Genomic DNA, 56,577 nt, shown 5'->3' with positions numbered 1-56,577 from the left:
ACGCCGAACTGCAAGCTGGGCACGCTCGCCCAGGTGCTCGGCGCCCGGACCACGCCGGTGCACCGGGCGCTGGACGACGCCCGCGCCACCGTCGACGTGCTGCACGCGCTGCTGGAGCGGGTCGGACCGCTGGGCGTGCGGACCCTGGAGGACCTGCTCGCGCACCTGCCCGACGTCTCCCCGCAGCAGCGGCGCAAGCGCGGCCTGGCCGACGCGCTGCCGAACTCCCCCGGCGTGTACCTGTTCCGGGGTCCGCGCGACGAGGTGCTCTACGTGGGCACCGCCACCGACCTGCGCCGCCGGGTCCGCACCTACTTCACCGCGAGCGAGCGGCGCAGCCGGATCAAGGAGATGGTCGGGCTCGCCGAGCGGGTCGACCACGTCGAATGCGCGCACCCGCTGGAGGCGCAGGTCCGGGAGCTCCGGCTGCTCGCCGCGCACCAGCCCCGCTACAACCGCCGCTCGAAGACCCCGCACCGGGCCTGGTGGGTGGTGCTGACCGACGAACCGTTCCCCCGGCTGTCGGTGGTGCGCACGCCGCGGGACGACGCCCTGGGACCGTTCCGCTCGCACCGGGCCGCCACCGAGGCCGTCGAGGCGCTCCAGGACGCCACCTCGGTGCGCCGCTGCACCGAACGCATCCCCGCCCGCGCCCCGTCCGGCCGACCGTGCGCGCTGCACGAGCTGGGCCGCTGCGGCGCGCCGTGCGCGGGACTGGTCGGCGCCGCCGAGTACGAACCGGAGGTGATCGCCGTCCGGGACGTGGTGCGCGGCCGGGACGACGGCCCGCTGGAGAAGCTGCGGTCCGAACTGGACCGGCTGTCGGACGCGCACCGGTTCGAGGACGCCGCCGCGCGGCGCGACCAGCTCGCGGCGCTGGTGCGCGCGCTGGACCGCGGGCACCGGCTCAGCTCCCTGACCCGCATCCCGGAACTGGTCGCCGCGCGACCCGACGGGGCGCGCGGCTGGCACCTGGCGGTGATCCGGCACGGTCGGCTGGCCGCCGCGGGCACCGCGCGGCGCGGGGTGCCGCCGATGCCGGTGGTCGACCTGCTGACCGCCTCGGCCGAGACCGTGCTGCCCGGCGCGGGACCGCTGCACGGGGCCTCCGCCGATGAAGCGGCCGTGCTGCACCGCTGGCTCACCACCGGCGGCACCCGCCTGGTCCGCTGCCGGGAGCCGTGGACCGAACCGGCCGGCGCGGCGGGCTCCTGGCGGGAGTGGCTGGACAAGGCGGTCGCCGGTCGCGATCCCTACCCGGCGGCGGACTGAGCGGGCGGCGCCACCCGCAGCGGCCGGGAGCGCTCAGGCCGTCATGTCCAGGGCGGCCAGCACCTTCTCCGGGCGCAGCCGCACCACCAGCTCCCCCGGCACGCCGTTGCGGCGGCCGAACTCCTCGGCGCGCTCCGGGCCCATGTAGCGGGCGGCGATGGTGGTCGCGGTGCGCGCCAGCTCGCCGACGTCCTCCGAGGTCCGCGCGGTCCCCTGCACCTGGACGAAGCCGTAGGGCGGCGCGGGCAGGTCCACGCACAGCACCAGCCGGGGATCGCGGGCGATGGCGCGGCCCTTGGCGGTGTCCTTGCCGGTGTTGAACACCAGCTCGTCGCCTTCGAGGACGAACCACACCGGCGCCACCAGCGGGCGGCCGTCGGAGGCGGTGAACCCGAGCATCCCGGTGCGGGTGCCGTGCGACAGGAACTCGCGGATCTCGTCGTCGCTGATCGAGGTCATGCCGGGGACGGTAGTGCGGTCCGGCGAGGCGGCGCCGGTCGCCGCACCGGACCTCACCCGGAAGCGCCATCCCCCGCGAACACCAGGGCCCGGCACCCCCGTGGGATGCCGGGCCCTGCCGGAACGCTCAGCTCACTCGGTGGCCTGCTGGCCGCCGCCCGCCGGGAGTCCTTCGCGCTCGCCCTGCTCGGCGCGCTCGCGCTCGTCCTCCTCGTGCCGGGCCCGCTCCAGCGCCGCGGTCTCGTCGACCGGGTCCGGGGTGAGCAGGCTGCCCGCGACCGGCTGACCGGCCGCGCCCAGCTTGTTCATCTTCTTCGGCACCGCGGCGCCCTGGTAGGGCAGCGGCTCCGGGTGGCCGTGGTCGTCGACCGGGCCCAGCGGCTGGTGCACCTCGATGAACTCGCCGTGCGGCAGCCGCTTGATGATGCCGGTCTCCACGCCGTGCTCCAGCACCTCCCGGTCCGAGCGCTGCAGGCCCAGGCACAGCCGGTAGGTGATGTAGTACGCGATCGGCGGCAGGATCAGCAGACCGATCCGGCCCGCCCACGTCATCGCGTTCAGCGAGATGTCGAACTTGAACGCCACGATGTCGTTGACGCCGGTGATCATCAGCACCATGAAGAAGGTGATCGCCATGGCGCCCAGCGAGGTCCGCACCGGGACGTCGCGCGGCCGCTGCAGCAGGTTGTGGTGCGCGTCGTCCTTGGACAGCTTGCGCTCCAGCATCGGGTAGATCGCCGCGACCGTGAAGATCAGGCCCATGAACAGCACCGTCGGGAAGAACGGCGCCGGGATGGTGAACGGTCCGAGGTAGACCTCCCAGGCCGGCCACAACCGGCTGGAACCGTCCGTCCAGATCATGTACCAGTCGGGCTGGGACGCCGCGGACACCTGCGAGGCCAGGTACGGCCCGAGGTTCCAGATCGGGTTGATCTGGAAGACACCGGCCATCACCGCGCAGACACCGGTCACGATGGCGAAGAAGCCACCGGCCTTGACCGCGAACACCGGCATGATGCGGACGCCGACGACGTTGCTCTCGGTCCGCCGCACGCCCGGGAACTGGGTGTGCTTCTGGTACCAGACCAGCGCCAGGTGCACGGCCACCAGCCCGAGGATCAGGCCGGGCAGCAGGAACACGTGGAACATGTAGAAGCGCGGGATCAGCTCGGTGCCGGGGAACTCCGACCCGAACAGGATCCAGTGCACCCAGGTGCCGACCACCGGGATCGACATGGTGATGCCCGAGGCGATCCGGACACCGGTGCCGGACAGCAGGTCGTCCGGCAGCGAGTAGCCGGTGAAGCCCTCGAACATGCCCAGCACGAACAGCGCGATGCCGATCGTCCAGTTCGTCTCGCGCGGGCGCCGGAACGCACCGGTGAAGAAGATCCGGAACATGTGCGCCACCATCGACGCCATGAACAGCAGCGCCGCCCAGTGGTGGAGCTGGCGGGCGAACAGACCGCCGCGCACCTCGAAGGAGATGTTCAGCGAGCTCTCGAACGCCTTGGACATCTCCACACCGCGCAGGTTGGTGTAGACGCCCTGGTACTCGACCTCGGCCATCGACGGGTCGAAGAAGAACGCCAGGTAGGTGCCCGTGACGATGAGCAGGATGAACGTGTAGAGGGCGATCTCGCCGAGCAGGAACGACCAGTGGTTCGGGAAGACCTTGTTGAGCTGCCTGCGCATGCCCGGGGCCATCCGGAACCGGCTGTCGAGCTCGTTCGCCGCGTGCGCCGCCTTGCGGTACGCCGCGCTCTCCGGCTTCGTGGGCGTCGTGATCGAACTCATGAGTTGCGCTCCCAGTAGGCCGGGCCGACGGGTTCGACGAAGTCGCCCCGGGCCACGAAGTAACCGTCCTCGTCGACCGTGATCGGCAGCTGCGGCAGCGCACGGGTCGCGGGACCGAACACCGGCTTGGCGTAGGTGTTCACCACGTCGAACTGCGACTGGTGGCACGGGCACAGGAGGCGGCCGGTCTGCTGCTCGAACAGCGAGGTCGGGCAGCCGAGGTGGGTGCAGATCTTCGAGTAGGCGTAGAAGTCGCCGTAGTGGAAGTTCTCCTGCCCCTCCCGCTTGATCGGCGCGCTGCCCGGGCGGAGCCGGATCAGCATGACCGGGGCGTCGCCCTTGCGCATCGAGGAGATCAGCTCGTGCTCGTCCTCGCGCATCGACTCCCGGAACGGGAAGACGGTCTCGAAGCCGCCCGCGTCGATGTCCTCCGGCCGGACCAGGGACACGTCGTGCGGGTTGCCGGTGTCGCGGCGCAGGTAGGTCTTCTCGCCGTTGACCCGCATCCAGCCGGTGTGCAGCAGCGACTCCGGGCCTTCCTCGGCCCACGGGTTGCGGACCATGCCGCCCAGGGCGAACACCCCGGCACCGATGCCGAACGCACCGGCCCCGAAGCCGGCCGTCCGCTTGATCATCGACCGGCGGGCGATGCCGCTGCGGCTGCCCGCGTCGGCCAGCAGGGCCGCGGTGGTCTGCTTGTCGACCTCCGAGGAGCCCTCGGTCGGGCCGTGGCCGTCGTGCCGCTGCTGGACCGCGACCTCGTGCGGGATGAACTTCTTCTGGTACAGCACCACGCCGATGCCGACGGCGAGGATGGACAGGCCCAGGAAGAACCCGATCAGCGGGTTGTACATCGAGTAGATGAAGTGCGCCCGCTCGTCGGCCAGCGGGTCCTGGTACTCCCACGGCCAGAACAGGAAGACCGCGATGAAGGCCAGCGCGGACAGCCCGGCGAGCACGAACCAGCCGGCGACCATGCGCTCGGCCCGGCGTTCGGCGCGGGTGCCCTTGACCGGCCAGTTGTCCCGGTACTCGACCAGCTCGACGTCGTCGAGGGCCAGCCCGAGCCGGGCCTTCTCGTCCCGGCTCATCTCGGCCAGTTCGGCCTCGGTGTAGTCCTGGTTGTTGTGCTCGCTCATGCCCTGGCTCCGATCCACAGGGTGAGGCCGATCAGCGCGCCGAGCCCGACGACCCACGCGACGACGGTCTCGGGGCCGGGACCATACCCACCCAGATCGTTGCCGCCCGGGTTGTTGTTGCCGTCGGTCACCGACTTGACGTAGGCGATGATGTCTTCCTTCTCGTCCGGCGTGAGCTGCCGGTCGGAGAACTTCGGCATGTTCTGCGGGCCGGTGAGCATCGCCTCGTAGATGTGCCGCTCGGTGGCCGGATCCAGGTCCGGCGCGTACTTGCCGGAGGACATCGCGATGCCCCGGCCGGTGAAGTTGTGGCAGGAGGCGCAGTTCAGGCGGAACAGCTCGCCGCCGCGCGCCGGGTCGTCGCCGCGCAGCGCCTCACCGGTCTTCTCCGGCGACTCCGGTCCACCGCCGTAGGTGTGCACGTACGCCGAGAGGGCGTCGATCTCCTCGGGGTTGAACTTCGGGGGCTTGCGCGGCGCCTGGGCCTCCTGGCGGACCATCGGCATCCGACCGGTGGACACCTGGAAGTGCACCGCGGCCTCGCCGACGCCGACCAGGCTCGGGCCCCGGGCCTCGACACCCTGCAGGTTCGAGCCGTGGCAGGAGATGCAGGCGTTGTTGTAGAGCTGCTCGCCCTGCCTGATCAGCGCCGGATCTCCGTTCGCGTGCGCGGTCTGCGGCTCAGGCGTCACCACGGTGTACAGCCCGCCGGCCCCCACCAGGGCGATGCCCAGCGCCAGTACTCCGGAGACCCGCCGCTTGAACTTGGAGCCCGCGCGGTTCCGATGCTTCTTGGTGGTCATGAGTGCGGCAACCCTTGCTGTCTGGTTCGGGAGGTTCGGTCACGGCCTCGCGTGCGGAGCACCGATCACGGGACGAGGTAGATCACGGCGAACAGGCCGATCCACACGATGTCGACGAAGTGCCAGTAGTACGACACGACGATCGCGGCGATGGCCTGGGACGGCGTGAACTTGCTCATCTTCGTCCGCATGATCAGGAAGATGAAGGCGACCAGCCCACCGATGACGTGCAACCCGTGGAAGCCGGTCGTCATGAAGAAGACCGTGCCGTAGGCGGAGGACGCGATGGTGGTCCCGCTGGCGACGAGCTCGACGTACTCGTAGGCCTGACCGAAGACGAAGATCGTGCCCATGGCCAGCGTGAGGGTGTACCACCTGCGCAGGCCGTAGACGTCACCTCGCTCTGCCGCGAAAACACCCCACTGGCAGGTGAACGAGGACGCCACCAGGATCACCGTGAAGGGCAGGGCCCAGCCGAGGTTGAGGTGGGTGGGCGGCGGCGGCCACGGCCCCTCGTTCTGCGCCTTCACCGTGAAGAACATGGCGAAGAGCCCAGCGAAGAACATCAGCTCGCTGGCCAACCAAACGATGGTGCCGACGCTGACCATGTTCGGGCGGTTCAGCGAATGCACGCGTTGACTGATTGAGGGCGCTGCCGTTGTCACGCGACGCATTATGTCTCGCGTGTTTTCAGCTCGCGCCCTCGGGTCCTGACCTCTACCGCAGGGTGATCAGATTGCTTCCTGGAGGTAACACACTGTGAAAGGTATCCGCTCCTTCTGGGCGAACCGACTCGCCGCCGTGCGCGCCCGGAAGCAGCCCGTGATCAGCCCGGACGATCCCGACCTCGCGGTGGTCGCCCGGTCCTTCGACGAGACCGAGGCCGCCTCGGCCGCGCTGGCCCGCGCGGCGGACTGGCGACCCGAGCTGCCTGCGGTGCTGCGCCACCACCTGGTGCTGCCGACCGCCGCCGAGGCCGCCGTGCGGCCCGTCCTGGCCGCCGACGGCTGGGAGCTGCGCGCGGGCGGCGCGGCGGCCGAGCGCACCGCGGTCGACGGCGCCGGCTTCGTCGCGCTGCGGGTGCAGCGGCTCGATGCGTTGCATTGCTCACAGGAGGCGTCCCGGATGGCCGGGCTGGCGCAGCGGCACGGCGGCACCGCCCTCGGCTGGGACGCGCTGCAACCACCGGCGCGGTGACCGGATCGGCCGGGCGACTACTGCTCAGGCGCCCGCGGCCGATAGCATCCGGGTGTTCGCCCCGCGGCTGTCCCGCGCGCGCCGACCAGCGAGGAGCACGTGATGAGCACTTCCACCGCCACCGTTCTCGTGTTCAGCCACCGCCCGGAGGTGCGGGAGGCGATCATCACGGCCGTCGGGCGGCGCCCCGCGCCCGACCTGGGCCGGGTGCACTACGTCGAGGCCGCCACCGTGGCCGACGTGATCAGCTCGGTCGACCGGGGCGAACCCGACCTGGTGATCCTCGACGGCGAGGCCCAGCCGACCGGTGGCATGGGCGTGTCGCGGCAGCTCAAGAACGAGATCGCCGACTGCCCCCCGATCGTGGTCTCGGTGCGCCGCAAGGACGACCGATGGCTCGCGACCTGGTCGCAGGCCGACGCGGTCCTGGTCCACCCGCTCGACCCGCTCGCCGCGGCCGAGACGGTGGCCGAGGTGCTGCGTTCGGCGGGCAAGTCGGTCGTTCCGGCGTAGCGCGCGCTGCGCCGCCCCACCGCGGACGGGTGCCGCGGTCCGGATTTTCACTGGAGCGGGAACATCGTGGGAACCATGTCGGGTAGTTGGTCAGCACTCCTCGGAAGCCTGGTCGCGGGCGACGACCTCTCCGCCGAGGACACGGCGTGGGCGATGGACCTGGTGATGACCGGTGAGGCGACCCCGGCCCGGGTGGCCTCGTTCCTGGTGGCGCTGCGCGCCAAGGGGGAGACGCCCGCCGAGGTGCGCGGGATGGCCGACGCCATGCTCGCCCACTCGCGGCGGCTGGAGGTCGACCGGCGCGCCGTCGACATCGTCGGCACCGGGGGCGACCGCACCGGGAGCGTGAACATCTCCACGATGGCGTCCGTGGTGGTCGCCGCCGCCGGTGTCCCGGTGGTCAAGCACGGCAACCGGGCCGCCAGCTCGAAGTGCGGCACCGCCGACGTCCTCGAGGCGCTCGGGGTGGCCATCGACCTCCAGCCCGAGGGCGTGGCGCGCTGCGTCGAGGAGCTGGGCATCGGGTTCTGCTTCGCGTCGGTCTTCCACCCGGCGATGCGGTTCGCGGCGGCGCCGCGGCGCGAGATCGGCATCCCGACCGCGTTCAACGTCCTCGGCCCGCTGACCAACCCGGCGCGCCCCTCGGCCGGTCTGATCGGGTGCGCCGATCAGCGGATGGCCCCGGTGATGGCGCAGGTCTTCGCCGACCGCGGCGCCTCGGTGCTGCTGGTGCGCGGTGACGACGGGATGGACGAGCTCACCACCACCGACGACTCGACGGTCTGGGTGGTGCGCGACGGCACCGTCCACGCCGAACGGGTCGAGCTGGCCCGCCTCGGCATCCCGCGCGGTGCGCCCGCCGACCTCCAGGGCGGCGACGCCGAGGTCAACGCGGCGGTCGTGCGCACCCTCGTCAGCGGCGCCCCGGGGCCGGTGCGCGACGCGGTGCTGCTCAACGCGGCGGGCGCCCTGGCCGCCCACGACGGCGCCGAGGACGACCTGCACGCCCAACTGGCCGCCAACCTCCAGCGGGCCGCCGACACCATCGACTCCGGCGCCGCGGCCGACCTCCTCATCCGCTGGGCCACCCGCTCCACCCGGCTCCGCGAAGGGGCCTGACCGCCCGCGGGCCCGCGCGACCCGTTCGGTCCACGAGTGCGGGGCACCTCCATCCGGCTTGCTCGGATGAAGGTGCCCCTCACCTGGAAAAAGTTCACCCGCGCGGACAGGTGGCGATCGCCCTGGCGGGGGGACGGTCACTTCGGAACGCTGCGGCCGCGGGCTCACCCGGGGCGGCGGGACATCGGCTCGGCGCGCGGTCCCTACTCCTCTTCGAGACCCAAGGAGAAGGTCGCCTCGGTGTCCTTCCTGGAGTACGACCGGAACGCGATGTGGGTGTCGGTGTCGACCACTCCGGTCACCTTGTTGATCCGGCCCGGCACGATCTCGGCCAGGTCCTCGTGCCGCGACACCCGCAGCAGCGCGATCAGGTCCACGTCACCGGCGCAGGAGTAGACCTCGTCCACGCCCTCGAGGTCGGCGATCTCCTGGGCTGCCTCGGCGAGCCGGTCGGCGGTGGTCTGGATCAGCACGATCGCGGTGATCACGGGCTAACCTCCTGCTGCGGGAACGGGTCGGGAACCGCCGACGGCCCCCGAGCCGCGGAGGACTCGGGGGCCGTCGGTCAGCACGTCAGTGGTGGTCCGGGCCGGTGTGGTACTCGAACACCAGGCCGGCGACCGTGATCAGCACCGCGCCGATCGCCATCACGATCATCCACACGTGGAAGAACGCGAGGGCGACACCGGCGAACGCGGACGCCGCCGCCACGCCGACCGGCCAGTAGCTGCCGGGGCTGAAGAAGCCCAGCTCACCGGCACCATCGCTGATCTCGGCGTCCGGGTTGTCCTCCGGCCGCTGCTCGATGCGCCGCGCGACGAACGAGAAGTAGCTCCCGATCAGCAGCGAGAGGCCGCCGACCAGGATCAGCGCCACGGTGCCCACCGGCTCCTTGGCCCAGAACCCGTACACGATCGCGGACGCGAAGAAGAAGATGGTGATGATGTTGAAGATCTTGGCTTCGACCTTCATGGAGTCCTCGCTCTCACGCCGTACGCCCTGTCGAGGGCACCCCTACTTGCGGTTGACGACCGCTCACGACGGCACTCCGCCCGTGCGGTCGGTGTTGAACGGAACACCGGTCACCGCGTGCGGGGTGCACAGCTCGCCGCAGTTCATCTCCTCCAGCGCCTCGGCCGCCGTGTAGGGCTGCCCGGTCCGCTGGTTGATCTGCGTCCGGAGCTGCATGTACCGGTCGAACTTGTCCGGGGACAGCGCGCGGATCTCGAAGTTCATCATCGCGTGGTAGGTCCCGCACAGCTCGGCGCAGCGGCCGACGAACGAGCCCTCCTGGTCGATGGTGTTGGCGAAGACGTTGTCCTGGTTGTTCTTGTCCGGGTGCGGGAAGGTGTCCCGCTTGAAGTGGAACTCCGGCACGAAGAACGAGTGGATGACGTCGGTCGAGCTGAGCGTGTACTCGATGCTCTGGCCGGTCGGCAGGACCAGCAGCGGGATCTCCTCGCTGCTGCCGACGGTGCGCACCGGCTGTCCGTCCGGCGTGCGGTACTCGGGGTAGTTGAACTCCCAGTTCCACTGGAACGAGACGACGTTCACCCGCTGGTCCGGGTTGGCCGGTTTGGCGAGCACGTAGTTCTGCGTCACCGCCGTGAAGTAGAACAGCACGACGACGAGCAGGAACGGCACCGCCGTGTACACCAGCTCCAACGGCACGTTGTACTGGAACTGCCTCGGCAGGTCCTCGCTCTTCTTGCGGTGGAAGGCGACCGACCAGAAGATCAGCCCCCACACCAGCACACCGACCACGAGCGCTGCGATCACGGACCAGGTCCAGAGCTGGCGCATCGAATCGGCCTGCGGGGTGACACCCTCCGGCCAGCCGAACCGCAAGACCTCATCGGCCGTGCAGCCCGTGGCCGCGACACCAACCAGGCCGATCAGCCCAGCGACTTTGACCAGCCGTGGCACTCGGGTCCCCTCCTTCAGGCCCACTGCGCGACGCCTCCTCGTGCAAAAACCTCACCGTTGCGGCTTGCGAACGGCTGTCCGGGACAACCGCCCTGCCGCCGGAATCCTCCGGGGAGCCTAGCCCAGATGTAGCCGCGATACTGCTTCGGGGTGGACCTTGCGATCGATCGTCGTGGAGACGGCTCCGCGATCAGCCGAACCACCCGGACGGGGCCCCGCGCGTGCACGCCCCGTGGGCGGGCGCGGCATACTGGGAAGGCCCGACGAGGGTTGAGCAAGACACCGCCGACTCGAGAGGTGCCCGGACGCGTGTGCGGCCTGCTTGGACTGATCTGTCCCACTGAAGAGAACGCCGGCTATGCCGTTAACGCCGTGGCCAACGCGCTGCCGTGTCAACGCCACCGGGGCCCGGACGAGAGCGACACCTGGCACGGCGGTCACGCCGTCTTCGGCTTCAACCGGTTGTCGATCATCGACCTGGAGCACTCGCACCAGCCGCTGACCTGGGGGACCCCGCAGAACCCCGGTCGGTACACGATCATCTTCAACGGCGAGATCTACAACTACCTGGAACTGCGCGCCGAGCTCGTCGAGCAGTACGGCGCGCAGTTCAACACCGACGGCGACACCGAGGTGATCGTCGCCGCCTACCACTACCTCGGCACCTCGATGGTGGGCCGGCTGCGCGGCATGTTCGCGTTCCTGATCTGGGACGACGAGCGCAAGGTGATCTTCGGCGCCCGCGACCCGTTCGGCATCAAGCCGCTGTTCTACGCCGCGGGACCGGGCGGGGTCGCCTTCGCCAGCGAGAAGAAGAGCCTGCTGAGCCTGGCCAGCACGCTGCGCGTCGACGAGGAGATCGACCACAAGGCGTTCCAGCACTACCTGGTGATGCAGTACGTGCCGGAGCCGGAGACGCTGCACCGCCGGATCCGCCGGATCGAGTCGGGCACGTCCTTCACCGTGTCCCCCGGCGGGCAGGTCGTGACGGAGCGCTACTTCCAGCCGAACTTCCGGTCCCGCCCGGCCAGCACCGACGCCGAAGCCAAGCGGCTGCACGACCAGATCGTCGACGTGATGCGCGACTCGGTCGCCAAGCACATGCGCGCCGACGTCACCGTCGGCTCGTTCCTGTCCGGCGGCATCGACTCGACGGCCATCGCGGCGCTGGCCAAGGAGCACAACCCGAACCTGGTCACCTTCACCACCGGGTTCGAGCGGCAGGGCTACTCCGAGGTGGACGTGGCCGCCGAGTCGGCGGCGGCGATCGGCGTGAAGCACGTGGTCCGCACCGTCTCCGCCGAGGAGATGATGGAGACCCTGCCGCTGATCGTCTGGTACCTCGACGACCCGGTCGCCGACCCGGCGCTGGTCCCGCTGTGGTTCATCGCCCGCGAGGCCCGCCAGCACGTCAAGGTGGTGCTCTCCGGTGAAGGCGCCGACGAGCTGTTCGGCGGCTACACGATCTACCGCGAGCCGCTGTCCCTCGCCCCGTTCGAGAAGGTGCCGGGCGCGCTGCGCAAGGCGATGGGCCGGGTCTCGACCGCCATCCCGGAGGGCGTGCGCGGCAAGGACCTGCTGCGGCGGGGCGCGCTGTCGCTGGAGGACCGCTACTACGGCAACGCCCGGATCTTCCGCGACGACCAGCTCCGCGAGGTGATGACCGGCTTCGACCCGGGCGTGTCGCACCGGGACATCACCGGCCCGGCCTACCGGCAGTCGGAGGGCTGGGACCCGGTGACCCGGATGCAGCACGTCGACCTGTTCACCTGGCTGCGCGGCGACATCCTGGTCAAGGCCGACAAGGTCACCATGGCCAACTCGCTGGAGCTGCGGGTCCCGTTCCTGGACTCGGAGGTCTTCCGGGTCGCCAGCGGCATCCCGCTGGACCAGAAGATCACCCGCGAGACCACCAAGTACGCGCTGCGGCAGGCGCTGCGGCAGGTCGTCCCGGCGCACGTGCTCGACCGCCGCAAGCTCGGCTTCCCGGTGCCGATCCGGCACTGGCTGCGCGACGAGATGCACGACTGGGCGCGCAACATCATCCAGCAGTCCCAGACCGACCACCTGCTCAACCGGACGGCCGTGCTGCAGCTCCTGGAGGAGCACCGCTCGGGCGTGCTGGACCACAGCCGCCGGCTGTGGGCGCTGCTGGTGTTCATGCTCTGGCACGGCATCTTCATCGAGGGGCGGCTGTCCCCCGAGGTCCCCGAGCCGCACTACCCGGTCCGGCTCTGAGCGATCCGGTGGTGCGGGGAGCCCCCGCACCACCGCGGGTCCGACGCGCCCCCAGCCGCACCGGACGGCGCCCCGCGACCGGCGACCGCAGCGGGCAACACGCCCGTCCACGAACGAACGTCCCCCGATCGCACCGTGAGTGAGGGGCACCCTTGCCCGAGTTACTTGGGCAAGGGTGCCCCTCACTCAGTTCACGGTCGGGTGGCGCCGGTGTGTTGTGCGCTTCCGGTGGTGAGCCAGGCGGTGCATTCGCCGGGGAGGGTGCCGGTCCACTCCGGGACCGGGCCCGCGAACGCGTCGCTGCGGTGCAGCAGGCGCCCGGGCAGGTCGAGCTCGACGGGATCGGGCCCGAAGTTGGTCGCGCAGACGAGTCCCGGTTCGCGGGCGAAGGCCAGCACGCCTTCGGGGGCGTCGAGCCAGCGCAGCGCCCCGTCACCCAGCGCCGGGTGCTCGCGGCGGATCCGCAGCGCCTCGCGGTAGGTGCGCAGCACCGAGGCCGGGGCCTCCCGCTGGGCGGCGACGGTGCGGTCGGCCCAGCGCGCGGGGGCGGGCAGCCAGCTCGCCGCGGTCGCGCTGAAGCCGAACGGGGGGTGCGCACCGGACCACGGCATCGGCACCCGGCAGCCGTCGCGCCCCCGGTCGGCGCCGCTGGAGCGCTGCGGGTCCTGGAGCACCTCCTCCGGCAGGTCGAGCACCTCGGGCAGGCCCAGCTCCTCGCCCTGGTAGACGTAGACCGAGCCGGGCAGCGCGAAGCTCAGCAGCGCCGCGGCGGCCGCCCGCCGCAGACCCCGCTCCCCGTCGCCGTAGCGGGTCACCGGCCGCCGCACGTCGTGGTTGCCGAGGACCCAGGTGGTCGTGGCGCCGACGCGCTCGGTGGTGGCCAGGGATTCCGCCACCACGGTCCGGAACTCGGCCGCCGACCAGGGCGCCTCCAGCAGCGCGAAGTTGAACGCCTGGTGCAGCTCGTCGGGGCGGACGTAGCGGGCCAGCCGCTCGCTGGTGGGGGCCCACGCCTCCGCGACGCCGATCCGGCCGCCGTCGTAGGAGTCCAGCAGCCGCCGCCAGTCCCGGTAGATCTCGTGCACCTCGTCCTGGTCGAAGTAGGGCAGCTCGGCTCGGCCGAGCAGGGAGATCTGCCGGTGCAGACCGGTGTCGGGCAGGTCGGGGTGCTTGATCATGCCGTGCGCCACGTCGATCCGGAAGCCGTCGACGCCCCGGTCCAGCCAGAAGCCGAGGATCTTGGCGAACTCGGCGCGGACCTGCGGGTTCCGCCAGTTCAGGTCGGGCTGCTCGGGGGCGAACAGGTGCAGGTACCACTGCCCGTCGGGCACCCGGGTCCACGCCGGGCCGCCGAAGATCGACTCCCAGTCGTTGGGCGGCAGCGACCCGTCCGCGCCGCGGCCGTCGCGGAACAGGTAGCGCTCCCGGGCCGGATCACCGGGCGTGGCGGCCAGCGCCTCGACGAACCACGCGTGCTGGTCGGAGGTGTGGTTGGGCACCACGTCCACCAGCACCCGCATCCCGAGCTCGTGGGCGCGGGCGAGCAGGTCGTCGAAGTCGGCCAGCGTCCCGAAGCGCGGGTCCACGTCGCAGTAGTCGGCGACGTCGTAGCCGCCGTCGGCCATCGGCGAGCGGTAGAACGGGGTCAGCCACACCGCGTCGACGCCGAGGTCGGCGAGGTGGTCGAGGCGGCCCCGGGCTCCGGCCAGGTCCCCGTCCCCGTCACCGTCCCCGTCGGCGAAGCTGCGCACGTAGAGCTGGTAGACGGCGGCGGAACGCCACCACTCGGACTGCACGGGCATTGCGTCTCCTCGGACTCGTTCGGCAGCGTCGGTCGTCCCCGCTACGACGGGGGCGCGGCGGTCGATTCGCGGACGATGAGCGTCGGCCGGAACATCCGGCTGAAGCTGGTGGCGCGGCGCGGCGGCTCGTCGGGGTCCAGGCGGCGGGCGAGCTCGTCGACGGCGGCGGCGGCCATGTCGGCGATCGGCTGGGCCAGCGTGGTCAGCGCGGGCTGGCAGTAGGCGGCCAGGCCGATGTCGTCGAAGCCGACCACCGACAGGTCCTCCGGAGTGCTCAGCCCGCGCCGCTTGGCCTCGCGCATCGCGCCGAGGGCCATCACGTCGGAGGAGCACAGCACGGCGGTCGGCCGGGGCCCGTCGAGCAGCTCGGCCATCGCCGCGGCCCCGCCCTCGGCGCCGAACGCGGCGTGCGCCACCAGCTCCGCGGCGGGCTCCACCCCGGCCTCGTCCAGCGCGGCGGACCAGCCCGCCTGCTTGAGCCGGGAGGGCAGCGCGCGGGCGGGGCCGCTGACGAAGCCGATCCGGCGGTGGCCGAGGTCGAGCAGGTGGCGGGCGGCGGTGTAGCCGGCCAGGTGCTCGTCGACGGTGATGTCGGGGACGTCGAGGCTGGGTGCGCAGCCGTTGACGAACACCATCCGGACGCCCTCGCCGAGCAGCTCCTCGTACTCGCGGCGGCTCCGGCGCTCGTCGCTGTCCGGGTTGGCGATCTCCGGTGAGACGAAGATCATGCCCTCGACGCCGCGCGCGGTGAGCATCTGGACGTAGTCCTTCTCGGACATCGCGGCCCGCGTGTTGCACAGCAGCGAGGCGTAACCCGCTTGCGCCGCGCGGGATTCCAGCGCCTCGGCGAAGGCGGGGAAGACCGGGTTGGACAGTTCCGGGACGAGCAGGCCGACGACCCCGGTGCGCCGCAGCGCGCCGAGCCCGCGGGCGGTGTGCGGCAGCTGGTTGAGGACGTCGAGCACCCGCTGCCGGGTGTCCTCCTTGATGCCGGCGCGCCGGTTGAGCACCCGGCTCACCGTCGACACGCTCACCCCCGCCGCCTTGGCGATGTCGGCCAGACCTGCCACTGCCCGTTCCTCCTCCGACCGAAATATTTTGCAGGCACGCCCCGGTCGTGATCGGCGACGCTCCTCGATGATGACTCAATCGTAGCCCGAAGTCCTTGACTTACGTCACACCAGGGGTATGCAATTTAACGCCATCCGGAAGAAAATTTTTGCAGGAGGTTGCCCCCGATGAGATCCAGAGCCACCGCCGCCGCCACGGCCGCGGCACTCGCCTGCCTGCTCGCGGGTTGCGGTTCCAGCGCCGGGGGCGACCCGGGAACGGTCGTGTACTGGGACACCAGCGGAGCGGGCGAGAGCGCCGTGTTCACCGAGATCGCGCAGGAGTGCGGACGCACCGGCGGCTACGCCGTCGACGTGCAGACGGTCGCGTTCGACCAGGCGCTCAACAACTTCAAGACCGCCGCGCAGGGCGGGCAAGGGCCGGACGTGCTGCGCGCCGACGTCGGCTGGGTCGCCCAGCTCGCCCAGGCCGGGCTGATCCAGGACCTCAGCGGCACGCCGCTGGCCGACACCGCCGACTTCCTCCCCGAGCCGGTCGAGTCCACCCGGTACGACGGCAAGCCCTACGCGGTCCCGCAGGTCACCGACACGCTCGCGCTGCTCTACAACGAACGGGCGCTGGCCGAAGCGGGCGTGGAACCGCCGCGCACCTGGGCCGACCTGCAGCGGATCGCCCCGGCGCTGGGCGGCGACCGGGCCATGTTCCTGAACAACGACGCCTTCTACGCGCTGCCGTTCCTCTACGCCGAGGGCGGCGACCTGGTCGACACCGCGACCAGGACGATCACCGTGGACTCGCCGGAGAGCGTGCGCGGGCTGGGCATCGCCAAGGACCTCATCGACTCCGGCGCCGCGCGCACCGCGCTCGACCAGACCAACTCCTACAGCATCATGAAGGCCGCGTTCACCTCCGGCGAGGTCGCGATGGTGCTGGACGGCCCGTGGGTGATCCCCGAGCTGTCGCAGTCCGAGCTGTTCGCGGACGGGCAGAACCTCGGCATCGCCCCGGTGCCCGGCCCCGGCGGACCGATCGGCGGGCACGACTACGTGCTGCGCCAGGGCAGCGACGCCACCGCGAACGCCATCGAGTTCGTCGAGTGCATGAGCAGCACCGCCAACCAAGCCGCGATCGCCGAGCGGCTCGGCCTGCTGCCGACCCGGCGCTCCGCCTACGACGAGCCCGCCGTGGCCGGTCACCCGGTCGTCTCGGCGTTCCGGCCGCTGGTGGAGAACACCCTGCCGCGCGCCTGGATCCCGGAGGGCAACGAGCTGCTGGAGCCGCTCAAGACCGCCTACGCGCAGGTGCTCGCCGGGCACGCCGACGCCGGGACCGCGCTGGACCGCACGGCCGGGATCTACCACGAGACCGTCCTCGACGGTTACGCGCGGCGATGAGCAGCGCGCCGACCGCCGAACGGCGCGCGGGTGGCCCCGCGCGCCCGGACGCCCCACCGCGCCGCCGAACGGTCCGGGAATTCCTGCAACGCCACTGGTTCGGCTACGCGATGGTGCTGCCCGTCGTGCTGGTGCTGGCCGTGCTGGTGGTGCTCCCGCTGCTGCAAGGCGTCTACTTCAGCCTGACCGACATCAACGACACCACCATCGCCAACCCGGTGCTGGACCGGCCCGCGCGCTACGAGTGGGTCGGGCTGGCGAACTACCTCGACGTGCTCTCCGGCGACCCGGCCTACGGCGCGTTCTGGGCGACGCTCGGGCGCACCCTGATCTGGACCTTCGCCTGCGTGTTCCTGCACTACGCCCTCGGCCTGGGACTCGCCGTGCTGCTCAACCGGCAGGTGCGCGGGCGCGGCGTGTACCGGGTGCTGCTGATCCTGCCGTGGGCGGTGCCGGTGTTCATCAGCGCCTTCGCCTGGAAGTACCTGTTCAACTCCGAGTACGGGCTGATCAACTGGCTGCTGGAGCTCGTCGGGCTGCCCGGGCAGGTCTGGCTGGGGCAGTCCTGGCTGGCGCTGGCCTCGGTGATCGCGGTCAACGTCTGGCTCGGCGTGCCGTTCATGATGGTGGCGCTGCTCGGCGGGTTGCAGAACATCCCGGGCGAGCTCTACGAGGCCGCCGAGATCGACGGGGCGAACGCCTGGCAGCGGTTCACCGGCGTCACGCTGCCGGGGCTGCGGTCGGTCTCGGGCACGGTGGTGCTGCTCGGGGTGATCTGGACCTTCAACATGTTCCCGGTGATCTACCTGATGACCGGGAACAACCCGAACACCCGCATCCTGGTCACCTACGCCTTCGAGCGCTTCTTCTCCGGGGCGACCCGCGACTACGCCATCGCCTCGACCTACGGCGTGCTGATCCTGTCGGTGCTGCTGGTGTTCGCCACCGTCCACCGCCGCGCGATGCGCAGGCAGGGAGAGGAGCTGTGATGTCGATCGAGGCGGCGACGCTGCGCACCACCACCGCGGCGCCGGCCCCCGGGCGGAGGCGGCGGCGGTCCCGCGCGGCCAGCGCCGGGCTGCACGCGACCCTGGCGCTCGCGTCGCTGGTCGCGGTGTTCCCGGTGTTCTGGGTCGTGGTGGTGTCGTTCAAGCCGAACGCGAAGGCCGTCGAGACCACCCCGACGCTGTTCCAGGACGCGACCTGGCAGAACTACGCCGACGTGCTGTCCGGGGACAAGGGCGCGTTCCTCCAGTGGTTCGGCAACTCGGTGGTCATCGCCGGGGCGACCACGGTCCTGGGCGTCACGCTGGCGGCCACCACCGCGTACGCGGCCAGCCGGTTCCGCTTCCCCGGCCGCGGCAAGCTGCTGCTGTCGTTCCTGCTGGTGCAGATGTTCCCGTTCGCGGTGCTGATCGTGCCGCTCTACAACATCCTGCTCAGCATGGGGTTGCAGGGCAGCGCGCCCGGTCTGGTGCTGGTGTACTGCTCCACCGCCATCCCGTTCTGCACCTACATGCTCAAGGGCTACTTCGACGGCATCCCGCAGGAGATCGACGAGGCCGGCCGGGTCGACGGGCTCGCCCCCTTCGGCGTGTTCTGGCGGCTGGTGCTGCCGCTGGCCCGGCCGGGGCTGGCCGTCACCGCCTTCTACGCGTTCATCACGGCGTGGAGCGAGGTGGCGTTCGCCTCGGCGTTCCTGTCCGCCGACGACGGCTCGAAGACGCTGGCGGTCGGGCTCCAGGTGTTCGTCCAGCAGAACCGGGCCGAGTGGGGGCACCTGTCGGCGGCCTCGGTCATGGTCGCGATCCCCGCCGTGATCGTGTTCTACCTGGTGCAGAAGTTCCTGGTCAGCGGCCTGTCCTCGGGCAGCGTCAAGGGCTGACCCGAACCTCACCCGAGCGGGCGGTGAGTGCGGGGCACCTTCATCCGGCTTACTCGGATGATGGTGCCCCGCACCTCGCTGAGTTCACCCGGACGGGCCACGCTTCTAGAGTGGTGGGGTGAGGCGGTTCGAACTCGGTGGTGGCCCGCTGGTGCTGGACGGCGGGCTGGCCACGGAACTCCAGGCGCGGGGGCACGACCTCGGCGACGCGCTGTGGTCGGCCCGGCTGCTCGCCGACGAGCCCGAGGCGGTCGTCGCGGCGCACCGGGCGTTCTTCGCCGCCGGGGCCGACGTGGCGACCACCGCGAGCTACCAGGCGAGCTTCGAGGGCTTCGCCGCGCGCGGGATCGATCGGCGGGAGGCCGCGGCCCTGCTGCGGCGCGGCGTGGAGCTGGCGCGGGAGGCCACCGACGGTCGTCCGGACCGGTGGGTGGCGGCCTCCGTCGGCCCCTACGGCGCGGTGCTCGCCGACGGCTCCGAGTACCGCGGGCGCTATGGGCTCACCCCGCGCGAGCTGCACGACTTCCACCGGCCCCGGCTGGAGGTGCTGGCCGAGGCCGGACCGGACGTGCTGGCGCTGGAGACGGTTCCCGACCTCGACGAGGCCGAGGCGTTGATCGACGCGGTGACCGGGCTGGGCCTGCCCGCCTGGCTGTCGTTCACCATCGACGGGGACCGCACCCGCGCCGGACAGCCGCTCGCGGACGCCTTCCGGTTGGCCGCCGCGGCCGAGGAGGTGATCGCGGTCGGGGTCAACTGCTGCTCCCCCGACGACGCCACCGGCGCGGTCGCGCTCGCCCGGGAGATCACCGGCGCACCGGTCGTGGTCTACCCGAACAGCGGGGAGAGCTGGGACGCCACGGCCCGGGACTGGACGGGGACGGCCGTCCCGCTGGCCGAGCGCGCCCGCCGGTGGCGCGCCGACGGTGCCGGGCTGATCGGCGGCTGCTGCCGGGTGCCGCCCGCCGGGATCAGCGCGCTCGCCGCCGCGCTGCGCTGACCCCGGGCGGACCGCCCCGGTGTGGAGCGGTCCGCCCGGGACGGTCCAGGTCATCCGGGACGGCTCAGGTCACCTGGGCGCCGACGTGCACCGCGACCCCGGAGTTCGGGGCGATCGTGGCGGTGAAGGTGCCGTCCGCGGCGATCTCCACGGTGCCGCCGGAGCAGCCGCCGTCGGTGGGCTCGCCGCTGAGCACGTCGCAGTAGGTTCCGGCGGGCAGCGACGTCCGGAACGTGCGGGTCAGCTCGCCGCCCTCCCGGTTGAAGGCGATGTGGCCGACCTCGCCGCGGCCGAAGGCGAGCTGACCGCCGCCGTTGTCCCACCAGTTCGTGATCGGGGCGTCCCCGGCCGCGACGTGGAACCCGGCCATCCCGGCGATCATCGGTCGCCGGTGCTCGCACACCCACGCCGGGTCGCCGCAGTCGGCCGGGAGGGTGGTGCCGTCGGCCGCGGCGGGCGGCCCGGCGTCGGTGTCGTCGAAGGCGAAGCTGGAGATGAGCTGCGGCGTGCCGTACGGGTGGGCCAGTTCGAAGGCGATGGCCAGGTCGTAGGCGGCGCCGTCCTTGTAGGTCAGGGTGGGCGTGCTGCGCTGGGTGTCGTGGTTGTCGATGAACACGACGGCCTGCTCGCCGGGCAGCGTCATCTGCTGGTCCAGGAACCCGAGCTGCGCCAGCGTCCCGTTCTTGAACGCCTCGCTGACCCGGCCGTGGTAGGCGAACTCGGTGACGTCGCCGTTGCCCGCGTACTCCGCCGCGGAGGTGGTCCCGTCGGCGATGACCTCCTGGAAGACGTACGGCCGCGCCCCGGTGCCGGGCACGTCGCGGACCGCGCCGAAGATCGCGCCGACGTCCTCCGGCGGCATGTGCTTGACCCCGTCGACGCGGAAGCCGGACACCCCGAGCCCCACCAGGTCGTTCAGGTAGGCGACGAGGGTGTCGCGGACGTACCCGCTGCCGGTCTTGAGGTCGGCCAGGCCGACCAGCTCGCAGTTGCGGACCTCCCACTTGTCGGTGTAGTCCGCGATGTCCCGGCGGCACCCGTGGAAGTCGCCGTCCTGGTAGATCCCGGGGTAGGCGTACTTCTCGAATTCCGAACCGCCGCTGCCCGGCCCGCTGCCCACCGAGCCGCTGCCGGTCATGTGGTTGACCACGGCGTCGACGTAGACCTCGACGCCCGCGGCGTTGCAGGTGTCGACCATCGCGGCGAACTGCGCGCGGTCCCCGCGCCTGCTCTCGAGCTGGTAGCTGACCGGCTGGTAGTCCTGCCACCAGGGATGCCCCTGGTCGGGGAGCACGACGTGCTCCTGCGGCGGCGAGACCTGCACCGCGCCGAAGCCCCGGGGACCGAGGAATTCGGTGCACTCGCGGCCGACCGACTCCCAGGGCCACTGGAACATCTGGATGATCGGACCGTCCACCGGCGCGGCGGCCGGGCGGTCCCCGGTCGGCGCCGCGCTGGTCCCTTCGGCGGGGGCGGCCCCGGCCGGCTGGACCAGCGCGGGCGGGATCAGCGCGGTGCCCGCCAGCGCGGCGACCGCGACCAGTACGGGTAATCGCATGGCAACCTCCTCATCGATGTCGCCCCACGATCACATTTCCTTGCGGATGTTAAGTCAATACTCCACCAGTACCGTCCCCACCAGCCATATCGCCTGCAAAAGTTTGCAAACCCGGGTGCGGGCTCAGGGCAGGACCTCGGCGAGCTCCGCGGTCGCCGCCGCACCGTAGGCCGCCTCGAAGCGGTGCAACGCCCGCCTGCGGTCCCACGACCACTCCTGGGTCCCGGTCACCTCCAGCACGTGCACCGCGATCAGCGAGCCGAGCTGCGCGGCGCGCTCCACCGGCAGGCCGGATTCGATCCCGGCCAGGAACCCGGCGCGGAAGCCGTCGCCGACGCCGGTGGGGTCCACCCCGGCCGCGGCGGGCACGGCGGCGGTGCGCACCCGCTCCCCGGACGGGCCCACGAGCTCGGCCCCGGCGGCGCCCAGGGTGGTGATCCGGGTGCCCACCCGCTCCTGGACGTCCTCGGCGGTCCAGCCGGTCTTCTGCCGCAGCAGGCCCCACTCGTACTCGTTGGTGAACAGGTACTCGGCGCCCGCCACCAGCCGCCGCGCCTGCTCACCGGTCAGCCGGGCGAGCTGCTGCGACGGGTCCGCGGCGAAGCGGTAACCGCGCTGGCGGCACTCCTCGGCGTGCCGGAGCATCGCCGGCGGATCGTTCGGGCTCACCAGCACCAGGTCCACGTCGCGGGCCACCACGACCGGCGCGAGCTCGATGTTGCGCGCCTCGGCCATCGCCCCCGCGTAGAACGAGGCGATCTGGTTGAACTCCTCGTCGGTGGTGCAGACGAACCGCGCGGTGTGCGCGACCTCGGAGACGTGCACCCCGGCGCAGTCGACGCCGTGGCGCTGCAACCACGACCGGTAGTCGGCGAAGTCGGCGCCCACCGACCCGACCAGCACCGGGCGCATCCCCAGCACGCCGAGCGCGAACGCGATGTTGGCCGCGGTCCCGCCGCGGCGGACCTCCAGCCCGTCGACGAGGAAGCTCAACGACACCCGGTCGAGGTCGCCCGCGACGAGCTGCTCGGCGAAGCGGCCGGGGAAGTGCATCAGGTGGTCGGTGGCGATGCTGCCGGTCACGGCGACGGGCACGGTGGCGCTCCTGCCTGCTGGATCGCGGTCGAGGAGCCGACCAGGCTACCGGCGCGGCGCCGGAGCGGCCCGGGGGACAATGGCGCCATGCGGGAAGTGGGGATCCAGGACGACACCATCCGGCTCGGTCAGCTGCTCAAGCTGGCCGGGCTCGTCGAGCACGGCGCGGAGGCGAAGGCGCTGCTGGAGGAGGAGCAAGTCGAGGTCAACGGCGCGGTCGAGACCCGGCGCGGCAAGCAGCTCGCGCCGGGCGACGAGATCGTGCTCGGCGGCGAGGCCGTCCGGGTCGTCCGCGACTGACCCGGACGCACGCGGAGGCCGGCGCCCTCGGGCACCGGCCTCCGGCGAAATCGGGCGACGAGCGCGTCAGTGGAACGAGTCGCCGCAGGCGCAGGAGCCACCCGCGTTCGGGTTGTCGATGGTGAAGCCCTGCTTCTCGATGCTGTCGACGAAGTCGATCACCGCACCCTGCACGTACGGGGCGCTCATCCGGTCGACGACCACGCCGAGACCGCTGAACTCCACCCGGGCGTCGCCGTCGAGCGTGCGCTCGTCGAAGAAGAGCTGGTAGCGCAGGCCCGCGCAGCCACCCGGCTGGACCGCGATGCGCAGGTGCATGTCGTCGCGCCCCTCCTGCTCCAGCAGAGCGGAGGCCTTCTGCGCGGCGCTGTCGGTCAACGTGACGCCGTGCGCGGGCGCCTCGGTGGTGGTGTCTGGAGCGGTCATGGACTCTCCCTAGAGGTCTCGCTCGTCCGATTCCGGCATGAGGTCCAACCCCACCCGGAGCCGGGCTATTCCCCGGGTCGGGCCCGTGGGGAGTGGCCCGGGGACGATCGGTCGTACTCCACCCCTCATGGTGGCACACGTTCGCGGCGAACAGGCGGGACGTGCCTGGTCGATGTCCGCATCACTCCGGCGTGTCCGGTCTCGTACAACGCCCCGGACGGCGTCGAATACCCTGGAGGGGTGAGGTTCCTTCGCCGCAGCGACGCTGAGCAGACCGCGACCACCGATCCCGAGGCCCAGGACGCCGGGACCGACGCGGAGCACGCCCCGAACCGCACGCCGAAGAAGGGCCGCCCGACGCCGTCCCGCCGCGAGGCCGAGGGCAAGCGGCGGGGGCCGGTGGCACCTCCGCCCAAGACCCAGCGGGAGGCCGCCAAGCGCGCCCGGGGCACCAAGCAGGAACGCCGCGCCGCCGCCGCGGAGCGCCGCGAGCGGATGATGGCGGGCGACGACCGCTACCTGATGCCTCGCGACCGGGGGCCGGTGCGCGCCTACGCCCGCGACATCGTCGACACCCGGCGGCACCTGATGGGGCTGTTCATGCCGCTGGTGCTGGTGGTGTTCGCCACCACGCTGGTGCAGAACCTCCTGGTGCAGCAGTACGCGACGCTGCTGTGCCTGGCGCTGCTGATCACGATGGTCGTCGAGGGCACCATCCTCGGCCGCCACGTCAACCAGCGGGTGCGGCGCAAGTTCCCCGACGCCAAGGACCGGCCGTTCGCGCTGGGCTGGTACGTGTTCACCCGCGCCATGCAGATCCGCAAGCTGCGGGTGCCGCGCCCGCGGCTCACCCCCAAGGACGCCGCCACCCTCGACTGAGCGCCGCCTGGGGCGGCGACCCGCGCCGGATCGCCTAGGGTCGGGCGCATGGAGTTCCGTCGTCTCGGCAGCAGCGGCCTGTCCGTCAGCGAGATCGCCTACGGCAACTGGCTCACCCACGGCTCCCAGGTCGAGGAGGAGCGGGCGGTCGAATGCGTGCGGGCCGCCCTGGACGCGGGGATCACGACGTTCGACACCGCCGACGTCTACGCCGCGACCCGGGCCGAGTCGGTGCTGGGCCGGGCGCTGTCCGGGGTCCGCCGCGAAGGCGTGGAGATCTGCACCAAGGTCTACTTCCCCACCGGTGCGGGCCCCAACGACCGGGGGCTGGGCCGCAAGCACGTCGTGGAGTCCTGCCACGCCTCGCTGCGGCGGCTGGGGACCGACCACGTGGACCTCTACCAGGCGCACCGGTTCGACCACGAGGTGCCGCTGGAAGAGACCATGACGGCCTTCGCCGACCTGGTCCGCCAGGGCAAGGCGCTCTACATCGGGGTCTCGGAGTGGACCGCCGAGCAGATCACCCGGGGCGCCGAGCTGGCCCGCGAGCTGTCGGTGCCGCTGATCTCCAACCAGCCGGAGTACTCGATGCTGTGGCGGGTCATCGAGCCCCAGGTGGTCCCGGCCGCCGAGCGCGAGGGCCTCGGGCAGCTCGTCTGGTCGCCGCTGGCCCAGGGCGTGCTCACCGGCAAGTACCTGCCCGGCCAGCAGCCGCCCGAGGGCTCCCGCGCCACCGATGAGTCCGGCTCGGAGACGATCGCCCGCTGGATGCACGACGAGGTGCTCGAAGCGGTGCAGCAGCTCACCCCGATCGCCGCCGACCTGAACCTGTCGATGGGGCAGCTCGCGGTGGCCTGGGTGCTGCAGAACCCGAACGTCTCGGCGGCGATCATCGGCGCGTCCCGGCCCGAGCAGGTCGTGGACAACGCCGGTGCCGCCGGGGTGGTGCTCGACGAGGACGTGCTCGACGCGATCGACGACGTCCTCGACGACCTGATCACCAGCGACCCGCGCCGGACCGGCTCGCACTGAACGCCCGCCACCGCCCCGCCGGTCCGGGGCGAGCGCAACACGAGGAGGTCGGGTGGCAGCCCGCACGCTGGTGCTCGGAGGGGCCCGCTCCGGCAAGTCCGCGCACGCCGAAGGGCTGCTGCCCGCCGACGCGGACGTCGACTACGTCGCCACCGCCCGGCGCGACCCGGACGACGCGGAGTGGTCGCGGCGGATCGCCGCGCACGTCGAACGCCGCCCCGCGAGCTGGCGGACCGTCGAGGCCGGTCCGGACGAGCTCGCCGCGGTGCTGCTGGCCGCCGGGCCGGACCGGTGGCTGCTGGTCGACGACCTGGCGACCTGGCTGACCGCCGCGCTCGACGACGCCGGGGCGTGGGAGCGCGACCCGGCGGCGCTGGCCGCGGTCGCCGAGCGGTGCGCGGAGCTGGTCGACGCCGTCGCGCGGTGCCGCGGCCGGCTCGTGCTGGTCTCCGCCGAGGTCGGGTTGGGCGTCGTGCCGGGCACCAGGTCTGGAAGACTCTTCCGCGACGAGCTGGGAGCGCTCAACGCCCGGCTCGCCGAGGGGTGCGACGACGTGCTGCTGCTCGTCGCGGGCATCCCGCTGCGGCTGCGCTGACCGGCCGCCGAGGAACACGGAGGTTTTTCGCTTGTCCACCGATCCCGCCTTCCCGACCGTGCCGGAGCCCGACGAGGAGGTCCGGCAGCAGGCGCGGGAACGGCAGGCGCAGCTCACCAAACCGGTCGGTTCCCTCGGGCGCTTGGAGGAGCTCGGCACCTGGGTCGCGGCCCGGCAGGGCGTCTGCCCGCCGCGCCCGTTCGCCCGGCCCCGGGCGGTCGTCTTCGCCGGGGACCACGGCATCGCCCAGCACGGCGTGTCGGCCTACCCGGCCGAGGTCACCGGCCAGATGGTGCGCAACTTCCTCGACGGCGGCGCGGCGGTCAACGTGCTCGCCGACAACGCGGGGGCGACCGTGCGGGTGGTCGACCTCGCCGTCGCCGTGGACACCTCCGAGGCGATCAGCACGCACAAGGTCCGCCGGAGCTCGGGCGTCATCGACCGGGAGGACGCGCTCACCGAGGACGAGGTGGACGCCGCGATCCGGGCCGGCCGGACCATCGCCGACGAGGAGATCGACTCCGGGGCCGACCTGCTCGTCGCCGGGGACATGGGCATCGGCAACACCACCCCGGCCGCGGTGCTGATCGCGCTGCTCACCGGAACCGAGCCGGTCGCCGTGGTGGGGCGCGGCACCGGCATCGACGACAACACCTGGATGCGCAAGACCGCCACGATCCGCGACGCGCTGCGCCGCGCCCGCCGGGTGATCGACGACCCGGTGGCGCTGCTGCGCACCTCGGCGGGCGCCGACATCGCCGCGCTGACCGGCTTCCTCGCCCAGGCCGCGGTGCGCCGCACCCCGGTGCTGCTGGACGGCGTCGTGGTCGGGGCCGCCGCGCTGATCGCCGAGGAGCTCGCCCCCGGCGCGCGGCAGTGGTGGCTGGCCGGGCACCGCTCCGCCGAGCCCGGTGGCCCGCTCGTGCTCGAACACCTGGACCTCACCGCGGTGCTGGACCTGGACATGCGGCTCGGCGAGGGCTCCGGGGCGCTGACCGCGCTGCCGCTGCTCACCGCCGCGGTCCGGCTGCTCGGCGAGATGGCGACCTTCGCCGAGGCCGGCGTCAGCGGGAGCTGAGGTGGGCGGACTGCGCCTGGCCCTGTCCTGGCTGAGCGTGCTGCCGGTGCCGGTCGGCCGGGTCGACGAGCGCGTCGCCCGGCACGCGATCACCGCCGCACCGCTGGTGGGCGCCCTGCTGGGCGCGCTGGCCGCCGCCGTGCTCGGGCTCGCGACGCTGCTGGGTGCCCCGCCGCTGCTGGCCGGGCTGCTCGCGGTCACCGCGCTGGCGCTGCTCACCAGGGGGATGCACGTGGACGGGCTGGCCGACACCGTCGACGGGCTCGGCTGCTACGGGCCGCCGGAACGGGCGCTGGCGGTGATGCGCGACGGCGGCGCGGGACCGTTCGCCGTGGTCGCGCTGATCCTGGTGGTCGGCGTGCAGGCGACCAGCCTCGCCGAGCTGAGCGACGAACCGGCAGCGGTGGTGCTGGCCTGCGCCGCGGGGCGGGCGGGCTTCCTGGTCTGCTGCCGCACCGGGGTTCCCGCCGCCCGGCGGGAGGGCCTCGGCGCGCTGGTGGCGGGCAGCCAACGGCTCCCGGTCGTGCTGGCCTGGTGGGCCGGGCTGGTGGCGCTCGGTGCGCTCGGTGCCGCCACCGGCCTGCTCGGCTGGGGAGCCGTCGCCGGGCTCGTGCTGGCGCTGGCCGCCCTGCTCGCCGTCGTCGAGCACGTCCGGCGCCGCTTCGGCGGGATCACCGGTGACGTGCTCGGCTTCGCCACCGAGGTCGGCACCACCCTCGTCCTCGCGGCAGCCGCCTTCGGCTGAACCCGCACCGGCGGCTCACCCGTTCGGGACATGAGTGAGGGGCACCCTGTACCACGTCATGCGGTACAGGGTGCCCCTCACTCAGCTTCCGGGCGGGGTGAGCCCTCGGCGGGTGCTCAGGCCAGGGGGACCATCCAGCCGTGCTCGTCGGCGACGGTGCCCTTCTGGATGCCGGTGAGCTTCTCGCGCAGCGTCATCGTCACCGGGCCCGCCTGGCCGTCGGCGACGGTGAACTCGCCGTCGCGGTGCTTGACGTGGCCGACCGGGGTGATCACCGCGGCGGTCCCGCAGGCGAAGACCTCGGTGAGCTCGCCGGAGGCGGCCCGCTGCTCCCACTCGTCGACGGTGATCCGGCGCTCCTCGACCTTCATGCCGAGGTCGCGCCCCAGCTCCAGCAGCGACGAGCGGGTGACGCCCGGCAGCAGGCTGCCGCTGAGCTCCGGGGTGACCAGCGTGGCGTCGGCACCGGAACCGAACACGAAGTACAGGTTCATGCCGCCCATCTCCTCGACGACGCGGCGTTCCACGGCGTCGAGCCAGACCACCTGGTCGCAGCCCTTCTCCACGGCCTGCGCCTGGGCGGCGAACGAGGCGGCGTAGTTGCCCGCGAACTTCGCGGCCCCGGTGCCGCCCGGCACCGCGCGGACGTACTCGTGGCTCAGCCACACCGTCACCGGCGTGACGCCGCCGGTGAAGTACGAGCCCGCCGGGGAGGCGATCAGCGCGTACAGGTACTTGCTGGACGGGTGGTTCACGCCGAGCCCGACCTCGGTGGCGATCATGAACGGCCGCAGGTACAGCGAGCTCTCGCCCTCACCGGGGACCCAGTCGGCGTCCTCGGCGACGAGCTGGCGCAGCGACTCCAGGAACAGCTCCTCCGGCAGCTCGGGCATCGCGATCCGTTCCGCCGAGCGCTGGAAGCGCTGCGCGTTGGCGTCCGGCCGGAACGCCGCGATCGAACCGTCGGGCTGCCGGTAGGCCTTGAGGCCCTCGAAGATGGCCTGCGCGTAGTGCAGGACCGAGGTCGCCGGGTCGAGCTCGATGCCGCGGTAGGGCTCCAGCCGGGCGTCGTGCCAGCCCTGCCCGCTCTCCCACCGGATCGTCACCATGTGATCGGTGAAGAACCGCCCGAACCCCGGACTCGCCAATACTTCGGCCCGGCGCTCGGCACTGGCCGGCTGCGGGTTGGGGGACCGGGAGAACGACAGCGATTCAGGCATGGCAACACCGTATCGCGCGCCCACGAGCAGTGGAAACCGACTCGGCGAAACTCGGACTTCCCAATGTCGCCCGTCCACCTACCGGCCGGATCCGGACAGCCGGGGGCGATCGCACCGGGTGGCCCGGAACCGGCCCCCGGCCGCGCCGAGCGGCTGCGGCACGCGGACTCGCTGCCTGCGCGGGACCGGCGTGGCTTCGGCGGTGTTGCCGTCGGTCGCCGCGGCTCCGCTGCGACCGCCTCCGCCGCCTCGCGCCGATCCCCGCTCGGCGACCGCGCCCCATTGCCGGAGCCTCCTATGATGACGTCATGACCAACGCGCAGAACGCGCCCGTCCCAGCCGGGCCCACCACCACGTCGCAGGACGTGCTCGCCGCGACGATGGCGGCGCTGATGCCGCTCGGCGCCGGGTTCACCGTCACCCTCGGCTACCTGTGGCTGGACATCTTCGGGCTGATCGTCGGGCTGGGCGCCGCGGCGGGCTGGGCGTACTGGTGGCGCAACAAGCACGGCGCCTTCTTCCCGGCCGACCTGCGCGGCGGTTCGGTGGGCGGCTTCGGCGCGCTGGTCGCGGTGATCGGGCTCTTCTTCCTGATCGCCCTCGTCCCCTGAGCCCGCCGGGCACCTGACCCGCCGCGTCGGGCACGGCGGTCCGGGGCTCAGGCGAGCAGCAGGGAGGGCGGCAGGGCGGGAGCCGTCCAGGACGGGTCCGGCCGGGCGTCGCAGTAGGTGCCGTCGAACGGGAACCGGCCGGCCTCGGCGGCCTCGATCATCCGCTCGCCCTCGGTGCGCAGCCGGCGCAGGTGGTCCGCGCCGAAGCGCCCGGCGGCCACCGCCGGTCCCACCTCGTGCTCGTCCTTCCAGCTCCACCGGCCGTCCGGGAACACCTCCAGGTCCAGCACGCCGTCGACCCGGATCACCCCGGCGGCGTCGCGCCCCAGCGGCACTTCCAGGTTGATGTACCAGTTGCGGAAGCGGCCGTCGGGCTCGAAGAACCACCACACCGAGGACCAGCGCCGCTCCTGCACCAGCCGCAGGTTCGGTCCGCCCCGCCAGGACGACCTGGCCGCCACCCGCGGGGTGGTGAACCGCTCGGCGAGCGGGAGCTCGCGCGGTGACCGGCCGTCCGGCGCGGTGGTGACCCGGATCTCGGTGCCGGGCAGCACCCAGCACAGCAACCGGTCCCCGTCGTCGTCGACCACCCGCGCCGGGTGCACCGCGCCCAGCGAGGAGTCCAGCCGCTGGAAGCGGTAGAGGACGCGCTCGCCCGGCCCCCACACGGGGCGCTGCTCGATCGGGTTCGGGGACGCCGCCCCGGCTGTCGTTCTCAGCATGACCGCCTCAGCTCCAGCGACGGGAGACCGCTCCCATCACGACCGGACCGACGATGACAACCGCCAGCGTCGCAAGCATCGCGGCGATCGGCATGCTCATCAGCAGAACCACCGAGAGCCCCATCCCCGCGCAAGCCGCCCGGGTCGGCCAGCGCCGCTCGTCGGCCAGCAGCACCCGCGCCGCCGCGCTGCCGAAGGCGTGGTGCACCAGCAGGCAGCAGGACGCGACGGCCATCGCCACCACCGGGTCGACCAGCAGGACCAGCACCGCGGCGGCCCCGCCGACCAGCAGGTCCTGCACGTACGGCGTCCCGTGGGCCCCGAACCGCCGCAGCGCGCCGGGCAGGTCGCCGTCGTCGACCGCGGCCGTGGTGGTCGGTCGCGCCGATTCGAGCACGGCGAGCAGCACCGGCAGCAGGGCGACGGCGGCGGCGGTGCACAGCAGCGGGGCCAGTTCGGCCGCCGCGGCGGCGCCCAGCAGGTCGCGCAGCGGCACCGCGGACAGCGCCAGCCGCGCGGCCCCGAGCTGGTGCAGCGCCGACCAGCCGAGCGCGAGCAGCACCACCGCGGCCACCACCAGGGCCAGCAGCACCGCGCGGCCGGACGCGCGGGGCGTGAAGCGGTCGTCGTCGGGCTCCGGGGCGCTCAGCCGCTCGAAGCCGAGGAAGGCGAAGAACAGCAGCCCGGCCGCGCCCGGGATCCCCACCGCCTCGTCCGCGCCGGACCGATCACCGGCCATCGCGGGGACGGGCGGGATGGCCCAGCACAGGACCACCACGATCGCGAGCACCCCGAACATGAGCAGCAGCCACGCCCACGCGGCGCCGCCGCGGATGCGCAGCCCGGCGGTCGCGGCGAGCACGACCAGCAGCACGGCCACCGCCCCGGTGGGACCGGCCGCGGCGGGCAGCAGCAGCTCGCCGAGCGCACCCGCCACCGCCGCGAGCGCGGCGACGTGCCCAGCGAGGTGCGCGCTGGAGGTGATCCGCGCGGGGAGCACGCCCAGCCGGGAGCGGGACGCGGCGTACACGGCGGCCCCGCCCGGGTAGTGCTGCGCCTGGTACGACGTGGCGGTCGCCGCGCAGCCCGCCGTCACCGCGGCGACCACGACGCCGACCAGCGACCACGGTCCCGCGGCGGCCGCGGCGGGCGCCATCCCCAGGACCGCGCCGCCCCCGATCATGCCGCCGAGGGCGAGCGGGAGCGCCGCCGCGCTGGAGGCGAGCCGTCGGGACGTGCCGAGCCGGAGAGCCACGCGACCACCCTTCCAGAAGGAAGTCCGCTCGTTCAGCCCCCTGTCGGTTGATCCTCGCAGTGGAGCCGGTGCCGCGAACCAGCCTAGCCGGGGCGCGGAACCGCCCGGTCCGGACGCGCCCGGTACCCGCTGCCCGATCACCGCACCGGCGGGGGGCTTAGAGTGCGCGGAGGACCCGCTGCTGTTGCGCAGCGCAGCCGCACGCCCGGAGGAAACGTGACACCGAAACTCGCCCTCACCGACAGCGCACCGCACAAGCTCGCCGTGGACGCCCTCGTCATCGGCGTCGTGCAAGGCGAATCGGGCCTGGAGCTCGGCCCCGGCGCCGAGGACGTCGCCGACGCCTACGACGGCGACCTGCTCGCGGTGCTCGCCTCGCTGGGCGCCACCGGGAAGTCCGGCGAAGTGGTCAAGCTCCCCGGCGGCAAGCTCCGCGCGGACCTGCTGGTGGCGGTCGGGCTCGGCGGGCGCGGCGACAGCGGCGCGGTCCCCGCCGAGGCGATCCGCCGCGCCTCCGGTGCCGTCGCGCGCTCGCTGGCCGGGGTGGGGCACGCCGCGACGACCCTGTCGGCCACCGAGCTCTCGGCCGCCGTCCAGGGCACCGTGATGGGCGCCTACAAGTTCACCGGCTACAAGTCCGCGGCCGGGGACGACCCGGTGGGCAAGGTCGAGTTCGTCGTCGCCGACGACGGTGCCGACACCGCCCGCCAGGCGCTCAAGGGCGCCACCGCGATCGGCGAGGCCGTCAACACCGCGCGGGACCTGATCAACACCCCGCCGAACGACCTGTTCCCCGCGGCGTTCGCCGAGCGCGCCACCGAGCTGGGCCGCGCCGCCGGCCTGGAGGTCGAGGTGCTCGACGAGAACGCGCTGCGCAAGCAGGGCTTCGGCGGCATCCTCGGCGTCGGCTCCGGCTCGTCCCGGCCGCCCCGGCTGGTCCGGCTGCGGCACCGGGGCGGCAAGTCCGCCGCGAAGGTCGCGCTGGTCGGCAAGGGCATCACCTTCGACACCGGCGGCATCTCGCTCAAGCCCGCCGCGGGCATGGACGAGATGACCTCGGACATGTCCGGGGCCGCCGCGGTGGTCGCCACGATGGTGCTGGCCACCAAGCTGAACTACCCGCTGGAGATCATCGCCACGGTGCCGATGGCCGAGAACATGCCCTCCGGCACCTCCTACCGGCCCGGTGACGTGCTGACCATGTACGGCGGCACCACCGTCGAGGTGCTCAACACCGACGCCGAGGGCCGGCTGATCCTCGCCGACGCGATGGTGCGGGCCTGCGAGGACGGCCCGGACTACCTGGTCGAGACCTCCACGCTCACCGGCGCGCAGGTCGTCGCGCTGGGCAAGCGCACGCCCGGCGTGATGGGCAGCGAGGAGTTCCGGGACCGCGTCGCGCAGACCTCCCAGGCGGTCGGCGAGGGCGGCTGGCCGATGCCGCTGCCGGAGGAGCTGCTCGGCGAGCTCGACTCCAAGCTCGCGGACCTGGCCAACGTGACCGGGCAGCGCTGGGGCGGGATGCTCGCGGCCGGGCTGTTCCTCCAGGAGTTCGTCGCCGACGAGGTCGCCTGGGCGCACATCGACATCGCCGGTCCGGCCTACAACAGCGGGTCGCCGTGGGGCTACACGCCCAAGGGCGGCACCGGCGTGCCGGTCCGCACCCTCGCCGCGGTGCTCGCCGACATCGCCGACCGGGGCTGACCCCGCGAACCGAGTGAGGGGCACCTTCATCCGACATAGCCGGATGAAGGTGCCCCTCACCCTTGAACTGCACGGGACTCATGAACTGAACGGGTGACGCTGTGCTCCGTTGCGACGACGGCGGGTGACGAACCGCTCACAAGCCTCACCGGATCGCGGGCCCGGAATGCCAGGATGGGGCGATGACGGAACTGAGACCAGCTCCCGCCCCCGCCCCCGCTCCCACCGCCGACCGGCACGGGTACCAGGTCGACGTGGTCTGGACCGGCAACACCGGCCAGGGCACCAGCAGCTACCGCGGATACGAGCGCACCCACGAGGTCCGCGTCCCCGGCAGGGAAGCCATCGAGGCCTCCGCCGACCCCGCTTTCCTCGGCGACGCCAACCGCTACAACCCGGAAGAACTGCTGGTCGCGGCGCTGTCCCAGTGCCACATGCTGTGGTACCTGCACCTCGCCGCGGAGACCGGCGTGGTGGTCATCGGGTACCACGACCAGGCCCGCGGGGTGCTCGCCGAGAGCCCCGTGGACGGCACCGGTCAGTTCGAGGAGGTCGTGCTGGCGCCGCAGGTCACGGTGTCCGACCGGGTCAGCCTGGACACCGCCGAGGCGCTGCACCAGCGGGCCCACGAGCTCTGCTACATCGCGAGGTCGGTGACCTTCCCGGTGCGCCGCGAACCGACCACCCGGATCGCGAACTGACCCGGGATCCGGGGGCTCAGGCGTCGCCGCGCTCGCGGAGGATGCGCTGCCGCGCCTGGTAGTCGCGCATCCGCTGCGGGTAGCCGACCTTGGCGACCTCGTAGCAGGGCAGGCCCAGCCGCCGGGTCAGCTTGAACGCCGCCTCGGGGCCGTCGACCCGGCGCCGCGTCCACTCCCCGTCGTGCGCGATGAGCATCAGCGTGGTCTCGGTGACCGCGGTGCGGGGCTCGACGAACCCCTCGACCCCGCGGCGCTGCCCGGCCCAGGCGACGAGGTGATCGGCGTCCTCCGAGGACGCCTCGCGCCGGACACCGGCCCGCTTGCGCCCGCGCAGCCGATCGAACAGGCCCACCGCCATCGCCTCCGTTCACAGGGGGGTCCCTTCCGATGATGCCAGCATTCGGACCTGGTCGAGGCTGAATCGATCAGAACGCCGCCCGCCGCTGTGATCTCCGACGTCACAGCCGCGGATCGGACGGCCCACGTCGCGTCCGCACATCGTGTGGTGACAAGATGGCTGCTGGTGCCCTTGACCACTCGGTCCGCGGTGCCAACAGCGAGTCAACGATGCCTGTCGAGGAGTGCGAAGTGACCGACACGTCCGCCGATCTGGTCATTCTCGGCGGCGGTTCGGGCGGCTACGCCTGCGCTTTCCGCGCGGCCGAGCTCGGCCTTTCCGTCGTCCTCATTGAAAAGGACAAGCTCGGTGGTACCTGCCTGCACCGAGGCTGCATCCCCACCAAGGCGCTGCTGCACGCCGCGGAGGTCGCCGACTCCGCGCGCGACTCCGCCCAGTTCGGGGTGAAGGCCTCCCTCGAGGGCATCGCGATCGACGAGGTCAACAAGTACAAGGACGGCGTGGTCAACGGCCTGCACAAGGGCCTCCAGGGACTCGCCAAGGCGCACCAGGTCACCGTCGTCGAGGGCGCCGGGACGCTCGTGGACGCCAACACCGTCGAGGTCGCGGGCACCCGCTACACCGGCAAGAACGTCGTGCTGGCCACCGGCTCCTACTCCAAGTCGCTGCCCGGCCTGGAGCTCGGCGGCCGGGTCATCGCCAGCGAGCAGGCCCTGAACCTGGACTTCGTCCCGGAGAAGGTCGTGGTGCTCGGCGGCGGCGTGATCGGCGTGGAGTTCGCCAGCGTGTGGCGCTCGTTCGGCGCCGAGGTGACCATCGTCGAGGCGCTGCCGCACCTGGTCCCCAACGAGGACGAGTTCGCCTCCAAGCGCCTGGAGCGCTCCTTCCGCAAGCGCGGCATCACGTTCAAGACCGGCGTCAAGTTCACCGGCGCGGAGCAGACCGACTCCGGGGTCACCGTCAGCCTGGAGAACGGCGAGACCTACGACGCCGACGTGCTGCTGGTCGCCGTCGGCCGGGGGCCCAACACCGCGGGCCACGGCTTCGAGGAGGCCGGCGTCACCCTGGAGCGCGGCTTCGTGCGCACCGACGAGCGGTTGCGCACCAGCCTGCCCGGTGTCTACGCCGTCGGCGACATCGTGCCGGGGCTGCAGCTCGCGCACCGCGGCTTCCAGCAGGGGGTCTTCATCGCCGAGGACATCGCCGGGCTGAACCCGCCGGCGATCGACGAAGCCGGGATCCCCCGGGTCACCTACTCCCACCCCGAGGTCGCCTCGGTGGGCCTGACCGAGGCCGCCGCCAAGGAGCGCTACGGCTCGGTCGAGACCTTCACCTACGACCTCGCGGGCAACGGCAAGAGCCAGATCCTCAAGACTTCCGGCGCGGTCAAGCTGGTCCGCGCCACCGACGGACCGGTGGTCGGGCTGCACCTCATCGGCGACCGGGTCGGCGAGCTCATCGGCGAGGCGCAGCTCATCTACAACTGGGAGGCTCTGCCCGAGGACGTGGCGCCGCTGGTGCACGCCCACCCGACCCAGACCGAAGCCCTGGGCGAGGCCCACCTCGCCCTGGCCGGCAAGCCGCTGCACGTGCACGGCTGACGTCGGCGCACGCAGCCAAGCACCCCGCCACACCACGAGGAGTCAGCAACAGATGGCCTTCTCCGTTCAGATGCCGGCACTAGGCGAGAGCGTTTCCGAGGGAACGATCACCCGGTGGCTCAAGCAGGTCGGCGACACCGTCGAGGTCGACGAGCCGCTGCTCGAGGTCTCCACCGACAAGGTCGACACCGAGATCCCGTCCCCGGCGGCCGGTGTCCTCCAGCGGATCGTCGCCGAGGAGGACGACACCGTCGAGATCGGCGCCGAGCTCGCCGTGCTCGGTGACACCGCGGAGGGCGACGCGCAGCCCCAGCAGCAGGAGTCGGCCCAGCAGGAGCAGCCCCCCCAGCAGGAGGCCCCGCAGGAGCAGCCCGCGCCGCAGCCCGCCGGTCAGGCGCAGTCGGGTCAGGCCCAGTCCGGTCAGACCCAGGCTGGTCAGACGCAGTCCGGTCAGACCCAGGCTGGTCAGACCCAGGCTGGTCAGACCCAGGGCAGCGACGTGCAGATGCCCGCGCTCGGCGAGAGCGTTTCCGAGGGAACCGTCACCCGGTGGCTCAAGCAGGTCGGCGACACCGTCGAGGTCGACGAGCCGCTGCTCGAGGTCTCCACCGACAAGGTCGACACCGAGATCCCCTCGCCGGTGGCGGGCACCCTGCTGGAGATCGCCGCGGAGGAGGACGACACCGTCGAGGTCGGCGCCAAGCTGGCCGTGATCGGCGAGCAGGGCGCCGCGGCACCCGCCCAGCAGGCCCCCCAGCAGGAGGCCCCGCAGCAGGAGCAGCCCGCGCCGCAGCAGCAGGAGGCTCCCCCGCAGCAGGCCCCGCAGCCGGCCGCGCCCGCCCCGGCCCCGGCGGCACCGCCCGCCCCGGCCGCGCCGCAGCCGCAGCCCGAGCAGGTGGCCGAGGAGACCAAGTCCGGTGCCACGCCGTACGTGACGCCGCTGGTGCGCAAGCTGGCCAACGAGCACGGCATCGACCTGGCCGGCCTCCAGGGCAGCGGGGTCGGCGGCCGGATCCGCAAGCAGGACGTGCAGGCCGCCATCGACGCCAAGTCCGCCCCGGCGGCCGAGCCTGCGAAGCCGTCGGCTCCGCAGGCGCCGTCCACCGCCGCGGCCGCCGAGCCGTCGGAGGAGGCCAAGGCGCTGCGCGGCACCACGCAGAAGATGTCGCGGCTGCGGCAGCTCCTGGCCCGCCGGATGGTCGAGTCGTTGCAGACCGCCGCGCAGCTCACCACGGTGATCGAGGTCGACGTGACCCGGATCGCCCGGCTGCGCGAGCGCGCCAAGAGCGGCTTCGAGGCCTCCGAGGGCGTGAAGCTGTCGTTCCTGCCGTTCTTCGCCAAGGCGGCGGCGGAGGCGCTGAAGCTGCACCCGAAGCTCAACGCCTCGGTCGACGAGGAGAACAAGGAGATCACCTACCACGGCTCCGAGCACCTGTCGGTGGCGGTGGACACCGATCGGGGCCTGGTCTCGCCGGTGATCCACGACGCGGGCGACCTCAACCTCGGCGGCCTGGCCCGCAAGATCTCCGACCTGGCGGAGCGCACCCGCAACAACAAGATCAAGCCGGACGAGCTCTCCGGCGGCACGTTCACGATCACCAACACCGGCAGCCGGGGCGCGCTGTTCGACACGCCGATCCTGAACCCCCCGCAGGTGGGGATGCTGGGCACCGGTGCCGTGGTGAAGCGGCCCGTGGTGGTCTCCGACGAGAACGGCGGCGACACCATCGCGATCCGCTCGATGGCCTACCTGGCGCTGTCCTACGACCACCGGCTGGTCGACGGCGCCGACGCCGCCCGCTTCCTGGCCACCCTCAAGCAGCGGCTGGAGGAGGGCGCGTTCGAGGCCGACCTCGGTCTCTGAACCCCGTTCCCGAGCGCCCCGCGGCTCCCCTGCCGCGGGGCGCTCGTGCGTCCGGGCGGCTACTCGCCGGTACGGCGGGGACGGCACGCGGGCGGTCCCGCCGGGCGTAGCCTGAGCCGCGTGAGCCGTGCCGAAGAATCATGCCGCGCCACCGCCGAGCCCGTCGCGGTGCGCGAGCTGGGGACCATCGACTACCTGTCCGCGTGGGAACTGCAGCGCGAGCTGGCGGACGACCGCGCGAACGACGCGGGTGAGGACACCCTGCTGCTGCTGGAGCATCCGTCCGTCTACACCGCGGGCAAGCGGACCGCGCCGGAGGACCGCCCGACGGACGGGACGCCGGTGATCGACGTGGACCGCGGCGGCAAGATCACCTGGCACGGGCCGGGGCAGCTCGTCGGCTACCCGATCCTGCGGCTGTCCGACCCGGTGGACGTGGTGGACTACGTGCGCCGCCTGGAGCAGGCGCTGATCCACGTGTGCGACCAGTACGGCCTGGCGGCCGGGCGCGTCGAGGGCCGCAGCGGCGTCTGGCTGCCCGCCGCCGACGGCCGCCCGGAGCGCAAGATCGCCGCGTTGGGCATCCGCGTGCAGCGCGGGGTCACCATGCACGGCCTGGAGCTCAACTGCGACGCCGACCTGGCGGCGTTCGACCGGATCATCCCCTGCGGCATCCGCGACGTGGGCACCACCTCGCTGTCGACCGAGGTGGGCAGGCGGGTGCCGGTCGCGGAGGTGGTGCCGCTGGTCACCCGGGCCGTGCTGGACGCGCTGGACGGCGCGTTGCCGGTCACCGAGCGGGACATCCCCCGGCAGGAGGCCGCCGCGGCCGGGGTGACGCTGGCGCTGGACCCGTCGTTGCGCTGACGCTGGCGCACCGCGCTCCACTCCTCTAGTATTCCGGAATTACGGACTACTAGAGGAGTGGAGCCATGTCGTTCTCCCGACGCCACCTGCTGGCCACCGCGGGCGCCGCCGCCCCGCTGCTGCTGCTCGCCCCGAGCGCCGCCGCCCGGCCGAGCCCGCCCGACCTGGCCACCCCCGACGGCTGGGTGGCGTGGTTCCGCGCCCACCGCGGCGGGGTGGGGCTGTTCCTCGACGACGGCCGGGGGAACCGGCTGGTCCACCGCCCGCACGCCGCGCAACCGCTGGCCTCGGCGATCAAGGTGGTCCACCTCCTCGGGTACGCGGTGGCGGTCGAACGCGGCGAACTGGATCCGCGCGAGCAGATCCGCCTCGGCGACTGGGAGCGCTACTACGTGCCGCTCGACGGCGGGGCGCACCCGGCCGCGCTGCGGCACCTGGACATCCCCACCGACGACACCGGCCTGCACGCCGCCGACCCCGACCACCGGGTCGCCCTCGACGACGCGGTCGCGGCGATGATCCGGTTCAGCGACAGCGCGGTCCCCGACCTGCTGCGCGACCGGCTCGGCGTCCGCGCGCTGCGCCGGGCCGCGGCGGCGGGCGGCTGGCCCGATCCGGACCTGCGGTCGATGTGCGCCGAGTACCTGTTCCTGCTGCCCGAGCACGCACCGCCGGCGCACCTCCCGCTGCCCGCCCGCCGGGCCCGCGGGTTCGCCCTGGAACGCCGCTACCGCGACGACCCGGCGCTGCGGCGGCGGGTGCTGGACCGGCTGCTGACCACTCCCCTGCCGAGCTGGGACGAGCAGCGCGCGTGGGGCGACCGGACGATGGGCGCCCCGGCCCGGCCGCTGGCCGCGCTGCACCGCGCGACCGCCACCGGTGCGATCCCCGGTGCCGCGCTCGCCCGCACCCACCTGGAGCGCCCGCGGGCGGGCGCGCTGCCGCCCGGCGTCGACGGCATCGGCTACAAGGGCGGCAGCCTGCCGGGAGTGCTCACCGCCGGGCTCACCGTCCGCCGCGCCGACGGCAGCACCGGCAGCGGGGCGCTGCTCGCGCACGGCGACATCACCCCGGAGCAGCTCACCACCGCCGACCCCGGCGGCGCGGTGCTCGTCGCCCTCCAGGACCCCGCCTACCGCGACCGGCTGGCGGCGGCGCTGCGCGGTTGAGGCAAGCTGACCGGATGGAGCAGGAGTGGCACGAGCGCGTCGAGGCCCTGGAACGGCGGGTCGCCGCGCTGGAGGGCACCGCGCGCGCGGCGGCCGTCGAACCCAGCGGCGGGCGGGTGACCTACGAGGGCAGCATCGCCGAGCCGGTCGAGCTGGAGTGGCGGATCGACGTCGACCCGGCGCGGGTTCTCGCGCTCGACCACGCCCCGCGCACCGAGGTGCTGTCCGCGCTGGGCCACCCGGCGCGGGCCTCGATCGTCGCGCTGCTGGCGACGTCCGGTCCGCAGACCACCCAGGCGCTGCAGGCCGAGGCCGGGCTGGGCTCCACCGGGCAGCTCTACCACCACCTCAAGGCCCTCACCGGCTGCGGCCTGGTCGACCAGGACAAGCGCGGCTCCTACCGGCTGCGCCCGCAGGCGGTGGTCCCGGCGCTGGTGCTGCTCACCGCGGCCTCCGACGTCTCCGGCCAGCTGCGCGGCTGAGGGGTCCTTTCAGAATGCGGCGGAGCCGCATGCGGTGAGGCTGTCAGCTTGCACCGCTGCGGGTTCTCAGCGGTCTTCTCGCGAGGACAGCCGTGACGCCGTGTACGTGTTTGGTACATCAGGAACGGCTCCCGGAGCGAGAAGACCGCTGAGGTTCCGCCACCCGCACCGCCACGCAAATCACTCTGAGAGCAGTCCTGAGCGGAGACCGCGGCGAGCGCGGTCACAGCTGCGGGGCGACCTCCGCCGCGACCAGCTCGAGGTGGTCGAGGTCGGCCAGGTCGAGGACCTGGAGGTAGAGGCGGGTGATCCCGGTCCGCTCGCGCCACCGGCCGATCGCGTCGACGATCTCGGCGGGCGAACCGCACAGCCCGTTCTCCCGCAGCTCGTCGACCTCCCGGCCGATGGCCAGCGCGCGTTGCGCGACCTGCGCCTCGGAGGTGCCCGCGCACAGCACGAGCGCCGCCGAGCGGACCATCCCGGCCGGGTCGCGGCCGATCGCGGTGCAGGCCTGGTCGACCCGCTCGAACTGGGCGGCGGCGACGTCGGACCGCACGAACGGCACGTTGAACTCGTCGGCGTAGCGGGCGGCCAGCCGCGGCGTGCGCTTCGGCCCGCCCCCGCCGATCAGCACCGGCGGCGCGGGGCGCTGCACCGGCTTGGGCAGTCCGGGCGAGTCGGCGACCTGGTAGTAGGTGCCGTCGTGGCTGTAGGTCTGCCCCGTCTCGGTCCGCCACAGGCCGGTGATGATCTCCAGCTGCTCGGCGTAGCGGTCGAACCGCTCCCCCAGCGGCGGGAACGGGATGCCGTAGGCGGTGTGCTCCTCCTCGTACCAGCCGCTGCCGAGGCCGAGCTCGACCCGCCCGCCGGACATCTGGTCCACCTGCGCCACCGAGATCGCCAGCGGGCCGGGCAACCGGAAGGTGCCCGCCGTCATCAGCGTGCCGAGCCGGATCCGGGAGGTCTCCCTGGCCAGCCCGGCCAGCGTCACCCAGGCGTCGGTCGGACCGGGTTGCCCGGTCGCCGAACCCATCTTGAGGTAGTGGTCGGACCGGAAGAACGCGTCGTACCCGGCCGACTCGGCGGTCCGGGCGACCCGGAGCAGGTCGTCGTAGGTGGCCCCCTGCTGGGGTTCGGTGAAGATCCTGAGCTTGAACGTCTCGTCCACGTCCGCGAGGCTAGCGGGTCGGCCGACGACCACCGGCGCCGCGCGCCTCAGGTCCAGCGGAACAGCGCCGCGGCGGCGATCCCGCTGAGCGCCGCCGACACCGCCAGGGCGATCAGCTGCCCGGCGTCGGGCACCACCCCGGTCCAGCACGCGGTGAGCACGTCCATCCCGGCGCCGAAGGGCAGGTGCGCGCCCACCGCCGCCAACCCCTCCGGGAGGTGCTGCCGCCCGCCGAAGCCGCCGCCGGTGGCGAAGATCGCGAAGAAGCCGACGAGCCCGATGGCCACCGCGGAGTTCGGCGTCGGCGACACCGCGGCCACCAGCATCCCCAGCGCGTACATCGCCACGACCACCAGCGCGAAGGCCGCCACCGCGCCGAGCGGGGAACGCGGCGCCGCCAGGCCGAACCCGAGCCGGGCCACCACCAGCGCCAACCCGATGCCGATCAGCGACTGCGCCACCCCGACCACGACCTGCGCCGCCAGCACCATCCACGGGTGCGCCGGGGTGACCGACAGCCGCCGCAGCACCCCGGTGCGGCGGTAGGTCGCCAGGAACGACGGCATGTTCACCACGCCCGTCATGGCCAGCACCATCGCCATCGTCATCGGCACCACCACGGCGTCGAAGGCGGGCAGCCCGCCGAGTTCGGGGATGCCCGCGCCGTCGCTGCCGAGCCCGTTCATCACCATCAGCAGCACCGGCAGCCCCAGCGGGACCACGATCCCGGCGGTGTCCCGCAGCACCAGCTTGGCCTCGGTGGCGATGAGCAGCCCCCACGCGCGCGGTCCCGGCCGGACCGCCTCGACCGGCTCCGCCATCACGCCACCTCCGCCGCGCCGCGCCCGGTCAGCTCGAGGAACGCGTCCTCCAGCCCGGGCCGCTCCAACCTGGTCCCGGTGGCGGCGATGCCGTACCGGGCCAGCGCCGAGCTGACCGCCGCCAGCAGGTCCCCGGTGCCGGTCACCACCACCTCGGCACCGTCCGCGCCCACCCCGGTGACCCCGGGCAGGTCGGCCAGCAGCGCGTGCTCGAACGGCGCGAGGGGGCGCAACCGCACCCGCTGCCCCAGCCCGGCGCGCTCGACCAGACCGGCCGGGGTGTCCAGCGCCAGCACGCGTCCGGCGTCGAGCACCGCGATCCGGTCGCAGAGCCGCTCGGCCTCCGCCATGACGTGGGTGACCAGCACGACGGTGACGCCGGAATCGCGGATCCGCTCGACCAGCGCCCAGATCTCCCGCCGGGCGCGGGGGTCGAGGCCGGTGGACAGCTCGTCGAGCACCGCCACCCGCGGGTTGCCGACCAGGGCCAGCGCGATGGACACCCGCTGCGCCTGCCCACCGGACAACGCGCCGAACGGGGTGCGCTTCTGCTCGGTCAGCCCGAGGTCGGCCAGCAGCCGGTCCGGGTCGGCGCCGTCCCGGTAGAACGAGCGGTACAGCGCGACGGCTTCCCCGACGCGCAGCGCGTCGGGCAGCACCGCTTCCTGGAGCTGCACGCCGAGCACCTGCCGCAGCCGCTTCCGGTCGCGGCGCGGGTCGAGCCCGAGCACGCCGATCCGGCCCCGGTCCGGGGCGCGCAGCCCGGACACGCACTCCACCGCCGTCGTCTTGCCCGCCCCGTTGCGCCCGAGGATGCCGAACACCTCCCCGCGCGCGACGGTGAAGCCGACGTCGTGCACGGCGACCACCTCCCCGTAGCGCTTGTGCAGCCCGGCCACTTCGATCACGTCCACGTCGTCCTCCGATGTCCTGGTCGGGCGTCGACGCTAGGCCGGGTGGCGGGATCGCCGCGGGTGCCGGAAGTCGTCGGCCGCGCCATGACTTCCGGCACGGTCGGCGCGGTGCCCGCGGCGGCTAGGCTGCCGCCGTGGCGGGATGGCGGCTGGAGATCTGGGGAGCGGCGGGCCTGCTGCTGGTGAGCGTGCTCATCGGGATCCCGGTCGGCACCGCGTCGCTGGGCGGCTCGGACGTCATCGCCGGACCGGCGTGGCTGTGGTGGCTCTGCTACGGCTGCTTCCCCGCGCTGCTGGCGCTGTGCTTCCTCGGTCACCTGGTGCCCCGGCTGGACGCCCGCTACCTGCTGATCCCGCTGGAGCTCACCGCCGCCGGGGTGGTGCTGCTGGCCCCGCGCGGCGGTTTCCTGCCGATCCTGCTGGTGTTCGTCACCGCGCTGGCCGCCGAGCTGGCGCCGGTGCGGGTCGTCGCGTCCCTGCTGCTCGGCAACGGCGGCGTGATCGCGGTGGCCGTCGGGCTCGCCGGGGCCGGGCTCGGCGAGGTGGTGGTGCTCGCGCTGATCTACCTGGTGCTGCAGGCCTGTTCGGTGTGGATGGTGTGGAACCACCGGCGGGAGGCCGAGCACCGGCGGCGCCTCGCGGTGGCGCACACCGAGCTGCGGGCGGCGACCGCGCTGCTGGCCGAGTCGAGCCGGGCGACCGAGCGGCTGCGCATCGCCCGCGAGCTGCACGACCTGGTGGGCCACCAGCTCACCGCGCTGGTGCTGGAGCTGGAGATCGCCGCGCACCGCAGCGCGCCACCCGCCGACGCGCACGTGGCGCGGGCCCGGGCGGTGGCCCGGGACCTCCTCGGCGACGTCCGCACCGCGGTCGGCGAGCTGCGCGGCACCCCGCAGCGGCTGGACCGGGCGCTGCGCGAGATCGTCGCGGACCTGCCGCACCCCCGGGTCCACTTGGAGGTGGCCGATTCGGTGGCGCCGGACGAGGCGAGCGCGGCGGCGCTGATCCGGTGCGCGCAGGAGGTCGTCACCAACGCCATCCGGCACTCCGAAGCGGACAACCTGTGGATCCGGATCGGCACCGACGAGTCCGGTGCGATCACGCTCAGCGCCCGCGATGACGGGCTCGGCACCCCGGTGCTGCGGCTGGGCAACGGGCTGACCGGCTTGCGGGAGCGGATCGAGTCGCTGGGCGGGCACGTCCGGTTCGACACCCGCTCCGGCTTCCGGGTCGACGCGGCGGTGCCCGCCTCGTGATCCGGGTGGCGATCGTCGACGACCAGACGCTGGTCCGGCACGGCATCCGGGGCCTGCTGGAGCTCACCGACGACATCGAGGTCTCCGGCGAGGCCGGCGACGGCGACGGGGCGCTGGCCCTGGTCGCCGCCGACCCGCCGGACGTCCTGCTGCTCGACCTGCGGATGCCCGGCCGCGACGGCCTCTCCGCGCTCACCGCGCTCGCCGCGGGCGGGGCACCGCCGCCGACCCTCGTGCTCACCACCTTCGACGACGACGAGCTGGCCTTGCGGGCGCTGCGCGCCGGTGCCCGGGGCTTCCTGCTCAAGGACGTGACGCTGGAGCAGCTGGTGGACGCGATCCGCACCCTGGCCTCGGGCGGCACGCTGGTGCAGCCCGCGCTCACCGAACGGCTGGTGCGCGCCGCCCGGGCCCTGCCCGAGCCGGACGGCATCGACGACCTGCCCGCACCGCAACCGCTCACCGAACGCGAGCGGGAGGTCCTGCGCCTGCTCGCGGGCGGCTACGCCAACCGCGAGATCGCCGCGGCGCTGCACCTGGCGGAGGGCACCGTGAAGAACCACGTCTCCAGCCTGCTGCTGAAGCTCGGCGTCCGGGACCGGACCCGGGCCGTGCTGCGGGCCCTCCAGCACGGCCTGCTGGGCTGACGCCCGCCCGGAGGTCCGGGGAGCCCGCGGCTCGCTGAGCGCGGGCGGGCTCTCGCGTAGGTTCGGGAAGATGCGATGGACAACCGCCGACATCCCCGACCAGACCGGCCGCACCGTGCTCGTCACCGGCGCCAACTCGGGCCTCGGCTGGTACAGCGCCAAGGAGTTCGCCCGCAGCGGTGCGCGGGTGCTGCTCGCCTGCCGCGACGCCGAGCGCGGGCGCGCGGCGCTGGCCTCGGTGGCCGCCGACGCCACCGTCGAACCGGAGCTGGTCGAGCTCGACCTGGCCGATCTGGCGTCGGTGCGCAAGGCCGCCGACGAGGTCCGGGAACGCACCGGCGACGGCCTCGACGTGCTGCTCAACAACGCGGGCGTGATGGGCCCGCCGAAGCGCACCACGCGGGACGGCTTCGAGCTGCAGATCGGCACCAACCACCTCGGGCACGCCGCGCTGACCTGGCTGCTGCTGCCCGCGCTGCGGGAGCGCGCCGGGGCCCGGGTCGTCACCGTCTCCAGCCTGGCCCACCACGGCGGCAGCCTGGACGTCGACGACCTGAACTTCCAGCGCCGCCGCTACGACCCGATGCGCGGCTACTTCCAGGCCAAGCTGGCCAACCTGCTGTTCGCCGCGGAACTGGACCGGCGGGCCGAGCGCGCCGGGCTGGACCTGCTCAGCGCCGCCGCCCACCCCGGGATGAGCAACACCGAGCTGCCCACCAATTCGGCCCGGCTGCGCTCGATCCCCGGGGCCGAGCGAGTCGTCGGCTTCGTCAACGGGCTGATCACCCAGCCCGCGCACCGCGGCGTGCTGCCCCAGCTCTACGCCGCGACGTCCCCGGACGCCCGCGGCGGCGCGTACTACGGCCCGGACGGGTTCGGCGAGATCACCGGCTTCCCGAAGGAGGCGCGGACCAGCGCCAAGGCGCGCGACGAGCACCTCGCCCGGCGGCTGTGGGAGCGCACCGCCGAACTCACCGGCATCGATCCCGGCCTGGCCTGAACCGCCGCCGGCGCGCTCCGGGGGCCGGGACCGCGGCCCGCGCGGTGCGGCCCGGTTGCCCCGGGGGCGTAGCCTGTGCGGTGTGACTGTGGTGCCGGAGGGACGCAAGCTGCTGCGGCTTGAGGTTCGCAACAGCCAGACGCCGATCGAGAAGAAGCCGTCGTGGATCAAGACCCGCGCGCGGATGGGTCCGGAGTACAAGGAGCTCAAGGGCCTGGTCCGCCGCGAGGGCCTGCACACCGTCTGCGAAGAGGCCGGTTGCCCCAACATCTTCGAGTGCTGGGAGGACCGCGAGGCCACCTTCCTCATCGGCGGTGACCAGTGCACCCGGCGCTGCGACTTCTGCAACATCGACACCGGCAAACCGCCCGAGCTCGACACCGAGGAGCCGCGCCGGGTCGCCGAGTCGGTGCAGGCGATGGGCCTGCGCTACTCCACGGTGACCGGCGTGGCCCGGGACGACCTGCCCGACGGCGGTGCCTGGCTCTACGCCGAGACGGTCCGGCGGATCCACGCGATGAACCCGGGGACCGGCGTCGAGCTGCTCATCCCGGACTTCAACGCCGAGCCGGACCAGCTCGCCGAGGTGTTCGACTCGCGGCCGGAGGTGCTCGCGCACAACCTGGAGACGGTGCCGCGGGTGTTCAAGCGGATGCGCCCGGCGTTCCGCTACGACCGGTCGCTGAAGGTCATCTCGGAGGCCCGCGCGGCCGGGCTGGTCACCAAGTCCAACCTGATCCTGGGCATGGGCGAGACCCCCGACGAGGTGCGCCCGGCGCTGCAGGACCTGCACGACGCGGGCTGCGACATCATCACCATCACCCAGTACCTGCGGCCGAGCCCCCGGCACCACCCGGTGGACCGCTGGGTCAAGCCGGAGGAGTTCGTCGAGCACACCACCGCGGCCGAGGAGATCGGCTTCCCGGGCGTGATGGCCGGACCGCTGGTGCGCTCCAGCTACCGCGCCGGGCGGCTGTACGCCAAGGCGACCACCCACCGCGGGATGCCGCTGCCGGAGAACCTGGCGCACCTGGCGCAGGCGGGCACCGCCGCGCAGGAGGCGAGCAGCCTGCTCTCCCGCTGAGCACCCGACCCCTGCGGCGCCTCCGGGCCGACCTCGGCTCGGAGGCGCGTCGGGGACGAGTTCTCACGTCTCGGTCACGGCCGACGACCGCGCCTGCACCCGCTCGAAGCACGGCCGTATCCTGGAAGTCATGGCCAAGCAGGACAAGGCCGCCAAGAAGCAGGCGGCCAAGGAACGGCGCCGGGCGTCCCGGGGCCGGATCAAGCAGATCTTCGAAGCGTTCCAGCTCCAGCGCAAGGAGGACAAGCTCCTCCTCCCGCTGATGCTGGGCACGTTCGTCGGCGTGACCGTCGTGGTCTTCCTGCTGGGCATGATCTGGGGGCTGCACTGGGTGTTCCTGCCCGTCGGGCTGGCCTTCGGCCTGCTCGGCGCGGTGATCGTGTTCGGGCGCCGGGTGCAGGCGACGGTCTACCGCAAGGCCGAGGGCCAGCCGGGCGCGGCGGGCTGGGCGCTGGACAACCTGCGCGGGCGCTGGGTGCTCACCCAGGCCGTCGCCGGGACGGCGCAGCTCGACGCCGTCCACCGGCTGATCGGCCGACCGGGCATCGTGCTGGTCGCCGAGGGCTCCCCCGGTCGGGTCAAGTCGCTCCTGGCCCAGGAGAAGAAGCGGGTCTCCCGCCTGGTCGGCGACACCCCGATCTACGAGATCGTGGTCGGCAACGAGGAGAACCAGGTTCCGCTGCGCAAGCTCCAGACCCACCTGATGAAGTTGCCGCGCAACATCAACACCGGTCAGATGCACGCGCTGGAGAACCGCCTCGCGGCCCTGGCCAGCTCCCGGGGCAACGCCATGCCCAAGGGGCCGATGCCGCAGGGCGCCAAGATGCGCAACGTGCAGCGCTCGATGCGCAAGGCCCGCTGACCGATCCGCTGACCTTCGCCGCCTGCCGGTCGGCAGGCGGCGAACTGCTGTCCGGGCCCGGACAGCAGTGCAGGGCGGACGTCCAGCGGGGCCGCGGCGCCTAGCGCTGCAGCACGATGGTGCCGGTCCACCGGTCGTGCCAGGACCGCCCGTCGAAGTTCCACACCACGGCCGGGATGATCACCAGGGTCAGGCCGCAGCGCAGCAGGGCGCGCACCGGACCGACCATCGAGCGGCCGTCGACCCGCGCCACCCAGATCCGGGTCATCGCCATGCCGGGGGTGGCGCCGAAGAAGCTCACCGGCAGCACGGTGAGCAGCGCCCAGGTCAGCAGGCTCCAGTCGCCGGGGAACTCGGGCGCGGTGAAAGCGCCGGTGATGAGGGCCGCGAGCACGATGTCGATCAGGAAGGCCGACCCGCGCCGTCCCGGGGACGCCGCCGCGCCGGGGCCGTCCTCGGGCAGGCCCAGCCGTTCGCCCCGCCACTGCGGCCGTTCGTCGGCCGCCTGTTCCCGGGCGTTGTTCAACGCCGCCTTGGGACCGTCCAACCAGGAACCCATCGCTCGTCGCACATCACCCAGGGTACGTCCTGCGGCAGGCCCCATACTCGACCGGAGTGCACAAGGGCAACCACCTGAACAGGTGGCCGTTAACCTCTGCGAAACACCGAGGTGATGGCCGGGCAACACCCGTGACATAACGTTCGATGCCGAGCCGGCGGAACGCGTGCGAGGCGTCGGTGAGCTGTCGAAAGCAGGATAGGAGCCACCGAGGGTGTTCAAGAATCCAGACGAGGTGCTGCGCTTCATCGCCGACGAGGACGTGAAGTTCGTCGATGTCCGGTTCTGCGACCTGCCGGGCGTCATGCAGCACTTCACCGTGCCCGCCACGGCGTTCGACGAGGACTCCTTCACCGAGGGTCTGGCCTTCGACGGTTCCTCCGTGCGCGGCTTCCAGTCGATCCACGAGTCGGACATGCTGCTGCTGCCCGACCCCTACACCGCCCGCATCGACCCGTACCGGGCCGAGAAGACGCTGATCCTGAACTTCTTCGTGCACGACCCGTTCACGTTGGAGCCCTACAGCCGCGACCCGCGCAACATCGCGCGCAAGGCCGAGCAGTACCTGGCCGAGTCCGGCATCGCCGACACCGCGTTCTTCGGCGCCGAGGCCGAGTTCTACATCTTCGACTCGGTGAAGTTCGGCGAGGGCCCGAACAAGAGCTTCGCCGAGGTCGACTCCGTCGAGGGCTGGTGGAACACCGGCCGCGACGAGGAGGGCGGCAACCGCGGCTACAAGACCCGGATGAAGGGCGGCTACTTCCCGGTCTCGCCCTACGACCACTTCGCCGACCTGCGCGACAAGATGGTCACCGAGCTGACCGCCGCCGGCTTCACCATCGAGCGGGCCCACCACGAGGTCGGCACCGGCGGCCAGGCCGAGATCAACTACAAGTTCAACACGCTGCTGCACGCGGCCGACGACCTGCAGCTGTTCAAGTACATCATCAAGAACACCGCGTGGGAGGACGGCCGCACCGCGACCTTCATGCCCAAGCCGCTGTTCGGCGACAACGGTTCCGGCATGCACAGCCACATGTCGCTGTGGAAGGACGGCAGCCCGCTGTTCTACGACGAGACCGGCTACGCCGGGCTGTCGGACACCGCGCGGCACTACATCGGCGGCATCCTGCACCACGCGCCGAGCCTGCTGGCCTTCACCAACCCGACGGTGAACTCCTACCACCGCCTGGTGCCGGGCTACGAGGCGCCGGTGAACCTGGTGTACTCGCAGCGCAACCGGTCGGCCTGCATGCGGATCCCGATCACCGGGGCGAACGCGAAGGCCAAGCGCGTCGAGTTCCGCTGCCCGGACCCGTCCGGCAACCCGTACCTGGCGTTCGCCGCGATGATGATGGCCGGTCTGGACGGCATCAAGAACAAGATCGAGCCGGCCGAGCCGATCGACAAGGACCTCTACGAGCTCCCGCCGGAGGAGGCCAAGAACGTCCCGCAGGTGCCGGACAACCTGGCGGCGGTCATCGACAACCTGGAGAACGACCACGACTTCCTCCTCGAGGGCGGCGTGTTCACCCCGGACCTGATCGAGACCTGGATCCGGTTGAAGCGCGAGGACGAGATCGACCCGATCCGCCTCCGCCCGCACCCGCACGAGTTCTCGCTGTACTTCGACGTGTGATCGCCGCGCACGAGGGCCCGCCGCTTGCGAGGAGCGGCGGGCCCTCGTCGTTGCCGCCCCCTTCGCCGGAGCCGCTAAGCTGATCGGCATGGCGCGCGTTCGGGAATTCCGCCAGGTCGACGTCTTCACCGAGGTGCCCTGCCTGGGCAACCCGGTCGCGGTCGTGCTGGACGCCGACGACCTCGGCACCGACGAGATGCAGCGCTTCGCGCGCTGGACCAACCTCTCCGAGACGACCTTCGTGCTGCCGCCGACGAGATCCGACGCCGACTACCGGGTGCGGATCTTCACCCCGGCGGGCGAGCTGCCGTTCGCCGGTCACCCGACCCTGGGCACCTGCCACGCGTGGCTGGCCACCGCCGGGGAGCAGCGCGACGTCGTGGTCCAGGAGTGCGCGGCCGGGCTGGTCGACGTGCGCCGCACCGGCGCCGGTCTCGCCTTCGCGGCCCCACCGCTGGTGCGCGGCGGCGACGTCGACGAGGCCGACCTCGACCGCGTCACCGCGGCGCTGGGCCTCGACCGCACCGAGGTCGTCGACGCGCAGTGGGCGGACAACGGCCCCGGCTGGGTCGCCGTGCTGCTCGCCGACGCCGAAGCGGTGCTCGCGGTCCGCCCCGCCGGCCCGCTCGACCTCAAGATCGGCGTGGTCGGCCCGCACCCGCCCGGTTCCCCCGAGGCGTTCGAGGTGCGCGGGTTCTTCCCGGTCGATGGCAACGCCGTGGAGGACCCGGTGACCGGCAGCCTCAACGCCTCCGTCGCCGACTGGCTGCTGCGCACCGGGCGCGCCACCGCCCCCTACCTCGCCCGCCAGGGCACCGCGCTCGGCCGCGGCGGCCGGGTCCACGTCTCCACCGACGACGACGGGACGATCTGGGTCGGCGGCGGCACCCTCGACGTCCTCACCGGCCACGCCACCCTCTGACCCCGGGCGCCCGCACCGGAACTCAGCTTCCTTCCGGGTGAAGCGGTCAGATGCCGCGCCAGGGTGGGACGGGGGTGCCCGCGGTGCCCGGGCGGAACCGCAGCAGTGAACCGGCGAGCGGGTCGGCGGCCAAGGCGCGCTCGTCGTAGCCGAAGCAGGCCGAGGTCACGTACATCTCCTCCAGCCGCGATCCGCCGAAGGCCACGTCGGTGATGCGTCGGGTCGGCGCCCACAGCACCGTCTCCAGGTCGCCGTTGGGGGCGTAGCGGTGGATCCGGCCGCTCCAGTGCATCGCCACCCACACGCAGCCGTCGGCGTCCACCGCGAGACCCTCCGGACTGCCCTCCGCCTCGGTGCACACCACCCACTGCCGTCCCGCCGTGGCGCGGGCCCGGTCGACGTCGTAGTCGTAGGTCCAGATGGTGCGCTGCGCGCTGTCCACCACGTACATCCGGGCCCCGTCCGGGCTCCACGCGATCCCGCCGCAGCGGCTCAGCGCGTCCACCAGCAGGCGGGCCCGCTCCCCGTCGAGCACGTACAGCGCACCGGCGGACGCCTCGGAGCCGTGCGAGAGGGTGCCGCCCACGAAGCGGCCCGCCGGATCGCACGACCCGCCGTTCATCCGGTCCCCACCGCGGACCTGCACCACCAACTCCAACGCGGCCCGCGCGAGGTGCACCCGCGCGAAACCCCGGTCGCCCGCCGCCACCAGTTGGCCGTGCCGGGTGGCGCCCACCCCGGCGACCGCCTCGGGCAGCACGCGCACCTCGTCGAACTCCGAGTCGCGGTGGTAGGTGTGCAGTTCCCGGCGCAGCACGTCGACCCAGTGCACGCAGTTGAGCGCCGAGATCCACAGCGGGGACGTGCCGAGCAGCGCCTGCCGGTCCACGAGCAGTTCGAAGTCCTCGGACACTTCCGCACCCCATCGCCGACGCGCCTGTCCAGTGCCAGCAGGCTACGTCCGGCCACCGGCGGCCCGGGACCGCCGAGTGGGTCACCAGCAGGGCCGTGCGCAGCACCGACGTCGGCTAGCGCCGCCTCGGGCGGTAGGTGCGCCCGAAGCTCCGCGGGCTGTCCTCGACGATGTCGACCAACTCCCAGTCGATCCGCCGCCCGCCGGCGACGTCGAAGATGCGGGTGCCGTCACCGAGGAACACCGGGGCGACGAAGATCTGCAGCTCGTCGATGAGGTCGTGCTCGAGCGCCTGCCGGGCGATGTCGGCGCTGATGATCTGCACGTCCCGGTCCCCGGCGAGCTCCCGGGCGCGGCGGATCGCCTCCACGACGTCGCAGTTCAGCGCCACGATGGCCGGGTCGTCGGCGATCTCCTCCGGCCGGTGGGTGAGGATGAACTCGGTCCCGGACCACGCGCCGCCGTAGGCCGCCGACGTCGTCTCGTCCCGCTCGTCCTGCTGCGCCTTGGCCGCGTCGTAGCCCGCCCGACCGGAGATGATCACGGCGACGTCTCCCGCCATCCGCTCCACGGTGCCTTCCGCCAGCGGTTCCGCGGTGGACAGCCAGCTCATGTCGTGATCCGGCCCGGTGATGAAGCCGTCGATGGAACAGGTGAATCCCCAGCCGACTTTCCCCACGCGTCCTCCTCGCCGATCGATGCCCGTCCCCGGAATGACCATTCTCCACCGCGGACCGACAGAACCCCGCCGATCGCCCGCACCGCGGGCTCAGAACTCGTAGAAGACCCGCTCCACCACCGACCGGGCGTGCCGGGTGACGCGCAGGTAGTCGTCGACGACCGCGCCGGAATCCACGCCCTGCGGGTAGCCGAGCGCCGCGCCCACCGCGGAGAGCTCGCGGACCTTCTTCGGGAGCTGGTCGTCGGGTTTGCCCCGGACCAGCATCACGGCGTTGCGCACCCGCATCGCCAGCGTCCACGCCTCGGTGAGCTCCGCGGCGTCCTGCTCGTCGAGCAACCCCGCCTCGGCCGCGACCCGCAGGCCCTCGACCGTCGACGGGGTGCGCAGCGCGGGCAGGTCGTGGGCGTGGCGGAGCTGGAGGAGCTGCAACGTCCACTCCACGTCGGCGAGCCCGCCGCGCCCGAGCTTGGTGTGGGTCGCCGGATCGGCGCCGCGCGGCAACCGCTCCGAATCCACCCGCGCCTTGATCCGGCGGATCTCCCGCACCTTGTCCTCGTCCAGGCCGCCCACCGGGTAGCGCACCGGGTCGATCGCGGTGCGGAACCGCTCGCCGAGCTCCCGGTCCCCGGCGACCGGGCGGGCCCGCAGCAGCGCCTGCGCCTCCCACACCTCGCCCCACCGGTCGTAGTAGGTGCGGTAGGAGTCCAGCGTGCGCACCAGCGGGCCCTGCCGCCCCTCCGGGCGCAGGTCGATGTCCACCTCCAGCGGCGGGTCCTGGCTCGGCGCCCCGAGCAACCGCCGCACCTGCTCGACGACCGCCGTCGCGTACCGGACGGCGAGCTGCTCGTCGGCGTCCTCGGTCGGCTCGCACACGAACAGCACGTCGGCGTCGGACCCGTAGCCGAGCTCACCGCCGCCGAGCCGCCCCATCCCGATCACCGCGATCCGGGCCGGCGGCGGCCCGCCGTGCTGGGCCGCGATCGTCCGCATCGACACGTCCAGCGCGGATTCCAGCACCGCGGCCCAGACGTTCGACAGGCCCCGGAACACCTCGGTCGGCTCCATCAACCCGAGCAGGTCGGCGCAGGCGATGCGGAGCAGCTCGTGGCGGCGCAACGACCGCGCCGCGGCGGCGGCCCGTCCCGGGTCGGAATAGCGGCCCACCGCGCTGCGCAACGACGTCGCGGCCTCCTCCTGGTCGCGCTCGGCCAGCGCGGGGGTGTCGGAGAGCAGGCGGAGCACCTCCGGCGCCCGCACCAGCAGCTCCGGCACCAGCTTGGCGGTGCCCAGCAGCAGCGCGAGCCGTTCGGCGACCACGCCCTCGTCCCGCAACAGCCGCAGGTACCAGGGGGTTTCGGCCAACGCCTCGGACACCTTGCGGTAGGCGAGCAGACCGCCGTCCGGGTCCGGGGTGGTGGCCAGCAGGTCGAGCAGCATCGGCAGCAAGGTGCCCTGGATGCTGGCGCGCCGGGACATGCCGGAGGTGAGCGACTGGATGTGCCGCAGCGCGCCTTCGGGCGAGAGGAAGCCGAGTGCGGCGAGCCGTTCGGTCGCGGCCCGCGTGGTCAACCGCAGCGCTTCGGTGGGCACCTTGGCGACGGCTTCCAGCAGCGGTCGGTAGAACAGCTTCTCGTGCAGCCGCCGCACCCGGTTGAGGTGCCTGCGGAACTCCGCGACGAGCGCCTGCCCCGCCGAGGTGCGCCCGCTGGAGCGCAGGCCGAGCGCGCGGGCCACCACGTGCAGCACCTCGGCGTCGTCGAAGTCCGGGAACAGGTGGGTGCGACGCAACTTCTGGAGCTGCAGGCGGTGTTCCAGGCGCCGCAGGAAGCAGTAGGAGTCGACGAGGTCGGCGGCGTCGGCCCGCGCCACGTAGCCGCCGTCGCCCAGCGCCAGCAGCGCCTCCAACGTCGGGGCCTGCCGCAGCGATTCGTCGCTGCGCCCGTGCACCATCTGCAGGAGCTGCACCGCGAACTCCACGTCGCGCAGCCCACCGCGACCGAGCTTGAGCTCCCGCTCGGCGATGTCGGCGGGCACGTGGTCCTCGACCCGACGCCGCATCGCCTGCACGTCACCGACGAAGCCCTCGCGCTCCCCCGCCGTCCACACCAGCGGCTGCACCGCGGCGTGGTAGCGCGCGCCGAGGTCTTCGTCACCGGCCACCGGGCGGGCCTTGAGCAGCGCCTGGAACTCCCAGGTCCGCGCCCAGCGGCGGAAGTAGTTCAGGTGCCCGTCCAGGGTGCGCACCAGAGCACCGGCCTTGCCCTCCGGCCGCAGCGCCGCGTCGATCTCGAAGAACGACGCCCCCGCGATGCGCATCAGCAGGCTGGCCAGCCGGGTCGCCGCGCCGAGGTCCTCCTCGGCCTCGGCGACGAACACGACGTCGACGTCGCTGACGTAGTTGAGCTCGCAGCCGCCGCACTTGCCCATCGCGATCACCGCGAGCCGGGGGAACGGGTCGTCCTCGTCGAACCCGGACTCGGCGACGGCCACCGCCAGCGCCGCGCGCAACGCCGCGACCGCCGCGTCGGACAGCGCGGCGGCGACCTGCTCGTAGGCGGCGGCGGGCAGCGAGGGCTCGACCACCCGACCGACATCGCGGCCGGCGATCTCCAGCAGCAATCCCCGGTAGGCACCGCGCAGCGCGCTCACCGCCTCGGTCCCGCACACGGTGGCGACGGGACCCGCCGGGGTTCCGGGAGCGCCGTCGGCCCGGTCGGCGTGCACCGCGTCGAGCAGCACCGAGGTGTACCCGTCGAGGGTCCGCTCCCGGAAGCGGTCCGAGCACAACCGCCGCCAGTCCTCGGGATGGGCGACCAAGTGGTCGGCGAACGTCGTGGAGGTGCCGAGCACGGCGAACAACCGGCCGCGCAGGCCCACGTCCTCGGCGAGCAGCCCGGACAGCTCCGACCACGCCGGGCCGACCGCTTCGCGGAGCCGGTCCAGGGAGTGCAGCGCCAAGTCGGGATCGGGTGCCCGCGACAACGCCGCCACCACCGGCTCGGCCACCGGACCGGAGTCCGACCACCAGCCGGCCGCCCGCAACTGCTCCTCGGCGCGCCCGGCATCGCTGAACCCGAACCGCGCCGGAGAGGGCGTCGAACCCGACCGCGACGTGTTGGCCATGCTCGAACCGTAGTCCCGCTTCCCGGGAGGTGGACCGCCGGTCACCGCGGGCCTCACGCCAGCGGCAGGAACCGCGAGGAGCGGCGCTCGTCGACCGGCGTCCCGGCCAGCCCGACGAACCGCTCCACGACCGGCCGCCAGGTCTCCGCCAGGTCCACGTGGAACTCCGCGAGGTGCTCGTCGTCCCAGTGCCCGGGACGCGCCGCGGCGGCGATCTCCGGGGCGCGCTCGATCCACGAGCGCACCACCGCCGGGGAGGACTCGACGTGGAACTGCACCCCGTAACCGCACGACCCGACCCGGAACGCCTGGTTCTCGCACTTCGGCGAGGAGGCGAGCAGCTGCGCCGAAGGCGGCAGGACCGACACCTCGTCGCCGTGGAACTGCAGCACGTCCGGTGTGAGCGGGGCCGGGCCGAGCAGCACGTCCTCCGCCGCGACGTCCCGCTTCGCGATCAGCAGCGTGCCCGCCTCCGGGCCCTTCGGCATCGGGCGGACCTGGCCGCCGGTGGCCGCCGCGAGGAGTTGCGCGCCGAGGGACACCGCCAGCACCGGCACCTGCTTCGCCACGGCGCTGCTCAGCAGCCCCCGCACCTCGGCGAGCCACGGGTGCTCCAGATCGTCGAGCGCACCCATCAGACCGCCGAGGACGATCAGCCCCTCGTATCCGTCGAGGGTGGCGGGCAACGGCTCCTCCGCCGGTCGCACCACCTCGGCATCAGCACCGGCAGCGGCCAGCCAGCCGCCCAGCGGACTGCTCGGATCGAGCCTCGAAGGCTCCACGACGAGTACGCGCACACCACCCATTCCCCGAGCCTACGACCCGCGGCCGACGCATCCCACCCGGCACGAGCGGTTCAGGCACAGTCGCTGAGCGGGAGGGTCCCGCCGCCGTCCGGCGACCGGTGCGGTGACCGGAAGGAACCCCCGCGTGCGGAGACCCCCTCTGCCGTCCACCGATGAACCCGCCACGGGCCACTGCCGACCCGGCTGGGGGCGCAGACAAAAAGAGCGGGGCCCCGGACCACACGGACTGGAACCCCACACGCACGCAAAAAGGAGGGGTGGGGCACGAAGACCAACTTGTCTTCGTGCCCCACCCCTCTCTCAG

Annotated in this window: 55 protein-coding genes (1 of these 55 only partly in view); 30 read left to right on the top strand and 25 right to left on the bottom strand. The window is 72.8% G+C overall.

The genetic code is table 11. The features are described from left to right. Positions 1-1,272 carry the 3' portion of a DEDD exonuclease domain-containing protein gene (locus tag ABD976_RS19350; RefSeq protein ID WP_345365162.1) on the top strand. 447 nt of this gene lie to the left of the window's left edge, so 1,272 of the gene's 1,719 nt are visible here — the last part of the coding sequence; its start codon lies beyond the left edge, outside the window; its stop codon occupies positions 1,270-1,272. Positions 1,273-1,305: 33 nt separating this feature from the next. Here ABD976_RS19350 and ABD976_RS19345 read toward each other — a convergent pair whose 3' ends face one another. The 5 genes from ABD976_RS19345 to ctaE form a co-directional block, all read right to left on the bottom strand. Beyond that, entirely contained in the window at positions 1,306-1,731 is a 426-nt protein-coding gene (locus ABD976_RS19345; RefSeq protein WP_345365160.1) for a PPOX class F420-dependent oxidoreductase, read from the bottom strand. A gap of 132 nt (positions 1,732-1,863) precedes the next feature. Continuing rightward, positions 1,864-3,528 carry a cytochrome bc1 complex cytochrome b subunit gene (gene qcrB, locus ABD976_RS19340; RefSeq protein ID WP_345365158.1) on the bottom strand — a complete coding sequence of 555 codons (1,665 nt, stop codon included), beginning with the start codon at positions 3,526-3,528 and terminating at the stop codon, positions 1,864-1,866. Continuing rightward, entirely contained in the window at positions 3,525-4,667 is a 1,143-nt protein-coding gene (gene qcrA / locus ABD976_RS19335) for a cytochrome bc1 complex Rieske iron-sulfur subunit (RefSeq protein WP_345365156.1), read from the bottom strand. The genes qcrB and qcrA overlap by 4 nt, the downstream gene beginning before the upstream one ends. After that, positions 4,664-5,470, bottom strand: coding sequence for a cytochrome bc1 complex diheme cytochrome c subunit (qcrC, locus tag ABD976_RS19330; RefSeq protein ID WP_345365154.1), 807 nt, complete (start codon positions 5,468-5,470; stop codon positions 4,664-4,666). Before qcrC ends, qcrA begins: the two co-directional genes overlap by 4 nt. Positions 5,471-5,535: 65 nt before the next feature. Beyond that, on the bottom strand, positions 5,536-6,144 hold the full coding sequence (gene ctaE, locus ABD976_RS19325) for an aa3-type cytochrome oxidase subunit III (RefSeq protein WP_345365152.1): 609 nt from the start codon (positions 6,142-6,144) through the stop codon (positions 5,536-5,538). 127 nt (positions 6,145-6,271) lie between these two features. Here ctaE and ABD976_RS19320 point away from each other — a divergent pair, with 127 nt between their 5' ends. The 3 genes from ABD976_RS19320 (at position 6,272) to trpD (ending at position 8,299) form a co-directional block, all read left to right on the top strand. Continuing rightward, the gene (locus ABD976_RS19320) at positions 6,272-6,667 is read left to right on the top strand and encodes a hypothetical protein (RefSeq protein ID WP_345365150.1); all 396 of its coding nucleotides are present in this window, start codon (positions 6,272-6,274) and stop codon (positions 6,665-6,667) included. Positions 6,668-6,769: 102 nt separating this feature from the next. Beyond that, positions 6,770-7,180 (top strand): response regulator transcription factor, encoded by a 411-nt coding sequence (locus ABD976_RS19315; protein ID WP_345365148.1) that lies wholly within the window; start codon positions 6,770-6,772, stop codon positions 7,178-7,180. 75 nt (positions 7,181-7,255) lie between these two features. Further along, positions 7,256-8,299, top strand: coding sequence for an anthranilate phosphoribosyltransferase (gene trpD / locus ABD976_RS19310; protein WP_345365146.1), 1,044 nt, complete (start codon positions 7,256-7,258; stop codon positions 8,297-8,299). Positions 8,300-8,502: 203 nt separating this feature from the next. Here trpD and ABD976_RS19305 read toward each other — a convergent pair whose 3' ends face one another. The 3 genes from ABD976_RS19305 to ctaC all read right to left on the bottom strand — a co-directional run bounded on the left by ABD976_RS19305 (position 8,503) and on the right by ctaC (position 10,249). Next, positions 8,503-8,787: an Lrp/AsnC family transcriptional regulator gene (locus tag ABD976_RS19305; RefSeq protein ID WP_345365144.1), complete on the bottom strand. Its 285-nt coding sequence runs from the start codon at positions 8,785-8,787 to the stop codon at positions 8,503-8,505. A gap of 85 nt (positions 8,788-8,872) precedes the next feature. Continuing rightward, complete coding sequence (locus ABD976_RS19300) at positions 8,873-9,271, bottom strand: cytochrome c oxidase subunit 4 (RefSeq protein WP_345365142.1); 399 nt, start codon at positions 9,269-9,271, stop codon at positions 8,873-8,875. 63 nt (positions 9,272-9,334) lie between these two features. Continuing rightward, complete coding sequence (gene ctaC, locus ABD976_RS19295) at positions 9,335-10,249, bottom strand: aa3-type cytochrome oxidase subunit II (protein WP_345365140.1); 915 nt, start codon at positions 10,247-10,249, stop codon at positions 9,335-9,337. 285 nt (positions 10,250-10,534) lie between these two features. Here ctaC and asnB point away from each other — a divergent pair, with 285 nt between their 5' ends. Then, positions 10,535-12,463 carry an asparagine synthase (glutamine-hydrolyzing) gene (asnB, locus tag ABD976_RS19290; protein ID WP_345365138.1) on the top strand — a complete coding sequence of 643 codons (1,929 nt, stop codon included), beginning with the start codon at positions 10,535-10,537 and terminating at the stop codon, positions 12,461-12,463. Between the two features lie 191 nt (positions 12,464-12,654). Here asnB and ABD976_RS19285 read toward each other — a convergent pair whose 3' ends face one another. Continuing rightward, complete coding sequence (locus ABD976_RS19285) at positions 12,655-14,259, bottom strand: glycoside hydrolase family 13 protein (protein WP_345365349.1); 1,605 nt, start codon at positions 14,257-14,259, stop codon at positions 12,655-12,657. A 47-nt stretch (positions 14,260-14,306) separates the two neighbouring features. Then, a complete protein-coding gene (locus ABD976_RS19280) occupies positions 14,307-15,335 on the bottom strand; it encodes a LacI family DNA-binding transcriptional regulator (protein WP_345365136.1) in 1,029 nt (342 codons plus the stop codon). Between the two features lie 168 nt (positions 15,336-15,503). On the opposite strand from ABD976_RS19280, the gene ABD976_RS19275 reads away from it, so the two are divergent. The 4 genes from ABD976_RS19275 to mmuM all read left to right on the top strand — a co-directional run bounded on the left by ABD976_RS19275 (position 15,504) and on the right by mmuM (position 19,615). Beyond that, positions 15,504-16,730 (top strand): extracellular solute-binding protein, encoded by a 1,227-nt coding sequence (locus tag ABD976_RS19275; RefSeq protein WP_345365134.1) that lies wholly within the window; start codon positions 15,504-15,506, stop codon positions 16,728-16,730. After that, positions 16,727-17,719 (top strand): carbohydrate ABC transporter permease, encoded by a 993-nt coding sequence (locus ABD976_RS19270; RefSeq protein WP_345365132.1) that lies wholly within the window; start codon positions 16,727-16,729, stop codon positions 17,717-17,719. The genes ABD976_RS19275 and ABD976_RS19270 overlap by 4 nt, the downstream gene beginning before the upstream one ends. Further along, positions 17,719-18,615: a sugar ABC transporter permease gene (locus ABD976_RS19265; protein WP_345365130.1), complete on the top strand. Its 897-nt coding sequence runs from the start codon at positions 17,719-17,721 to the stop codon at positions 18,613-18,615. Before ABD976_RS19270 ends, ABD976_RS19265 begins: the two co-directional genes overlap by 1 nt. A gap of 118 nt (positions 18,616-18,733) precedes the next feature. Further along, positions 18,734-19,615, top strand: a complete 882-nt coding sequence (mmuM, locus tag ABD976_RS19260) for a homocysteine S-methyltransferase (protein ID WP_345365128.1) — start codon at positions 18,734-18,736, stop codon at positions 19,613-19,615. 64 nt (positions 19,616-19,679) lie between these two features. On the opposite strand, the gene ABD976_RS19255 is transcribed toward mmuM, so the two are convergent. After that, positions 19,680-21,173 (bottom strand): alpha-amylase, encoded by a 1,494-nt coding sequence (locus ABD976_RS19255; protein WP_345365126.1) that lies wholly within the window; start codon positions 21,171-21,173, stop codon positions 19,680-19,682. Between the two features lie 123 nt (positions 21,174-21,296). Beyond that, entirely contained in the window at positions 21,297-22,226 is a 930-nt protein-coding gene (locus ABD976_RS19250) for a carbohydrate kinase family protein (RefSeq protein WP_345365347.1), read from the bottom strand. 129 nt (positions 22,227-22,355) lie between these two features. Between ABD976_RS19250 and ABD976_RS19245 the strand changes: the two genes are divergently transcribed. Continuing rightward, on the top strand, positions 22,356-22,568 hold the full coding sequence (locus tag ABD976_RS19245) for an RNA-binding S4 domain-containing protein (RefSeq protein ID WP_345365124.1): 213 nt from the start codon (positions 22,356-22,358) through the stop codon (positions 22,566-22,568). Between the two features lie 66 nt (positions 22,569-22,634). Here ABD976_RS19245 and ABD976_RS19240 read toward each other — a convergent pair whose 3' ends face one another. After that, positions 22,635-22,994, bottom strand: a complete 360-nt coding sequence (locus ABD976_RS19240; RefSeq protein WP_345365122.1) for a HesB/IscA family protein — start codon at positions 22,992-22,994, stop codon at positions 22,635-22,637. Positions 22,995-23,234: 240 nt separating this feature from the next. On the opposite strand from ABD976_RS19240, the gene ABD976_RS19235 reads away from it, so the two are divergent. Genes ABD976_RS19235 through cobS form a run of 5 tightly spaced genes read left to right on the top strand, consistent with a single transcriptional unit; the run spans position 23,235 to position 27,323 of the window. Further along, positions 23,235-23,873, top strand: coding sequence for a DUF3043 domain-containing protein (locus tag ABD976_RS19235; RefSeq protein WP_345365120.1), 639 nt, complete (start codon positions 23,235-23,237; stop codon positions 23,871-23,873). A gap of 48 nt (positions 23,874-23,921) precedes the next feature. Then, positions 23,922-24,905: an aldo/keto reductase family protein gene (locus tag ABD976_RS19230; RefSeq protein ID WP_345365118.1), complete on the top strand. Its 984-nt coding sequence runs from the start codon at positions 23,922-23,924 to the stop codon at positions 24,903-24,905. 52 nt (positions 24,906-24,957) lie between these two features. After that, a complete protein-coding gene (gene cobU, locus ABD976_RS19225; RefSeq protein ID WP_345365116.1) occupies positions 24,958-25,500 on the top strand; it encodes a bifunctional adenosylcobinamide kinase/adenosylcobinamide-phosphate guanylyltransferase in 543 nt (180 codons plus the stop codon). A gap of 31 nt (positions 25,501-25,531) precedes the next feature. Then, positions 25,532-26,578: a nicotinate-nucleotide--dimethylbenzimidazole phosphoribosyltransferase gene (gene cobT / locus ABD976_RS19220; protein ID WP_345365114.1), complete on the top strand. Its 1,047-nt coding sequence runs from the start codon at positions 25,532-25,534 to the stop codon at positions 26,576-26,578. Between the two features lies 1 nt (position 26,579). Then, positions 26,580-27,323, top strand: coding sequence for an adenosylcobinamide-GDP ribazoletransferase (gene cobS / locus ABD976_RS19215; protein WP_345365112.1), 744 nt, complete (start codon positions 26,580-26,582; stop codon positions 27,321-27,323). Positions 27,324-27,439: 116 nt separating this feature from the next. Here the strand turns inward: cobS and ABD976_RS19210 are convergent, their stop codons facing one another. Beyond that, the gene (locus tag ABD976_RS19210) at positions 27,440-28,543 is read right to left on the bottom strand and encodes a branched-chain amino acid aminotransferase (protein ID WP_345365110.1); all 1,104 of its coding nucleotides are present in this window, start codon (positions 28,541-28,543) and stop codon (positions 27,440-27,442) included. Between the two features lie 308 nt (positions 28,544-28,851). Between ABD976_RS19210 and ABD976_RS19205 the strand changes: the two genes are divergently transcribed. Then, positions 28,852-29,154: a hypothetical protein gene (locus ABD976_RS19205; protein WP_345365108.1), complete on the top strand. Its 303-nt coding sequence runs from the start codon at positions 28,852-28,854 to the stop codon at positions 29,152-29,154. A gap of 47 nt (positions 29,155-29,201) precedes the next feature. Here ABD976_RS19205 and ABD976_RS19200 read toward each other — a convergent pair whose 3' ends face one another. Both ABD976_RS19200 and ABD976_RS19195 read right to left on the bottom strand, forming a co-directional pair. Then, positions 29,202-29,876 carry a ribonuclease FAU-1 family protein gene (locus ABD976_RS19200; RefSeq protein ID WP_345365106.1) on the bottom strand — a complete coding sequence of 225 codons (675 nt, stop codon included), beginning with the start codon at positions 29,874-29,876 and terminating at the stop codon, positions 29,202-29,204. A 7-nt stretch (positions 29,877-29,883) separates the two neighbouring features. Further along, on the bottom strand, positions 29,884-31,131 hold the full coding sequence (locus ABD976_RS19195; protein ID WP_345365104.1) for an amino acid permease: 1,248 nt from the start codon (positions 31,129-31,131) through the stop codon (positions 29,884-29,886). A gap of 216 nt (positions 31,132-31,347) precedes the next feature. On the opposite strand from ABD976_RS19195, the gene ABD976_RS19190 reads away from it, so the two are divergent. Both ABD976_RS19190 and ABD976_RS19185 read left to right on the top strand, forming a co-directional pair. Further along, a complete protein-coding gene (locus tag ABD976_RS19190; RefSeq protein ID WP_345365102.1) occupies positions 31,348-32,835 on the top strand; it encodes a leucyl aminopeptidase in 1,488 nt (495 codons plus the stop codon). Between the two features lie 182 nt (positions 32,836-33,017). Continuing rightward, positions 33,018-33,536 (top strand): OsmC family protein, encoded by a 519-nt coding sequence (locus ABD976_RS19185; protein ID WP_345365100.1) that lies wholly within the window; start codon positions 33,018-33,020, stop codon positions 33,534-33,536. A 16-nt stretch (positions 33,537-33,552) separates the two neighbouring features. On the opposite strand, the gene ABD976_RS19180 is transcribed toward ABD976_RS19185, so the two are convergent. Further along, positions 33,553-33,888 (bottom strand): oxidoreductase, encoded by a 336-nt coding sequence (locus ABD976_RS19180; RefSeq protein ID WP_345365098.1) that lies wholly within the window; start codon positions 33,886-33,888, stop codon positions 33,553-33,555. A 236-nt stretch (positions 33,889-34,124) separates the two neighbouring features. Between ABD976_RS19180 and lpdA the strand changes: the two genes are divergently transcribed. The 5 genes from lpdA (at position 34,125) to ABD976_RS19155 (ending at position 39,877) form a co-directional block, all read left to right on the top strand. Further along, a complete protein-coding gene (gene lpdA, locus ABD976_RS19175; protein WP_345365096.1) occupies positions 34,125-35,495 on the top strand; it encodes a dihydrolipoyl dehydrogenase in 1,371 nt (456 codons plus the stop codon). Positions 35,496-35,547: 52 nt separating this feature from the next. Continuing rightward, positions 35,548-37,359: a 2-oxoglutarate dehydrogenase, E2 component, dihydrolipoamide succinyltransferase gene (gene sucB / locus ABD976_RS19170; RefSeq protein ID WP_345365094.1), complete on the top strand. Its 1,812-nt coding sequence runs from the start codon at positions 35,548-35,550 to the stop codon at positions 37,357-37,359. A gap of 120 nt (positions 37,360-37,479) precedes the next feature. After that, positions 37,480-38,226: a lipoyl(octanoyl) transferase LipB gene (lipB, locus tag ABD976_RS19165; protein WP_345365092.1), complete on the top strand. Its 747-nt coding sequence runs from the start codon at positions 37,480-37,482 to the stop codon at positions 38,224-38,226. A 65-nt stretch (positions 38,227-38,291) separates the two neighbouring features. Continuing rightward, positions 38,292-39,395 carry a serine hydrolase gene (locus ABD976_RS19160; protein ID WP_345365090.1) on the top strand — a complete coding sequence of 368 codons (1,104 nt, stop codon included), beginning with the start codon at positions 38,292-38,294 and terminating at the stop codon, positions 39,393-39,395. A gap of 14 nt (positions 39,396-39,409) precedes the next feature. Then, entirely contained in the window at positions 39,410-39,877 is a 468-nt protein-coding gene (locus ABD976_RS19155) for an ArsR/SmtB family transcription factor (RefSeq protein WP_345365088.1), read from the top strand. 223 nt (positions 39,878-40,100) lie between these two features. On the opposite strand, the gene ABD976_RS19150 is transcribed toward ABD976_RS19155, so the two are convergent. Genes ABD976_RS19150 through ABD976_RS19140 form a run of 3 tightly spaced genes read right to left on the bottom strand, consistent with a single transcriptional unit; the run spans position 40,101 to position 42,780 of the window. After that, complete coding sequence (locus ABD976_RS19150; RefSeq protein WP_345365086.1) at positions 40,101-41,045, bottom strand: LLM class F420-dependent oxidoreductase; 945 nt, start codon at positions 41,043-41,045, stop codon at positions 40,101-40,103. A 47-nt stretch (positions 41,046-41,092) separates the two neighbouring features. Continuing rightward, entirely contained in the window at positions 41,093-41,866 is a 774-nt protein-coding gene (locus ABD976_RS19145) for an ABC transporter permease (RefSeq protein ID WP_345365084.1), read from the bottom strand. Then, positions 41,866-42,780 carry an ABC transporter ATP-binding protein gene (locus tag ABD976_RS19140; protein ID WP_345365082.1) on the bottom strand — a complete coding sequence of 305 codons (915 nt, stop codon included), beginning with the start codon at positions 42,778-42,780 and terminating at the stop codon, positions 41,866-41,868. Before ABD976_RS19140 ends, ABD976_RS19145 begins: the two co-directional genes overlap by 1 nt. Before the next feature lie 134 nt (positions 42,781-42,914). On the opposite strand from ABD976_RS19140, the gene ABD976_RS19135 reads away from it, so the two are divergent. The 5 genes from ABD976_RS19135 (at position 42,915) to ABD976_RS19115 (ending at position 47,629) form a co-directional block, all read left to right on the top strand. After that, a complete protein-coding gene (locus ABD976_RS19135; RefSeq protein WP_345365080.1) occupies positions 42,915-44,036 on the top strand; it encodes a sensor histidine kinase in 1,122 nt (373 codons plus the stop codon). Next, positions 44,033-44,683 (top strand): response regulator, encoded by a 651-nt coding sequence (locus ABD976_RS19130; protein ID WP_345365078.1) that lies wholly within the window; start codon positions 44,033-44,035, stop codon positions 44,681-44,683. The genes ABD976_RS19135 and ABD976_RS19130 overlap by 4 nt, the downstream gene beginning before the upstream one ends. Positions 44,684-44,753: 70 nt before the next feature. Next, the gene (locus ABD976_RS19125; RefSeq protein WP_345365076.1) at positions 44,754-45,683 is read left to right on the top strand and encodes an oxidoreductase; all 930 of its coding nucleotides are present in this window, start codon (positions 44,754-44,756) and stop codon (positions 45,681-45,683) included. A gap of 82 nt (positions 45,684-45,765) precedes the next feature. Then, positions 45,766-46,767: a lipoyl synthase gene (lipA, locus tag ABD976_RS19120; protein WP_345365074.1), complete on the top strand. Its 1,002-nt coding sequence runs from the start codon at positions 45,766-45,768 to the stop codon at positions 46,765-46,767. 130 nt (positions 46,768-46,897) lie between these two features. Then, entirely contained in the window at positions 46,898-47,629 is a 732-nt protein-coding gene (locus ABD976_RS19115) for a DUF4191 domain-containing protein (protein WP_345365072.1), read from the top strand. Positions 47,630-47,729: 100 nt separating this feature from the next. Here ABD976_RS19115 and ABD976_RS19110 read toward each other — a convergent pair whose 3' ends face one another. After that, entirely contained in the window at positions 47,730-48,200 is a 471-nt protein-coding gene (locus ABD976_RS19110) for an RDD family protein (RefSeq protein WP_345365070.1), read from the bottom strand. Between the two features lie 202 nt (positions 48,201-48,402). On the opposite strand from ABD976_RS19110, the gene glnA reads away from it, so the two are divergent. Both glnA and ABD976_RS19100 read left to right on the top strand, forming a co-directional pair. Beyond that, positions 48,403-49,827: a type I glutamate--ammonia ligase gene (glnA, locus tag ABD976_RS19105; RefSeq protein WP_345365068.1), complete on the top strand. Its 1,425-nt coding sequence runs from the start codon at positions 48,403-48,405 to the stop codon at positions 49,825-49,827. Between the two features lie 88 nt (positions 49,828-49,915). Next, positions 49,916-50,749: a PhzF family phenazine biosynthesis protein gene (locus tag ABD976_RS19100; RefSeq protein WP_345365066.1), complete on the top strand. Its 834-nt coding sequence runs from the start codon at positions 49,916-49,918 to the stop codon at positions 50,747-50,749. Positions 50,750-50,795: 46 nt separating this feature from the next. Here the strand turns inward: ABD976_RS19100 and ABD976_RS19095 are convergent, their stop codons facing one another. The 4 genes from ABD976_RS19095 to ABD976_RS19080 form a co-directional block, all read right to left on the bottom strand. Next, complete coding sequence (locus ABD976_RS19095) at positions 50,796-51,662, bottom strand: SMP-30/gluconolactonase/LRE family protein (RefSeq protein WP_345365064.1); 867 nt, start codon at positions 51,660-51,662, stop codon at positions 50,796-50,798. 115 nt (positions 51,663-51,777) lie between these two features. Further along, the gene (locus tag ABD976_RS19090; RefSeq protein WP_345365062.1) at positions 51,778-52,341 is read right to left on the bottom strand and encodes a dihydrofolate reductase family protein; all 564 of its coding nucleotides are present in this window, start codon (positions 52,339-52,341) and stop codon (positions 51,778-51,780) included. 90 nt (positions 52,342-52,431) lie between these two features. Further along, a complete protein-coding gene (locus ABD976_RS19085; RefSeq protein WP_345365060.1) occupies positions 52,432-55,467 on the bottom strand; it encodes a bifunctional [glutamine synthetase] adenylyltransferase/[glutamine synthetase]-adenylyl-L-tyrosine phosphorylase in 3,036 nt (1,011 codons plus the stop codon). A gap of 53 nt (positions 55,468-55,520) precedes the next feature. Beyond that, the gene (locus tag ABD976_RS19080; protein WP_345365058.1) at positions 55,521-56,273 is read right to left on the bottom strand and encodes a type 1 glutamine amidotransferase; all 753 of its coding nucleotides are present in this window, start codon (positions 56,271-56,273) and stop codon (positions 55,521-55,523) included. Positions 56,274-56,577: the final 304 nt, after the last annotated feature.

This window comes from Saccharopolyspora cebuensis (assembly GCF_039542665.1).
GTDB lineage: Bacteria > Actinomycetota > Actinomycetes > Mycobacteriales > Pseudonocardiaceae > Saccharopolyspora > Saccharopolyspora cebuensis.
This window is presented reverse-complemented; position numbering and strand designations above follow the sequence as displayed.

Excerpts from the sequence above, each read along its gene's own strand:
- ABD976_RS19345 (WP_345365160.1), bottom strand. The coding sequence starts at position 1,731 with ATGACCTCGATCAGCGACGACGAGATCCGCGAGTTCCTGTCGCACGGC.
- qcrB (WP_345365158.1), bottom strand. The coding sequence starts at position 3,528 with ATGAGTTCGATCACGACGCCCACGAAGCCGGAGAGCGCGGCGTACCGC.
- qcrA (WP_345365156.1), bottom strand. The coding sequence starts at position 4,667 with ATGAGCGAGCACAACAACCAGGACTACACCGAGGCCGAACTGGCCGAG.
- qcrC (WP_345365154.1), bottom strand. The coding sequence starts at position 5,470 with ATGACCACCAAGAAGCATCGGAACCGCGCGGGCTCCAAGTTCAAGCGG.
- ctaE (WP_345365152.1), bottom strand. The coding sequence starts at position 6,144 with ATGCGTCGCGTGACAACGGCAGCGCCCTCAATCAGTCAACGCGTGCAT.
- ABD976_RS19315 (WP_345365148.1), top strand. The coding sequence starts at position 6,770 with ATGAGCACTTCCACCGCCACCGTTCTCGTGTTCAGCCACCGCCCGGAG.
- trpD (WP_345365146.1), top strand. The coding sequence starts at position 7,256 with ATGTCGGGTAGTTGGTCAGCACTCCTCGGAAGCCTGGTCGCGGGCGAC.
- ABD976_RS19300 (WP_345365142.1), bottom strand. The coding sequence starts at position 9,271 with ATGAAGGTCGAAGCCAAGATCTTCAACATCATCACCATCTTCTTCTTC.
- ABD976_RS19275 (WP_345365134.1), top strand. The coding sequence starts at position 15,504 with ATGAGATCCAGAGCCACCGCCGCCGCCACGGCCGCGGCACTCGCCTGC.
- ABD976_RS19270 (WP_345365132.1), top strand. The coding sequence starts at position 16,727 with ATGAGCAGCGCGCCGACCGCCGAACGGCGCGCGGGTGGCCCCGCGCGC.
- ABD976_RS19265 (WP_345365130.1), top strand. The coding sequence starts at position 17,719 with ATGTCGATCGAGGCGGCGACGCTGCGCACCACCACCGCGGCGCCGGCC.
- ABD976_RS19255 (WP_345365126.1), bottom strand. The coding sequence starts at position 21,173 with ATGCGATTACCCGTACTGGTCGCGGTCGCCGCGCTGGCGGGCACCGCG.
- ABD976_RS19250 (WP_345365347.1), bottom strand. The coding sequence starts at position 22,226 with ATGCACTTCCCCGGCCGCTTCGCCGAGCAGCTCGTCGCGGGCGACCTC.
- ABD976_RS19245 (WP_345365124.1), top strand. The coding sequence starts at position 22,356 with ATGCGGGAAGTGGGGATCCAGGACGACACCATCCGGCTCGGTCAGCTG.
- ABD976_RS19240 (WP_345365122.1), bottom strand. The coding sequence starts at position 22,994 with ATGACCGCTCCAGACACCACCACCGAGGCGCCCGCGCACGGCGTCACG.
- ABD976_RS19230 (WP_345365118.1), top strand. The coding sequence starts at position 23,922 with ATGGAGTTCCGTCGTCTCGGCAGCAGCGGCCTGTCCGTCAGCGAGATC.
- ABD976_RS19210 (WP_345365110.1), bottom strand. The coding sequence starts at position 28,543 with ATGCCTGAATCGCTGTCGTTCTCCCGGTCCCCCAACCCGCAGCCGGCC.
- ABD976_RS19205 (WP_345365108.1), top strand. The coding sequence starts at position 28,852 with ATGACCAACGCGCAGAACGCGCCCGTCCCAGCCGGGCCCACCACCACG.
- ABD976_RS19200 (WP_345365106.1), bottom strand. The coding sequence starts at position 29,876 with ATGCTGAGAACGACAGCCGGGGCGGCGTCCCCGAACCCGATCGAGCAG.
- ABD976_RS19185 (WP_345365100.1), top strand. The coding sequence starts at position 33,018 with ATGACGGAACTGAGACCAGCTCCCGCCCCCGCCCCCGCTCCCACCGCC.
- sucB (WP_345365094.1), top strand. The coding sequence starts at position 35,548 with ATGGCCTTCTCCGTTCAGATGCCGGCACTAGGCGAGAGCGTTTCCGAG.
- ABD976_RS19160 (WP_345365090.1), top strand. The coding sequence starts at position 38,292 with ATGTCGTTCTCCCGACGCCACCTGCTGGCCACCGCGGGCGCCGCCGCC.
- ABD976_RS19155 (WP_345365088.1), top strand. The coding sequence starts at position 39,410 with ATGGAGCAGGAGTGGCACGAGCGCGTCGAGGCCCTGGAACGGCGGGTC.
- ABD976_RS19145 (WP_345365084.1), bottom strand. The coding sequence starts at position 41,866 with ATGGCGGAGCCGGTCGAGGCGGTCCGGCCGGGACCGCGCGCGTGGGGG.
- ABD976_RS19125 (WP_345365076.1), top strand. The coding sequence starts at position 44,754 with ATGCGATGGACAACCGCCGACATCCCCGACCAGACCGGCCGCACCGTG.
- ABD976_RS19115 (WP_345365072.1), top strand. The coding sequence starts at position 46,898 with ATGGCCAAGCAGGACAAGGCCGCCAAGAAGCAGGCGGCCAAGGAACGG.
- ABD976_RS19100 (WP_345365066.1), top strand. The coding sequence starts at position 49,916 with ATGGCGCGCGTTCGGGAATTCCGCCAGGTCGACGTCTTCACCGAGGTG.
- ABD976_RS19085 (WP_345365060.1), bottom strand. The coding sequence starts at position 55,467 with ATGGCCAACACGTCGCGGTCGGGTTCGACGCCCTCTCCGGCGCGGTTC.
- ABD976_RS19080 (WP_345365058.1), bottom strand. The coding sequence starts at position 56,273 with ATGGGTGGTGTGCGCGTACTCGTCGTGGAGCCTTCGAGGCTCGATCCG.